This is a genomic window from Meridianimarinicoccus sp. MJW13 (assembly GCF_014901205.1).
Taxonomy (GTDB): domain Bacteria; phylum Pseudomonadota; class Alphaproteobacteria; order Rhodobacterales; family Rhodobacteraceae; genus Meridianimarinicoccus.
This window is the reverse complement of sequence record NZ_JACNMU010000005.1, coordinates 1-56,093: the sequence shown is the minus strand read 5'-3', so window position 1 is coordinate 56,093 and position 56,093 is coordinate 1. Positions and strand designations below refer to the sequence as shown.

Sequence of the window (56,093 nt, the reverse complement as noted above, 5' to 3'; positions counted from 1 at the left end):
GTGGAGATAGATCACGCGGTTCGAGACACCCTGGCTGAGCTGGATGTCGTCATTGCCCTTCAGGGTTGTGATATCGGTGGTCGGAACACCCGAAATCATGTCGACGTCACCGGCAAGAAGCGAAGCCACGCGGCTGGGGCCGGATGTAATCGGGCGGAACTCGACTTCGGACCAGATGGGTTGATCACCCCAGTAGTCGTCGTTGCGAACAAGAACGATGCTTTCGCCCGGTGTGTAGCTCTGGAACTTGAAAGGGCCGGTCCCGATGGCTGCGGTGCCCGCGTTGAAGTCCTCGGTCGTCGAGTCGCAGCCAACATCCGAGATCACAGGGATCGTCGAAATGTCGTTGCCCATCAGAGGGTAAGGTGCTGCCGTCTTGAAGTGCACGGTGTAGTCGTCGATCTTGATGACTTCCTTGCCCTTCAGATAGGTCCCATAGCCCGAGGGCGAATTCGGAACGTTGGGCGCGCGCGCCATGGTGCAGACCACGTCGTCAGCATTGAAGTCGCTGCCGTCATGGAACTTGACGCCTTCACGCAGTTTGAATTCCCAGGTCAGATCATCGACCGGCTTCCAGGAAACGGCCAGCCCCGGCGACAGGCGCTGCTTCTCGTCCTGGGCGATAAGGCGGTCAAAGATATGTACCGACATTGCATTGTTCGGGCCGAGGTTGTGGAAATGCGGATCCAGCGACGTCGGCTCGGAAGCGAGACCGATCGTCAGTTTCTCGGCCGATGTGGCACCGGCTCCGATGGCCAAAATGCCGAAAGCGACCGCAGTCGCTGCTGTGAGTTTCCTCATCAGAAAAAGACTCCCTGTTTGCCTGGCGCTTGCGAACTGCCGAATCTTTGTCCGGCACTGCGCCCTAGGTGCAAATGCTAGCTACCACAAAAATCATTGCCAATACTGATCTCTATGCAGTTATGCATAGATCAACCCATGTAGTTGGATGCGCGTCCACGCCTCAAGAGGATACCTCGACATGACGGAACACCGGCACAGGCTTCGCGAGTTTGAATCGCTGAGAGCCGTCATCACGACAGGCACCACCATCGGCGCAGCCCGGCGGCTCGGGATATCTCAGTCCGCCGTGAGCCGCTCCTTGTCCCAACTGGAGGCCAGGGTCGGCCGGTCACTTTTCCTGCGGCGGTCCGGGCGTATTGATCCGACGGACGAGGCGCTGAGGCTGAACGACAAGCTGGACCCCATCTTCGAGACACTTGCCGACATCGAAGGCGCGGAGTGGGCCACGCCCGATGACGCACCGTTGCGACTGATCGTGCCGCCAACCCTTGCCCACCACTTTATCATTTCCAGGGTCGCGAGCTTTCTGAAAAAGAATCCCGGCAAACAGCTTCAACTTGATATTCAGGCGACGGATGTGCTTGTGGCTGGCATCCTCGATCTGCGCTACGATCTTGGGCTGACCAGTGCCATGATCCAGCGGTCCGGGGTGCATCTTGTGCCCTGGCGCCGCAGCCAGGTCGTCTGTGCCATGCCGGTGGGGCACCCGCTTTCCGAAAAGCGGATTGTCACGCCCCAGGATCTGGAAGGCGTTGCCCTGGTTGAGTTCTTGCGACGCATGGGAACGCGGGCCATCACCGAGCAGATCTTCGCGCGCGCGGGCGTGCATCCCAAACAAGTCGCCGAGACGGCCACGAACATGGCGGCCCTCGAACTTGTGCGCGAAGGATTGGGAGTGACACTTATCAACCCGTTCCCGCTGTTGGCGTCGGGTCTGGAGGGCATTGTCGTCCGTCCCTTTGACGCCGCCATCTTCTATGACACCAGCTTTGTTCTTCCGTCGGGAAGACCCCCGTCACAGCTTGCCCGCCAATTCATGCAGTTTGTCAAATTGACGACGCCGAACGACAAGTATTCCGAGCCCGTCTAGCCAGGGGGAAGGGGCGACCATTCGGTATGCGCATCCATCGGATAATTGGGGCGTGGCAAATGCGCAAAGGGCCAGCGGTCGTGGACCGGAGAGGTCAAGCCCGACGTGTCGACCTCGTAAACCTGGCTAGGCGCGAACCAGCCGGAAAACCCGGCGCGGAAATGGCCCCGCGATTTTACGACAACCGTGCGGGCAGCGGCGATATCCAGGCCGAACATATGAAAGAAGACAGGATCTGCGGTCTGCGTACGATCGGTAATTACCACAGCCGTGACACCCCCAATGCGAAGCGCCGCAGATGGTCCCAAGGCCATTCTCCGATCGGCCGTCATGCCCCGTTCACCCACGACATCGCCGTCATGCAGCGCCAGGACTTCCGCGTCGGCTTCGAAAGGTGCGTCCCAACGCCCCCAGGCGGTGGTCGTGTCGCAAGACCGGTTGAAGCGCGCCCGGAACCGGTTGCCGACGCCCACGCGATGAGCCTCGAGCGCGAGTTCAGGGTCGCAGAAAGATCCAAACAAGCAGTCGTCCACACCCGCCTGGCAGAGCGCCGCCAACAACTCCGTCGTGCGACCACTGCCGCCGCCTCCGGGGTTGTCGCCGGCGTCCGAGAAGATCACCGGCGTTCGCCCATGTTCGGTCGCAATCGTCACCGCTGCACTTAGGGATGTCAGTCGCCGGACGAAGTCCTTGCGCAAAGACCAGGCCATATCCGCCAGTTCGACCGCCAGAGCCGCCGCACATTGGGCGTCTTCGCGCGCCGTTACGACGATGCTCAGCCCGTTGTCTGGCGTGTCCGAGAAAAGGAAATTGCCGAAGACAGAGACATTGAGGATCTCGCTTCGATACTCGGCCTGCCGACGTTGTCCATGATCGATCAGGGTGCCGTAAGGGTGTTCAGCGGTCAGAAGCGTGACCGAGGCGGGGACCAGCGGCAGCTTCACATGCGCAATCTTGGGCCGAACACCGGACGACAGAATACGACGAAGCGAAAAGGCAGCTTCCTCGCCGCGTTCGATCTGATCCACATGAGGGTTCGTGCGGTAGCCCACGATCAGGTCACAGGCATCGACCATGCGCTGCGAGATATTCGCGTGCAGATCAAGCGTCGCGATGATCGGAACTTCCGGGCCGACGACGGTTCGGATGCGCGACATCAACAATCCGTCCGGATCATCATCGTGTTCGGCGACCATGGCGCCGTGATTGCAGATGTACACCGCGTCCAAGGGTTCGGCTGCTCGCAACCTGTCTTCGCATGTTGCAACAATCTCTTCGATCACCGCCGCGCGCACCGGCCCCGCTGGGTGACTCGCCGCCAGAAGGCACGGCACGGGCGTCCAGTTTCCGGTTGCATCCATGGCGCGGACAAAGGCGGCGAACTCGGTCGCCAACTTCGGAGCGACCGACCTGGCCTCATCCATGAGATCTTCGCCAGTGAGCCAGGTCAGGGATACGAAATCGCTTTTTTTGGCGGGCGGCGCGAAGCGATTGGATTCAAGAATAGCACCAAGCAGAGCGATCCTGGGCCTTGCCATGAATATTGCCTCTCACAAATGGACGCGCCTTGAGCAGACAGGAAGATCTGTACAGGATCAACCCACCTTGCAACTTGCAGCGGCGTCGCCCTTGCGGACACGTGAGCCTTTTCTCAGCCGCGCCGCCGCCGTCTGCGGCGGCCGCCATCGCCTTCGCCGCCGCCGCCACCGGCCCCGAACCCGACGTCGGGTAGGGTCACGATCCGGCGCAATTCGGCGAATGGATCGGTGGCGTGGGGCAGGGCGTTGGCGTTGACGAAATGTTCCTGGAACTTCGGCGCGATGGCAGTTTCGACCTTGGTGATCCGGCGCACCGTTGCCTCGATCTCGTCCCGCGCGGCGCGGGAATGCAGGGCCATCCGCGCCCCGGTTCCGGCGGCATTGCCCGCCGATTGCACCTTGTCCAGCAGGCAGTCGGGGATCATGCCCAGCACCATCGCGTGCTTGGGCGAGATATGCGCGCCAAAGGCCCCGGCCAGCACCACCCGTTCGACATGGTCCACGCCCATCTCGTCCATCAACAGCCGCGCGCCAGCGTACAAAGCGGATTTCGCCAGCTGGATCGCGCGGATGTCGCCTTGCGTCACCGAGATCAGCGGCCCGCCCGTCGCCCGTGCATCATGCAGCACATAGGAATGGGTGCGCCCGTCGGGGATCAGCCGGTCGCTGCCCGCCGCCTCGGCCGAGCCGATCAGCCCTGAGGCATCCAGAAGACCGGCCATGCGCATTTCCGCAACCGCTTCGATGATGCCCGAGCCGCAGATGCCGGTGATGCCCGAGGCGGCGGTGGCCGCGTCGAAGGCGGGATCATCCGACCACAGGTCGCTGCCGATGACGCGGAACCGGGGGATCCTGGTGACCGGGTCGATCTCGACCCGTTCGATGGCGCCCGGGGCGGCGCGCTGTCCGGCGCTGATCTGGGCACCTTCGAAGGCCGGACCGGTGGGCGAGGAACAGGCCAGCACTTGTTCGCGATTGCCCAGCAGGATCTCGGCATTGGTGCCCACGTCCACCACCAGAACCAGATCGTCGGAGCGGTCCGGCGCTTCGGCCAGCGCCACGGCGGCGGCATCGGCACCCACATGGCCCGCGATGCAAGGCAGCACGTACAGGCGGGCGCTGGCGCCGGTGTTGGTCAGCCCCAGATCCCGCGTCGACAGCCGCAGCGCATCGGAGGTCGCCAGCGCGAAGGGCGCCTGACCCAGTTCCAGCGGGTCGATCCCCAACGCCAGGTGGTGCATGACCGGGTTGCAGACCAGCACCATCTCGAAGATCAGCCGCGTCTCGATCCCGGCCTGGCCTGCCAGATCGGCCAGCAGATCGTTCAGGGCGGTGCGCACCACGGCGGTCATCTCGCGGTCGCCGCCGGGGTTCATCATGCCATAGGACACGCGGCTCATCAGGTCTTCGCCAAAGCGGATCTGCGGGTTCATGATCCCGCCCGAAGCCAGCACCGCGCCCGACGCCAGATCGCACAGATGCGCGGCAATGGTGGTAGAGCCAAGATCGACCGCCACACCGTACAGCCCGCCGTCGTGCAGGCCGGGCCAGAGATCCAGCAGCACCGGCGCGCCGTGGCCGTCGTCATAAACCGCCACCGAAACCTGCCAGCCGCCCTTGCGCAGCGCCGGTTGCAGGCGGGCCAGTACCGACAGACCGGCGGTCAGACCGGCAACACCCCATTGCACCTGCAGCGCCCTTGCCAGCCGTTCGAAATCGCCCGTGGGCTCGTGCATGTCGGGTTCTTCGACCTCGACCACGTACAGGCGGGTGACCGGGTCCATTTTCATCACCCGGTCCGAGGCCGCCTTGCGCACGATCTGGCGGTGGACCTGGCTTTCCGGGGGCACGTCGATGACCACATCGCCGGTGATCTGCGCCTGACAGCCCAGCCGCCGCCCGTCGATCAGCCCGCGCTTGGACTTGTAGCGTTCTTCGACCGCGTTCCAGCCCGACAGGGCTTCGGTTCCCACATGGATGCCATGCTTGGGGAAGTCTCCGAAGGCCGGGGTGATCTGGCAGCGCGAGCAGATGCCGCGCCCGCCACAGACAGAATCCAGATCGACGCCCAACTGGCGCGCGGCGGTCAGCACCGGGGTGCCGGGCGCAAAGCGCCCGCGTTTGCCCGAGGGCAGGAAAACGACAAGGGGATCTTTCGGCGCGGTCACGGGATGTCCTCTGGTTTGGCTTGTCGCACGGGGTGCGGGCGGTCAGACTGACGCCCTTTCGAACGTTCATGCAAGCTGAAGGGGCATGACCCATGCCTGACACCGACCTTCTCGAACCGTCTGCGACGCGTCAGGTGCTTTCCTTCGGCCGCCTGCGCATTCCAGGGTCATGAAGGCGGCGCTGCGGCAGTGTGCTGATGCTGTCCCCGCGAGAAGACCGCCGGTGAGGTGCTGGTGCCCTGGACCGGCGGCACCTGTGGCGCAGGGGGTGCGGCACGCAATGACAGCGACACCCGGTGGTTGTCCATTATGCCCCAGAAATGGCCCGCATCCCCGTGGGATCGGCCAATTTTCTGACCGAACTGTGGCATCTCACCGGCTGAGCGTGGACTATTGCAGCGTCGTGTCGGCGCTGTAGTCCTCCGACAGGGCATCCATCAGGTCCAGCTGGCGGGCCTGCACGGCGGCCACGGCGGGGGCCTTGGGTGCGGCATCCATCAGGAACTGATACTCGATCTCGCTGAAGCTGTTGGCCGGGAAAGTATAGAGGATCTGCGCATCTTCGGTATCGGCGAACATGCCGTGAATGGCGCCACCGGGGATGAAGATGGCGGTGCCGGGGGTCAGCTCGTGCGCGACACCGTCCACCATGATCCGCGCCCGGCCCGACAGGCCGAAATAGGTTTCGGGATGGGCATGGCGGTGCAGCGCCAGACAGTCGCCGGCGCGCAAATGCGCGACGCCGCAGGTCAGGCCGGAGGTCTCGGTGCGGTCGGCGGTGAACAGGGTCTGCCAGCGCACGTTGCCATAGTCCGGGTCCGAGAAACTCTCCATCGGAAGCTCTGCGCAGTGCAGGATTGTGGCCTGTGACCCGATATCTTTCGCCATGCTGCGCCTCCCGTCGCTACTGGTCCCGATAGACGCGGGATGCCGAAACGCGGCGGCCATGTCGCCTTTGAAAGCGGCATGGCGCGGGTCGTTTTCAGACCGGGGCGCGCAGGCTCAGGCCCGGCGGCGGCGACGTCCGCCGCGTCCGCCGCTGGCGGCCTGGGAGGCTTGCGAGGCTTCGGCGAACGGTGTGCCGTCGCGGGTGGCTTCCAGCACGCGGGCAAAGCGGATCCATTCGCTGCCGTTTGGATCGTGGTTCATCAGGAAGTTGGCGGCGCGGATCGCCTCCATCTCGACCGGGCGGACGGGGTTCATGATGGCGCTGGTCATGCCCGCGCCGATGGCCATGGGCAGGAAGGCGGCGTTGATGCCGTGGCGGTTGGGCAGCCCGAAAGAGATGTTCGAGGCCCCGCAGGTGGTGTTGACCCCCAGTTCCTCGCGCAGCTTGCGCACCAGCGTGAACACCTGCTGCCCGGCACTGCCCATGGCGCCCACCGGCATCACCAGCGGATCGACCACGATGTCATGGGCCGGGATGCCGAAATCGGCGGCGCGCTCGACGATCTTCTTCGCCACCGCGAATCGCACCTCGGGATCTTCCGAAATGCCGGTGTCGTCGTTCGAGATCGCCACCACCGGCACGTTGTATTTCTTGACCAGCGGCAGCACCAGTTCCAGCCGGTCTTCCTCGCCCGTCACCGAGTTCAGCAGCGGGCGGCCCTTGGCGGCGGCCAGCCCGGCCTCAAGAGCGGCGGGAACCGAACTGTCGATGCACAGGGGGACGTCGACCAAGCCCTGCACCAGTTCGATCACGGCGGTCATCAGCGGCGGTTCGGTCTCGTTCGGGTTGGGGTTGGAATTGTAGACAACGCCCGCGTTGATATCCAGAACCATCGCCCCGCAGGCCACCTGTTCCAGCGCGTCCCGCTCGACGGTCGAAAAATCGCCTGCTTCCAGTTCGGCGGCCAGCTTCTTGCGGCCGGTCGGGTTGATGCGTTCCCCGATGACGCAGAACGGCTCGTCAAAGCCGATGGTGACGGTCTTGGTCTGGGACTCGACAACGGTGCGGGTCATGGGCGGGCTCCTGTAAGGCGGTCGAGCATGGGGCCGAGCGCGGGGGCAGTGAAATCCTTGATGGTCATCGCCGCACCCGCATCGCGCAGGCTGTCGGCATCCAGCGAGCTTTCCAGCCCGACGGTGTAGGCACCCGAAGCCGCAGCAGAGTGTACGCCCGAAGGGCTGTCTTCGAAGGCAATGCAGCGGGCGGGATCGGCGTTCAGCGCTGCCATGGCGGCCAGATAGGGGTCGGGATGCGGTTTGCCCCGATCACATTCGTCGCCGATGACAAGGGTGTCGAAGGCGTCGGCCAGGCCGATGGCGGCCAGCATGACCTCGGCGTTGATGCGCGGGGCGTTGGTGACCACGGCAAGGCCCAGCCCATCGGCACGGGCGCGGGCCAGCAGGGGTTCGACCCCGGCGGTGGCGGGGGCCGCGCCGCCCAGCCGGTCGCGGAAGGCCGCTTCCTTGTCCCATGACAGTTGCGCGGCATCTTCGTCGGGGAAGAACTCGGTGAAGATATCCTCGTTCAGACGGCCGTGCATGTGGCGCAGGTAATAGGCGTCGTCGATGGCGACGCCACGGGCGGCAAACAGGTCGATGAAGATCTGCGCGTGCAACGGATCAGAGTGCAGCAAGGTGCCGTCCAGATCGAACAGCAGCGCGGCAGTCTGGACGGGCGATGGCATCAGGCGGCGGCGATCGCGGCAGGTTGGCCCGACGCACCGCCATGGGCGCGGGTCCACTCACAGGTGGTCTTGATGCCGCCCAGCGGAAAGAAATGCACCCGCGCGATGGAGAAGTCCGGATGCGCGGCCTTGTGGGCCGCGAGATCCGACAGGAAGTCGATGGGTTCGAACGGCAGCACCAGCTTGGTCACATCACGGGCGCGGCGTTGCAGCACCCGCAGCGAGGGGCCGACGCCGCAGGTGATGGCGAACTTGATCATGGTCTGCAGCTTGGCGGGGCCGGCCACGCCGATGTGGATCGGCAGGTCGATGCCTTCGGCGGCCAGCCGGTCGGCCCAGGCGATGACCGGCGCGGCCTCGAAGCAGAACTGGGTGGCGATGGCCATTTTCGCATCAGTGCGCGCCGCGAACGCCTGTTTCCAGCGCAGCGCCTCCATCACCATCTTGTCGCCACCGTCGGGATCGATGTCGCGGCTGCCCTCGGGATGGCCCGCCACGTGCAGGCGTTTGAACCCGGCCTTGTCGAACAGCCCGGTCTCCATCAGTTGCATCGAGCTATGGAAGTCGCCCTTCGGCGCGGCCACGCCACCGGCCAGCAGCAGTGCCTGATCGACCCCGGCCTCGCCCTGATAGCGGGCGATCCAGTCTCCCAGCGTGGCCTTGTCGCGGATGATCCGGGCCGGGAAATGCGGCATCACGGCAAAGCCGTCGCGTGCCAGACGGGCGGCGGTGGCGACCATGTCCTCGATCGGGGTGCCGTCGATATGGGCGATGTAGACGCGGGTGCCGGCGGGCAGCAGGGCGCGGAAATCCTCGACCTTCTCGGCGGTGCGCGGCATCACCTCGATCGAGAACCCGTCCATCAGGGCCTCAAGCTGGCCCGATGTGCGCGGCGCCTGGGCCACAGAGGCGGTGGTCCGAGGTTTGAAGTTCAGAAGCGCCATGGCTTTCTCCCAGATGGTCCTTGGGCTCATGCCCAGCCGTGGTTGTCGATCAGCGCCTTCAGGCGCGCGGTATCAAATTCGGCATCCAGCGCCGCGGCAGTGGTGTCGGCGGCGGTGGTGTCATCGCCGTCGACCGGGATCGGGTCGGCCTTGCGCCATTGCGCAAGGTAGTCGTCGGTGCCCGCCATGCCGGCCTTCATCGCGGCCCGGTCGATGGCCTGTTCGAAGCGTTCGGGCAGGGCGCGTTTCACCCCGCGCCGTCCGCGCCCCACGATGACCTGCGCCGGGATATCGCGCCAGTAAACGATGATCACATCTGCCATGAACGACACCAATTGAACCTGTCCCAGCGGTAACAGGTCGCCTGTCCGCGCCAAGGTCGGATTTCGACACCGCGGCCGTATTCCGCGACCTTGTTCGCTGCCGCGGACGATCATGCGCGCTTGCGTCGCAGAAGTGTCACGCTTAAGTTGGCCTCAACTAGCGATGGAGGGCGCAGATGACGCCCAGGCGTTCCAGGCGCGCGGCGGCGATCCCGAAAACGGTCGAGCCCGCCGGTGCGTCTCCCGTTTCCAGAGAGCCTTACGCGGCGCTCGATCTGGGAACGAACAGTTGTCGTATGCTGATCGCCCGCGCTGAGGGCGACCAGTTGCGCGTGATCGACAGCTTTTCCAAGGCTGTCCAGTTGGGGGCCGGGTTGGAAGCATCCGGTGCCCTTTCTCGCATATCTGTGAAACGCACGGTGCAGGCGCTGCGCGTCTGCCGCCGCAAGCTGGAACAGCATGGCGTCACCCGGATGCGGCTGGTGGCGACCGAAGCCTGCCGCCGTGCCCGCAATGGCAATGCCTTTATCAACCAGGTCCGGCGCGAAACCGGGCTGACGCTGGATGTCATCACGCCCGAGGAAGAAGCCCGCCTTGCGGTCGTCAGTTGCGGCCCGCTGGTGCAGGAAACGTCGGAACAATTGCTGGTGGTGGACATCGGCGGCGGCTCGACCGAACTGGTCTGGATCGACCTGTCGGCGGTACCGACCGGGGGGCGGTCGGCGGCGATCATGGCGATGCACAAACAGTCGTTTGCCGATCTCGGCAACGGGGTGCGGGTGGTGGACTGGATCTCGGTGCCGCTGGGGGTGGCGACGCTGCGCGACAAGTTCTCGGATGTTGAGGACGATGCCGGGGCCTTTGCGCTGATGAGCTGGTTCTTCGAGGAGCATCTGGCAGACTTCGCGCCCTACACCAAGGATCACACCCGCGCCGGATTCCAGATTGTCGGCACCTCGGGCACGGTGACCACGGTGGCGGCCTCGCATCTGGGGCTGCGCCGCTATGACCGGTCGCTGGTGGATGGGCTGGTGCTGAGTTCCGACCAGATCGACGCGGTGATCCACGACTACCTGCGGCTGGGCCCGGACGGGCGGCGCAGCGATCCGCGCATCGGGCGCGACCGGCACACGCTGATCATGCCCGGTGCGGCGATCCTGCAGGCGCTGATGCGGCTGTGGCCGACCGACCGGCTGTCGGTGGCGGATCGGGGTTTGCGCGAAGGGCTGCTTTACGCACAGATGAGCGCGGACGGGCTGTTTTCGCCCAAAGGCCACGAAAAGGCCAAAGGCTGAGAGGCAAGACCAATGGCTAAGAATACAAGCGGGCGCGGCATGCGCGACTTGCGGGTGCGGGTCAAGACGGCGCGGGGGCGCAAGCTGTCCTCGACGCGCTGGCTGGAGCGGCAGTTGAACGACCCTTACGTCCAGCGGGCCAAGGCTGAGGGCTATCGCGGGCGGGCGGCGTTCAAGATCCTGGAACTGGACGACAAGTACCGCTTCCTCGTGCCCGGCGCGCGCGTCGTTGATCTGGGCTGTGCGCCGGGCGGCTGGTGCCAGGTCGCGGTGCGGCGGGTCAACTCTCTGGGCGAGAAACAGGGCAAGAAAGTGGGCCGGGTCATCGGCCTGGACCTGCAGGAGGTCGAACCGATCCCCGGGGCCGAAATCCACGTGCTGGACTTCCTGGCCGATGGCGCCGACGAACTGGTCAAGGAATGGCTGGGCGGGCCTGCAGATGTGGTCATGTCGGACATGGCGGCGGCCAGTTCCGGCCACAAGCAGACCGACCATTTGCGCATCGTGGCCCTGTGCGAGGCTGCCGCCCAACTGGCTTTCGACGTGCTGGAAGAAGGCGGTACCTTCGTCGCCAAGGTGCTGGCTGGCGGTGCCGAAAGCGAGCTTCAGTCCCTGCTGAAAAAGCGTTTCACCAAGGTTGCCAACGTGAAGCCGCCCGCGTCGCGGTCCGACAGTTCCGAAAAGTTCGTGGTGGCCACCGGGTACAAGGGGCGGTCCCCTTCTGAAGCCGACTAGGGCGATTGCCCCCAGCGACGGGCAGACCGGGAAGATCGGGGCAGGGCTTGCCAGATCCGCGATTTTCGCTGAATAGCGCCGGTGTCTGACATCACCTGGCCTGCGTTTGCCCCGCGCCTTTGCACGGGTCGGACCATGATGTGCCGACGTGCACTGCAGAGGTTACGACGAAGGATATATCGATCGGTGGGAATTTTTCCCGCCACCGCATGGCCGCGAAACGGAGGATGCACGCAAGCCGTCCCGCCGGTGTCACGCGCCAGACCGGCGAGAACCTGCGTTGGATCGGCGCGGGGCGGTGACCTCCGACACCCAACCGCCGGGGGGGCGTCCAGATCGGCGATCAACGGGTCGCGGCCCGGAAGACCCTGCTTGCTGTCCCACCAACGCCACAGGCACGGGCAACAGATCCACCATGTCGGCTACTGGGCATAGCCCAGACCCTGACACAGTTTCGAAAACACCCGTTCACGCAATCCGTTGCGGCTGAGTGCGGAATTCCGGTGAACGGCGTCGCCCAACTGCCCGCAGGCGAGATCGGTTTACGTCATGGGATGCCAATCGTGTCCGCTCAGGCGGCGGGTTCGGAGTCTTCGGTCTTTTCATGGGGCGCCGCGCCGCGTTCTGTGGCCTTGGCCTTCAACTTGCGGCGATGGTTGGCCTGTCGGGTCTTGCGGGCCCAGTCGATCAGCTTCAGCGTGCCGTCAGGACGCTCGACGATGGCGGTGCAGCTTTCGACCCAGTCGCCGCAGTTGAGGTACTCCACGCCGCCGACCTGGGTCAGTTCGGCCTTGTGGATATGGCCGCAGATGATCCCGTCATAGCCGCCGCGCACGGCTTCATCCGCCAGCACGGACTCGTATTCGCCGATGAAGTTCACCGCGCGTTTGACGGTCTGCTTGGCCCAGTTGGACAACGACCAGTACTGCCCGCCCCACAGCCGCCGCACCCGGTTGAGCCACGTATTGGCCCCCAGCACGAACTTGTAGGCGCGGTCGCCCAGATGGGCGAGCCACTTGGCGTTCACCACCACCACGTCGTACTGGTCGCCATGGGTCACCAGAAAGCGGCGCCCGTCAGCGGTCAGATGCTCATGGGTGATCTTGACTTCGATGCCGCCGAAATGGGTGCCGACATAGTTGCGCATGATCTCGTCATGGTTGCCGGGGATATAGGTGATGGGCACGCCGGCATGGGCCTTGGCCAGCAGCGCCTCGATGACGTTGTTGTGGGACTGCGGCCAGTGCCAGCCGCGCCGCAACCGCCAGCCGTCGAAGATGTCACCGACCAGCACGATCCGGTCGGCGTCGTGACGGCGCAGGAAATCCAGCAGCATGTCGGCCTGGCAGCCCCGCGTCCCGAGGTGGATGTCGGACAGGAACAGGGTGCGATACCGCGGCCGGCGGGAGGGGACATCGGGCGTCATGGGTCAAGCCCTTACGCCAAGGATCGTGAAGCAACCATGATAAAAAGGGTGACGCAGGCGACTCGGCGGCGAACGGCGGGCGGGGGGCGTCAGGCGTGCTTGACGGACCTGCGCGCACCAGTGGGGTGGTTGCGGGAATAGCGCGACAACAGTGCCTCCAGCCTTGTGCGTTCGAAGGGCTTGGGCAGGAAGGCATCCATCCCGGCGCTGAGATAGCTGTTCTGGTCGCGCACATGCGCCGAACAGCCGATGATCGGCACCTCGCCGATGGGACCGGCATCGCGGATTTCCTTGGTCGCCTTGATGCCGTCCATATGCGGCATCATCACGTCCATGATCACCAGATCGAACTTCTTGCGCTTGACCGCGTTGACCGCGTGCACGCCGTTCTCGGCGATGGTGACCCGGTGGCCCAACTCGGTCAGCAGATCCTGCATCAGAGCGCGGCTCATGTCGTTGTCCTCGGCCACCAGGATATCCAGCCCGGCGGGGCGCGGTTCGGGATCGACGATGATCGGGGCCTTCTCGGTCGCCTCTGCGGCCTTGTCGGCGCATTCATAGCCCACGTCGAGTTCGAAGAAGAAGGTCGAGCCTTCGCCGGGCCGCGATTGCACGCCGACCTTGGCTTCCATCGCGGTGGCGATCTCGTGGCAGATCGACAGGCCCAGCCCCCAGCCGGTGGAGGTGTTGGAAAACCCCGAGCCGACCTGCACGAAGGGGCGGAACAATTGCGCCAGCTCATCTTGGGTCATGCCGGGGCCGGTGTCGTCCACCTCGAAGCGGATGGTCATGCGGTCGCCATCGCGGGCGACCTCTTCCACGGACAGGGTGATGCGGCCTTCGCGGGTGTATTTCACCGCGTTGGCCAGATAGTTGTTCAGCACCTGCTGGATGCGCGAGCGGTCCGAGATGATCTTGGCGGGCAGGCCCTGATCCTTGGCGATCCGCATCCGCAGACCCTTTTCGGTGGCGCCGGTCTGCCACCAGTCGGCGATCTGCTCCAGAAAACAGTCCAGATCAAAGGTTTCCCGCGCGATCTTCAACTGACCGGTCTCGATCTGGCTGAGGTCAAGCAGATCGTTGAGCATTTTCATCAGGGTGCTGCCCGCGCTCTGGATCGCGTCCACATGGCTTTGGCGGCGTTCGTCCAGCCCCGACATCTTCAGCAGTTGCGTGAAGCCAAGGATGGCATTCATCGGGGTGCGGATCTCGTGGCTCATGGCGGCCAGAAAGCGGGACTTGGCCTTGCTGGCCTCTTCGGCCTCGGCGATGGCGGCGCGCAGGGCGGCCTGGGTCGCGCGGGCTTCCGAGTTGTCGTACATCACCGCAAGCGCCCGCTTGATGCGGCCATCGGTGCCCATATGCGCCTTGGCCGACAGGACCACCGGCAAGGCGGTGCCATCCTTGCGCCGGAATTCATACTCGGCCCCGTCCATGGTGCCGCGGGTGCGGAATTCCTGTTCCACCTGCACCAGCGCCTTGGCCTGGCTGTCCGGCGTCAGGAAGTCGAACGAGGGTTGGCCGATCATCTCGTCGGCGGCATAGCCCAGGGCCTCGGCCATGAACTCGCTGACCCGCACGACGCGCCAGTCGGCGTCGACGGAAATCATGTAGATGGGCGCCTGATCGAAGAATGCGTCGAAGGCCGCGTCGGTATTGCCGGTCCACTGGTTCAACAAGACACGCTTCATATCAACTCCCGCACCGGCGACGGTTGCTGTCCGCAAACGGACCTGTCGCGCCCGCTACTATGCCGGGACTGCGGCAAGTTGTCCAGAAGCTGCCGGCCCGACCTTAGTCGCGCACCCCCGAAAACCGCGATTGCCAGTCCTCGCGATCCTCGTCGGCGATCTTGGCGAACAGGACCTCGGGCACGGTGAAGGCATGGCCGGGCTGCATCCGGTCCAGCGCCTTGCGCACGTCCTCGGGCCAGGGGCTGTCGCCCAGGGCCATGGCCTCGGTCAGCTTGGCGCTGGCATCGGGGATAAAGGGGGCCGACAAGGCCGCGTAGAGCCCGATCAGGTTCAGCGCCAGACGGACCACAGCGGCGGCGGCCTCGGGGTCGGTCTTGAACTGCGCCCAGGGGGCGGCGTCCTGCAGGTATTCGTTGCCCAGCACCCAGATCGCCCGCAGCTCGGCGGCGGCCTTGCGGATCTCGATGGCGTCCATGTGATCCTGATAGGCAGCGACACGGGTTTCCAGCGCCGCGATCAGCGCCGCTTCGCGGTCGCCATAGGTGCCGCCAGCAGGCACTTCCTCGCCGAATTTCGACCGGCAGAACTTGGTGATCCGGCTGACAAAATTGCCCAGGACGTCGGCCAGATCCTTGTTCACGCTGGTCTGGAAATTTTCCCAGGTGAACTCGCTGTCGGAGTTTTCCGGCGCATGGCTGAGCAGCCACCAGCGCCAATAGTCGCTGGGCAGGATGTCCAGTGCCTGATCCATGAACACGCCGCGCCCCTGGCTGGTCGAGAACTGACCACCATCGTAGTTCAGGTAGTTGAAGGACTTGATGTAATCCACCAGCTTCCAAGGATCGCCCGAGCCCTTGATCGTCGCCGGGAAGCTCAGGGTGTGGAACGGCACGTTGTCCTTGCCCATGAACTGCACATAGCGCACGTCGTCGGCGCCCTTGTCGGTGCGCCACCAGCGTTCCCAGTCGGCCTCGGTCTTGCCGTTGGCCTCGGCCCATTCTGCGCTGGCCGCAATGTATTCGATGGGGGCATCGAACCAGACGTAGAAGACCTTGCCTTCCATGCCGGGCCAGTCGGCCTCGCCACGTTTGACCGGCACGCCCCAGTCCAGATCGCGGGTGATGCCGCGATCCTGCAGACCGTCGCCGTCATGCAGCCATTTCTTGGCGATCGAGGTGGTCAGCACCGGCCAGTCGGTCTTGGAGGAGATCCAGGCGTCCAGATCATCCTTCAGGGCGGACTGGCGCAGATACAGGTGCTTGGTCTCGCGCACTTCCAGATCGGTCGAGCCGGAGATGGCCGAGCGCGGGTCGATCAGGTCGGTGGGATCGAGCTGCTTGGTGCAGTTCTCGCACTGGTCGCCACGGGCCTTGTCATAGCCGCAATTGGGGCAGGTGCCTTCGATATAGCGATCGGGCAGGAAGCGGCCATCGGCATGGGAATAGACCTGACGCTCGCTGACTTCCTCGATCAGCCCGTTGTCGGCCAGACGGCCCGCGAAATACTGGGTCAGCTTGTGGTTCTGCGGGCTGGAGGAGCGCCCGAAATGGTCAAAGGACAGGCGGAAGCCTTCGGCCAACGCCGATTGGGTCTTGTGCATCGCGGCGCAGTATTCGGCCACCGGCTGGCCGGCCTTTGCGGCGGCCAGTTCGGCGGGGGTGCCGTGTTCGTCGGTGGCGCAGAGGAACATGACCTCGTTGCCGCGGGCGCGTTGGTAACGGGCGTAAAGATCGGCCGGCAGCTGGCTGCCCACCAGATTGCCCAGATGCTTGATCCCGTTGATATAGGGGATCGCCGAAGTGATCAGAATTCGTGCCATTGGTCGCTGTCCCATCTGCTGCCGTTGCCCGACCGCGCCCGTGTAACGCAGCTTTGCGGCAAGGGCCAGATGGCGCAGAGGGTCAGGGCGCCTCGATCCGCGCGAGGATGCGCAACCCGACCACATCGCCCACCAGATCGCTGTAGCCCGAGGCGCCGAAATCGCTGCGCCGGATCTGGCCGGTCAGCAGCACCGACAGGCGGCTCAGGTCGCCGGCGTTGGTGCCGCGCTGGCGATAGATCTGCGCATCCAGCACCAGCGGGCGGGTGACCCCGCGCAGGGTGACATCGCCAGTGATCCGCGCGCCGCCCGCAAGGGCCGTGACCCTGCGCGAGACGAAGCGGATGAGCGGAAAGCGGGCGGTGTCCAACACCTGCGGCGATTTCAGCGCCTGCGTGACGAAGCCGACGCTGGTGCGGCTGCGGGCAGCATCCAGTTCCACCACCGCGCGCGAATTCGCGACCCGGTCGAAGTCCAGCCGCAGATCGGCGCGGACCACCGGCATGGTGCCGGTGCCGGGGGTTCCGCCCAGCGAGTAGGTGAATTCCACCGTCGAGCTGGAAGTATCCAGCGCATAGTCGCGCGGCTCGGCCAGCAGCGGACCAAGGGGCAGCAGGATCAGCAGACCAAGAAGGCGGGCCAGTCGGGACATGCACCACTGGTAGCGCAGAACCGGCCCGTGTCGGGGAAACTTTTTCGTGTCATGGGCCGTGCTTGCGTGGCCGTGAGGCCGGGTCGCTACATCAGCGCCGCGGCGGCGGTGGGCAGATGGTCCAGCTGCCAGCGGGCCGGCGGGGCGGTGCGGGCGCGCAACCGCTCCAGCCGCCAGCCCAGTCGATCGGCGGTATGGGTCGGGGTCAGCGACCAGCGGCTTTCCACCCCGCCAGCCCCCCCCGTGCCGGGTGTCAGGATCAGCCCCAGCGGCGCGCGGCCCCGCGCTTCGGCCCCCGCCTCGGCGGCCAGATGCAGGCGGCGCACCGGGGTCAGCGGCGGCGGGCCGGGCAGTTCGGCCACCGCCAGCGCCACCGCGCCCGACCGCAGGCTTTCCTCAAGACACCACAGCAGATCCTCGGCCCGCTTGGCCTGCACGAAGATCAGCCGCCCCGGCAGACCGGCCACGCCGATGCCTTCGGGATTAAGCTGTTCGGCCTGCCATTCGGGGCGGATCCAGATCACCGGCCCCTCGGTTCGCGCCGCCACTTCCAACGCCAGGCTGCGCCGGGCCGGGCCGCAGATCTCATGGACGCGGCCGGGCATCAGCGCCATCTCTCCGATCACCGGCAAAAGCGGGACGGGGCGATGCGGCGCGCGGTGCAGGCGAAGATGTTCCATGCCGCCAATTTAGAATGTTCCTGATATGTTCTCAAGCCCGCTGTGCAGATCCCGGGCAAAACCCGGTCAGGGGGCAGAGGCTTCTTGTCTCTCGGACATGCCCGGACTACCTGCCTGTGAGCGATAACGAGGGGACCGACATGAAAAAGAACCCACTGGGCCGCACCGAAACGATGGTCACTGACCTGTGCCTGGGCAGCATGACCTGGGGTACGCAAACCCCCGAAACCGAAGCCCACACCCAGATCGACATGGCGCTGGACCACGGCATCAACTTCATCGACACCGCCGAAGCCTATCCGGTGAACCCGATGAAGGCCGAGACCGCCGGCCTTACCGAACAGGTCATCGGCACCTGGATCGCCAAGAGCGGCCGCCGCGACGAGGTGGTTCTGGCCACCAAGGTCGCCGGTGCGGGCAGCATCTGCCACGATGGCGCGCCGATCTCGTCGAAACTGATCGACAAGGCGCTGAAGGATTCGCTGGCGCGGCTGCAGACCGACCATGTGGACCTGTACCAGTTGCACTGGCCCAACCGTGGCTCCTACGCCTTCCGCCAGAACTGGACCTTCGATCCGTTCGGCCAGGACCGCGCCCGGACCGTGGCCCATATGGAAGACACGCTGGCCGGGCTGAAAAAGCACGTAGAGGCCGGGCGCATCCGCCATGTCGGCCTGTCCAACGAATCCGCCTGGGGCACGATGATGTGGCTGGAGGCGGCCCAATCCATCGGCGCGCCGCGCATGGTGTCGATCCAGAACGAATATTCGCTGCTGTTCCGCATGTTCGACACCGATCTGGCCGAGGTCGCCGCGCACGAGCAGGTCGGCCTGCTGTCCTATTCACCGCTGGCCTGCGGGATGCTGACCGGCAAGTACCGGGACGGCGCCTGTCCCGAAGGCTCGCGTCTTGCGGTGGGCACCAACAAGCTGGGCGGACGGTTCACCGACCGCGCGCAGGAGGCGGTGGAAATCTATGCCGCATTGGCCAGTGACCATGGTCTTGACCTGGCCCACATGTCGCTGGCGTTCTGCCGCGCACGGCCGTTCATGACCTCGACCATCTTCGGGGCCACCACGGTGCCGCAGCTTGAGCACATCCTGGCCGGGATCGAGGTCAGCCTGCCGGACGAGGTGCTGACGGCGATCAATGACGCGCACCGCGCCTTCCCGATGCCCTATTGAGTCGGCCCCTGTTCCTGCCCTTTCAGGCGCTGGAACAGGGATTCCTCGTCATCGTTGTTGAAGAAGGGCACGCTCTCGGGCGGGGCGTTCCGCGTGATCAGTGCGGCCACTTCGGCCAGCACCACCTCGGTGATGAAGGGCAGGTCGAAGCTGCGGGCCTGCCGCAGCGGGATCCACTGCAGGTTCGACAATTCGTCCGACGCACGGCTGAAATCATCGGGGTCGCTGGCCAGCCCGTCGGTCGACGCCAGAAAGAACCGTGCATCAAAACGCCGGGGCCGTCCCGGCGGGGTGACGGCGCGAAAGATGAACCGAAGGGCGCTGGCGTCGGGCAGATGGCCGGTGGCGGCAAAGCTCTGCCAGTCGTCAGGCGCAGGCCGGGGCCAGTCGCCGGGCGTGCCCAGGATCAGGCCGGTTTCCTCCCAGATCTCGCGGATGGCGGCGGTCAGAAGCGCATGGGGCAGGGCCCGGGCGCATTCCTCGGCCAGCCGGGACCGGCACAGGGCGTCGGGCTGACCGGCCAGCGGAATGTCGGCATCGCCCGCATCCACGGCCCCGCCGGGAAACACGAACTTGTTGGGCATGAAGGCCGCGCGCGCGCCGCGCTGCCCCATCAATATCTCGGGCGCGGTCGGATTGCGGTACAGGATCACCGTTGCCGCATCGCGGATCTTGGTCTTGTCCAACGCCGGTCCTCCCTCGTCTAGGCTTCGCTGGGCACGGCACCGAAACCATGCATCCGCCGCGCCCATTGCACACCCACCACCAGCCCCTTCATCCGGGGCAGCAGGAACAGCGACAGCGCCACGCAGGCCACGGACAGCACCGTGGCCATCATCATCGGCGAGGGCCGCAGCTGCACGAACATCACGTGGATCAGTACCCCCATCAGGTGGCCCACCACCAGAATGGTCAGATAGGCCGGCCCGTCGTCGGCGCGCTGGTGGGACAGATCCTCGCCACATTCGGCGCAGCGATCGACCACCTTCAGGTAGCCCTGGAACAATTTGCCCTTGCCGCAATTGGGGCAACGGCACATCAGTCCGCGCCGGATCGCACGTCCGGTGTTGCGCTCTGTCAGGCTGTCGACGGGCATGGCGTGGTCCTTGTTACATTCCGGTTTTCGCAAGTTTCGCAAGATAGGTCCGGCCTGTGCTGCCCTGAATGTGGTGCATTGTCCCGCCGTGCCCAAGAAAAAATTTTCACCTTCGGCGACGGAACCGCCGGGATGGCCCGTTTCAGAGATGCATACCGGGTGCAACACCGGCCCGGTCGAAACCAAAGGACAACGACAATGAAAAAGACAACTGCAGTGCTGGCCCTGACCGCTCTTGTGGCTCTGCCGATGGCGGCAACGCCGGTTCTGGCGAAAGGCGGCAAGGGCCCCGAGATGACCTTCGAGACCATGGACCTGAACGGCGACGGCGGTATCACGGTGGAAGAACTGACCGGCCAGCGCGTCGCGCGGTTCACCGCGGCGGACGCCAATGGCGACGGGGTTCTGAGCGTCGAAGAGATGCAGGCCGCGGCCGAGGCCGAATTCCAGCAGCGCATGGGCGCCCGGATGGAGCAGATGATCGAGCGGCTCGATGCCAATGGCGATGGCGCGATCTCGCTTGAGGAATTCGAGGCTGTCGGCGGCAGGAAGGCCGACCGGGGCGCCCGGATGATCGACAAGCTGGATGCCAATGACGATGGCGTTGTCGATGCCGAGGAATTCGCAGCCCATAGCGGCAAGCGGGACGGCAAGGGGTCGCGTGGCAAGCACGGCCACGGTCAGGAACATGGCGGTTTCTGGCGCTAACGCCCTGACAAACACGGGCCCGGCCGCTACACCGGTCGGGCCTGTTTCCAGATTAACGGACACGCATGACCCGTATGGCCTTCGATGCCGGATCCCGAGACGAAGACGCCATCCTGTTGGCCCGTTACGCAACGGGCGACCGGGTGGCGGCGCGCGAACTGGTGCAACGCCTGTCGCCCTCGGCCCTGGCCGTGGCGCAGCGGATGCTGGGCAATCGCGGCGATGCCGAGGACGTGGTGCAAGAGGCGCTGCTGCGGCTGTGGAAGATCGCGCCGGACTGGGAAAGCGGCCGGGCGCGGGTGTCGACATGGCTCTACCGCGTGGTGCTGAACCTGTGTACCGACCGGTTGCGCAAGCATCGGCCCGCGCAGATGCCCGAGGGCTGGGATGCCGAAGACGACGCGCCGGCCGCTTTCGAGGCCTTGCAGACCAAGGCGCGCACGGCGGCGCTGGACCAGGCGCTGCAGACGCTGCCCGACCGTCAGCGTCAGGCCGTGATCCTGCGCGAGATCCAGGGGCTTGCGAACCCGGAGATTGCCGGGATCATGGAGATCTCGGTCGAGGCCGTGGAAAGTCTCGTCGCCCGCGGGCGCCGGGGATTGAAAGCCGCGCTGAGCGGCAAACGCGAGGAATTGGGGTATGCCGATGACTGACCGACAGGACCAGTTTTCCGATGCCGCGCTGGACGACATGTTCGCCAGCGCGCGCCAGGACGTGGCGACCCCGGTGCCCGATCCCTTCCTGGAACGCTGCATGGGCGACGCGCTGGAGGTTCTGGATGACCGGCTGGCGGCCAAGCTGGCGCCTCGCAAGGCACGTCGGCAGCCCGTCGCGCGGCTGATCTCGGCGCTTGGCCGCATGGCCGTGCCGGCAGGGCTGACAGCCTCGGCGCTGGTCGGGGTCTGGCTGGGCGGCTGGGCCGAAAATACCGGCTTGCTGACCGGGGACGCGGTTGTCAGCAGTGTGATGTCCAGCGACCTGACCTATCGGATCCCCGAGATCGTCTCGCTGTGGGGAGGATACTGAACCCATGCCCAGATTACGTCATTTTTCCTGGCTGAAGATCGTTCTGACAATCTCGCTGGCCCTGAACCTGCTGGTGGCGGGGCTGGTGTTCGGCGCGGTCACCAGTCGCGAGGAATCCCGCCGCGCCCTGCCGCTGGAACGGGAGCGGGCACAGGTCGCCCTGCTGGCCGTGTTGCCGCGCGACCATCGCGACGCGGTGCGCTCGGCCCTGAAATCCGGGGGCGAGGGGCGGTCCGAAGGGCGCGATCAGGCCCGCGCCGACCAGGCAGATTTCGTGGCGGCCCTGCGCCAGCCTGAAGTGTCGGCCGAGGAAATCGCGGCCCTGTTGCAGGCGCAGCGGTTGCGGCGGTCACAGGGCGCGGAACGGTTCGAAGTGATTCTGGCGCAGGAGATCGCGCGCATGTCGCCCGACGCGCGGGACGATTATGCCAGACGGCTGGAGCGGGTGCGCCGCTGGGATCGGGACGATCACCACGGCAAGCCTTCCAAGGATCGCGTCCGTTAGGATCAGGCCGCGAATCCGCTGGCGGCAACGACCTTGTCACGTCCATCTGCCTTGGCCGAATAAAGCGCCTTGTCGGCTTGTGCCAGAACCACATCCATCGGGTTCAGCGCCGTGACCGCATCGTCGGACAGCTCCGCCACCCCGGTGCTGATGGTCACCCGGATCGGTGCGGCAGAGGCGGATGGCGCCGTTACTGGCGTGCGGCGGATCAAGTCGCCGATCCTGTCGGCCAGTTGATGCGCGCCCGCGCGATCGGTGCCGGGCAGGGCGAGGATGAATTCCTCCCCCCCGCTGCGGATCAGCAGGTCTTGCGGCCGGATCGCCTCGGTCAACCGGTGGGCCACTTCCACCAGCACCGCGTCACCGGCGGAATGGCCGAAGGTGTCGTTGATGTCCTTGAACCGGTCCATGTCCATGGCCAGAAGCGACAGCGGTGTGCGGTTTTCCAGCGCGGCGATGCAAAGCCGCTCCAGCCGGGGAAAGGCGAACCGGCGGTTGTAAAGCCCGGTCAGCGGGTCACGTGCGGCCAGTCGCAGGCCGGTCTGCACGAAGTCGCGCAGCTGGTCGATCCGATGCTTTTGGGTCATCTGGGCTTCGATGCGCGCTGCAAGGTTGCGGGCGTCGAACCCGTTCAGAAGCACGTCGTCCGCCCCCAGATCCAACGCCATCGCGGCCGTATGGAACTGACCGCTGCGGTCATCGGTCACCACGACCATGCGCCCATCCCGCGCCGCCGTGCGGCTGCGCAGATCCGACAGAAGCGACAGGCTGTCGCCCTGCTGCAGATCGTTTGCCGACAGGACGATGACTGCCGGGCTTTCGTCCTGCGGCATCGCCAGAAGCGCCCGGTCGGGATGATCTGTCGTGATCCGATGTCCCCGCAGCAACGGGCGCAGTTTCTCTGCCCAGCTTTCGGCGCAGCCCGGCTGTTTTGCGAGGATCTTGATGTGATGCCCGCCCAGGAACGTGTCGCCGGTCTCCGACATCCCCAGATCATGCAGCCCGCGCGCCTGGTGCAGCGCCTCGGCATGGGCACGCATGTGCCGTTGGCAGCGGCGCAGACTGGCCAGCAGGAGCGCGCTGTCCACCGGCTTGGGCAGAACCACGACGGCGCCGGCCTTCACCGCGTCGACCTGAAATTTCGCGGTAGGCGCACTGGCGGTCATCAGAACCGCCGGGGCCGCGCCATCGCGGCGTTCGGTCACCTGGCGGCAGATCGCAAGCGTCGCCTGAGGATCGTCGTCGCAGTCCAGAACCAGAAGATCGGTGGCCTGCCCGCGCAGGGCCGGGAACACCTCGTCCCGTGTTTCGACGGTCTTTACGTCGTAACAGGCCGCGGCAAGCTTGCAGCGAAGGACGATGCGGTTCACCGCCACACTGTCATGGATCAGAATGCGTCCAGTCATGTTAGAGCTTTCCCGCAACCCGGTGGATACCGTAACTCTTCGGCAGGAACGGTTAAGAAAGAATTGAACTTATGAGAATGACGCCGATGACTCGTGAAGATGCGCAGGTTGTCGCCTTGCAGGCGGTTGGTTTTCTGGCAGGCACCGACGACCTGGTATCGGTCTTCATGGGGGCCACCGGCATCGGGCGCGAAGATCTGGTCACCGGCATCGACACCCCCGAAGTGCAGGCGGCGGTTCTGGATTTCGTGCTGATGGATGACCAATGGGTGCTGGCCTTTGCCGAGGAAACCGGCCGCCCGCCCGAGACCGTCGCGCTGGCCCGCGCCGCCCTGCCGGGGGGCGATGATCGGCACTGGACCTGAGTCGGGGCGCACTCGCGAATACCGGGGAATTGTCAGCTTGGCCCTGATCCGGCATAGTGCCCGCCACCGGGGAGGACACCGATGAGGCAAATAAAAGCGATCCTTTTTGACAAGGACGGCACCTTGTTCGACTTCAACAAGACCTGGGCAAACTGGTCGCAGAAGTTCCTGATGCATCTGGCCGCTGACGACCTGGTGCGCGCGCGCCGTCTGGGTGACGCGGTGGGATTCGACATTGCTGCCGGAATGTTCCGCAAGGACAGCATCCTTGTCAGCGCCACGCCACACGACATCACCGATGCCCTGCTGCCGCACCTGCCGGGCGCCATGAAATCCAACATCCTGCGGCTGATGTCACGGTTGACCGCCGAAGTGCCCCAGGCCGAAGCCACGCCGCTGGAGCCGCTGCTGTCCGAACTGATCGGGCGCGGTCTTGTTCTGGGGGTGGTGACCAATGATACCCTCGAACCGACCCGCCGCCATCTGCAGGAATTTGGCGTGACCGAGGCCTTTGCCATGGTGCTGGCGTCTGATTCCGGCTTCGCGGCCAAGCCCGCGCCGGACATGCTGCTGGCCTTTTCGGAAACCGTGGGACTCGATCCCGCCGAGATCGTGATGATCGGCGACAGTTCCCACGATCTTGTGGCCGCGCGCGCCGCCGGCATGCCGTCCATCGCGGTTCTGACCGGCATTGCTGACCGGGCGCAGCTGGAGCCTCTGGCCGATGCGGTGCTGCCCAGTGTGGCCGGCCTTCCCGGCTGGCTGGACCAGCGCTGTCCGACGCGCAGCGCCGCATAACGCCCTGCCGTCGTTGGCGATTTGTTAAACCTTGGCCGCTACCCCGAAGTCTGAATGGATGGAGGGCGGCAATGCATGGACTGATCAACCGTGCGATTCAGTGTTTCGTGCGGGACACCTGCGGACCCGATGCCTGGGAGCGGCTGGCGCGGGTGGCCGAACTGCCACCGTCGGGGTTCGAAGCGATGTTCGTCTATGACGACCAGATCACCGAACGCATGCTTGACGCCGCCGTTTCGCTGTTGGCCAAGCCGCACGACGTGCTGCTGGAGGATGTGGGCACCTACCTGGTTTCGAATCCCAATGTGGAACCCCTGCGGCGTTTGCTGCGTTTCGGCGGCGAGACCTTTCTGGAATTCCTGCAGACGGTGGATGATCTGCCGCGCCGGGCGCAACTTGCCCTGCCGGATCTGGAACTTCCGTCGATCGAAGTGATCGGTGTTGAAGAGGATACCTTCCGCATCGGCTGCCACTGGGCCCACGCCGGATTTGGCCATGTTCTTGTGGGGATGTTGCGCACGCTGGCCGATGATTATGGCGCGCTGGTACTGCTGGATCATCACGGCTGCGAAGATCAGGTCGAAACCGTGACCGTGCAGGTGTTGCGCGAGGGGTTCGCGGTTGGCCGCCCCTTTCAACTGGCCTCTGAAGGGCGCGCATCGTGACGCCGCCGGTGATTCTGGGGGCCGGCGAAGGCGACGCGCTGATGCCGCTGCACATGCGGCTGTCGCCTTGCGGAACGATCCTGCACACCGGGCCGACGCTGGCCAAGCTGCGCAAGGACAGCACGCTGGTGGGCCGGAAGCTTTTCGATGTCTTCCGCCTGCGCCGTCCGCATCTGACCGGCGCGTCGCCGCAACTGTCGCGGCTGATCCGGCAACGGTTGCAGGTACAGTTTCGCGAACCGCCGGAAACCTCCCTGAACGGGTTGATGGTGACGGATGCCACGGGGGAGTCGCTGTTGGTGAATTTCTCCTTCGGAACGGGACTGGTCGATGCGATCCGCGACTATGACCTGCATCTGCCCGATTTCGCCGCCACCGATCCCTCGATCGAAATGCTCTATCTGATCGAGGCCAACGCCACGGTTCTGGACGAATGGCGCCGCCTGAACCTGCGGCTGCAATCCGCCAAGATGGAGGCCGAGAAACAGGCCTATACCGACACGCTGACAGGGTTGCGCAACCGGCGGGCGCTGGATCATGTTCTGGGCCGGCTGGTGGAGGCGGGGGAGCCTTTCGGCGTCATCCATCTGGATCTGGATTTTTTCAAGCAGGTCAACGACACGCTGGGCCATGCGGCCGGCGATCACGTGCTGCAGGTGGCGGCCAAGGTCATGGTGCAGACCACGCGCGCGCAGGACACGCTGATCCGCGCCGGGGGCGATGAATTCGTGATCCTGCTGCCCGGCACCGTGGATCACTCCCATCTGCTGCGCCTTGCCGAACGGCTGATCGAACGGCTGGAAGAACCGATCCCATTCGGCGACGAGGTCTGCCGCATCTCCGGCAGCGCCGGGATCACCGTCTGCCACGGCGGCGGCAAACCCGCCGACGCCGTGTTGCAGGAGGCGGATGAGGCGCTCTATGCCTCGAAAGCACGCGGACGCGGATGCGCCACGCTCTACCGGGCCGTCGCCGGTGCCAGTGTCGCGCCGTTCGAACGCAAGGCAGCCAGGGGCGACGACGGGCCAACCACCGCCGCCAGCGGGTAGCGCCGTCCGTACCTGCCGCCGGTCAGGCGGGTCGGGATCAGGCGGAGATCGGACCCCGTGCCAGCGCGGCCACGCCAGTGCGTGCGATCTCGACCAGACCCAGGGGACGCATCAGATCGGCGAAAGCATCGACTTTTTCGGGGGTGCCGGTGATTTCGAAAACGAAGCTGCTCAACGAGGTGTCGACGACGCTGGCGCGGAAAATGTCGGCAACGCGCAGTGCTTCGACGCGGCGCTCGCCCTCGCTTTCGACCTTCACCAGGGCCAGTTCGCGTTCGACGGCTGCCCCTTCCACGGTCAGATCGTGCACATCGTGCACCGGCACCATGCGGGCCAGCTGGGCCTTGATCTGCTCGATCACCTGCGGGGTGCCGACGGTGACGATGGTGATCCGCGAGCGATGCCCGGTGTGGTCGATCTCGGCCACGGTCAGGCTTTCGATGTTGTAGCCGCGCCCGGAAAACAGACCGATGACGCGGGCCAGAACGCCGGCTTCGTTGTCGACAACCACGGCCAGGGTGTGACGCTCGATTGTCTCGGCCAGATGGCTGCGCAGATCATAGGCGGAGTGCTTTGAAGTGCCCTTCTTGATATGTAGTGGTGACACGTCTGCGTCCTTTCGCGTGAGAGTATTCTAGTGTGTTTCGAGGGGCGGCTGCCGATGTTCGGAAAGCCGCCCGATATAGTCGTCTGGCAGGCCCTGTGCCCGGGCTGCGGCAAGGATCAGCTCCAGATAGGCGCGGTCCGGGGGCGGCGGGTCCGACTGCGGGATGGCCACATGCACCCCGCACACGTACCGATTGCCCTGCGCGTCTTCAACCTCGATGGCCTCGCGCTTGTAGGCGCTGGGATCTTCGATCTCGTCCATCTTGCGCAACTGTTCCTGCGACAGGCGCCAGATCACGCCATGAACGAAACTGCCTTGGGTGGGCGCAATGCTGGCCACCGCGCCATTGGCATAGGTGCCTTGCCGGTTGAACACCACATCATGGCCGGAGAGCACGCCTTTCCCGATCAGCTCGACATCTCCGATGCGCCGCCGGATCTGGTCATGATCCATGTTCGACCCGAAGGAGAAGTAGTTGACCTTGCCGCACATCATCACTTCGGCCTCGTTCGCGGTGTTCAACTTTCGGGTGGCCGTTGACGCGTTGCACAGTGCCAGGATCTTGTCGGCGAGGTGGCGCGCGACTTCGGGACGCCGGTGCAGGAAGATCGCGGTACCGGCCAGCCCGCTGGGGTTGTTTTCGCTCAACAATCGCGTCGACAGCATCAGTTCGACCACGCAGTTTCTGGCATCCTTGGGATCGATGACGCAGGTGGACACGAGTTGTCCGGGGCTGGCGTCGTTGAGCAAATGCATGTGGAAGCTGTCCTTGTGACCCTCGACCAGAGACCCGACCAGGCGTACCCAGTCGGCGTCGCAGATCGATTGCGATTGCAGCCGATACACCTGAACCCCGTTTTCAAGCGCAGTCCGAAATGCCTTGTGATACCGCGTGACGATCTTCTGGCCGGCGGTGCCGGACTTGAAGTTGAACCCGTCCCCGGTGACATAGACCTCGGATTTGGCGTTCGCGATGCTCTCGCAGAAATAGTCGTAGAACTCCTCGTTATAGCCGCCGTTGGCAGGTTCCTGGAAGGTTCTGACATGGGCGTTGCGCCACCAGGGGCGCTTCAGTGCAGACTGTGTCACATTCGTGGCCACAGTTCTGGTCACCGATGCCAGAATGCCTTCCAGGATTGCCATGGGACGTGTCCCTTCTGTCCGGTTCAGACCAGGACGGCCCCCGAGGATCCGATCGCGTCGGCCACCGCCGCATCGCCCAGCAGCATCGAGTTGTGCGGCTCGCCCGACGGAATCATCGGGAAGCAGTTCTCATGCTTTTCCACCAGACAATCGAAGATCACCGGCCCGTCGTGGTCGAGCATCTCCATGATCGCATCATCCAGTCCAGCGGGATCCTGGCAGCGGATGCCCTTGGCGCCAAAGGCTTCGGCCAGCTTGACGAAATCGGGCAGGGCTTCGGACCACGAATGGCTGTAGCGTTCGCCATGCAGCAGCTGCTGCCACTGGCGCACCATGCCCAGGCGTTCGTTGTTCAGGATGAACTGCTTGACCGGCAGACGGAACTGCGCCGCCGTGCCCATTTCCTGCATGTTCATCAGCCAGCTGGCCTCGCCGGCCACGTTGATGACCAGCGCGTCCGGATGCGCTACCTGCACCCCGATCGAGGCCGGAACGCCATACCCCATGGTGCCCAGCCCGCCCGAGGTCATCCAGCGGTTCGGATCCTCGAAGTTCAGGTACTGCGCGGCCCACATCTGGTGCTGGCCAACCTCGGTGCAGATGTAGCGATCCCTGTCCTTGGTCAGTTCTTCCAGGCGCTGCATTGCGTACTGCGGCTTGATGACCGTCTCCGAGCCCGTGTAGGCGAGGCAGTTGACGGTTTTCCATTCCTCGATCTGTTTCCACCATTTGGCCAGCGCCTCGCGGTTGACCTTGCGGCCGCGCGCCTTCCAGACCTTCAGCACGTCTTCCAGCACATGGCCGACGTCGCCGATGATCGGCACATCTGCGTGGATGACCTTGTTGATCGAAGACGGATCGATGTCGATATGCGCCTTCTTCGACTTGGGGCTGAAATCCTGCACCCGGCCGGTGATCCGGTCATCGAACCGGGCGCCGATGTTGATCATCACGTCACAGCCGTGCATGGCCAGGTTGGCCTCGTACAGGCCGTGCATGCCCAGCATCCCCAGCCAGGCATCGCCCGACGCGGGATAGGCGCCCAGACCCATCAGGGTCGAGGTGATCGGAAAGCCCGTCGCTGCCACCAGTTCACGCAGCAGTTGCGATGCCGCGGGACCGGAGTTGATGACCCCGCCACCGGTGTAGAAGATCGGCCGCTTGGCGGTTTCGATCAGTTCGACCAGCTTCGTGATCTGATCCAGATCGCCCTTCACACGCGGCTGATAGTGCTGGGTCTTGGCCTTGTTGATCGGTGTGTACTTGGACGAGGCGAACTGCACATCCTTGGGAATATCGACCAGAACCGGCCCCGGACGCCCGTTCATGGCGACGTGGAAGGCCTGGTGGATGACGTTCGACAGATCCTGCGTGTCCTTCACCAGCCAGTTGTGCTTGGTGCAGGGCCGGGTGATGCCGACGGTGTCGGCTTCCTGGAAGGCATCGTTGCCGATCATGAAGGTTGGCACCTGGCCAGACAGAACCACGATCGGGATCGAATCCATCAGCGCGTCGGTCAGCCCGGTCACCGCGTTGGTGGCGCCCGGTCCCGAGGTCACCAGCGCGACGCCCGGCTTGCCGGTCGAGCGCGCATAGCCTTCGGCGGCATGAACCGCGCCCTGCTCGTGACGCACCAGGATGTGCTTGATGTCGTTCTGCTGGAAGATCTCGTCATAGATCGGAAGCACGGCGCCGCCCGGATATCCGAAGACCACGTTCACGCCCTGTTCCTTCAGGGCCTGAACCACCATTTTCGCGCCGCTCATCTGGGTCATCGCTTTGCTCCGTGCTTTCGTCTTGCGATCTGTTCTGTCGACATAAAAAAACCCCCGGTTTCGTCGGGGGCGCATGGGATCATATTGTGGTGCCGTTACCGGCCCATGCGCCATTTTCCAACTTCTACTACAAGAATTTTCACGTCTTGGACTCCTGTTCTGGGCGCTGACATTATGACCGGCCTGAAAGGGCGTCAACCGCTAATCTGGGCATTTTCGTTGCGCCACCCGGGTCGGGTGGCGCAAGAATGTGACGCAGATCGCCGCAACCGGGCAACGTCTGCTGTCAGGTCAGCTCTCGTCAGCGCCGGTATCGGCATCGTCTTCCGCCTCGTCCTCGTCCTCGCCCTGATCGGCGATGCGGGCGACCGAGACGACCTCTTCGCCATCGGCGGTGTTGAACACCTTGACGCCGCCGGCCGCGCGCGACCGGAACGAGATGCCGTCGATGGGACAGCGGATCGACTGGCCTGTCGAGGTGGCCAGCATGATCTGGTCATCCCGCTCGACATGGAAGCAGGCCACGACCGGGCCGCCGCGCAGGGCGCGATCCATCGCCATGACCCCCATGCCGCCCCGGCCTTTGACCGGGTAGTCGTGCGAGGAGGTCAGCTTGCCCGACCCGCCCGAGGTGATGGTCAGCAGCAGGTGTTCGGCCGCCGACATCTCGGCATAACGGGCCTGGCTCAGCGCCTCGTCCTCGACCTGGTCTTCCTCGTCCGGCACATCGACATCCTCGACCATGCCTTCCACGGCGCGGCGCATCTTCAGATAGGCGGCGCGTTCGCCCGGCGTGGCGTCGAAATTGCGGATCGTGGTCATAGCGACGACGAAATCACCCTCGGCCAGCCGGATGCCGCGCACCCCGGTGCTGTCGCGGCCCTTGAACACCCGCACGTCGGTGGAGCGGAACCGCATGGCCCGGCCCAGGGCCGTCACCAGCATCACGTCGTCTTCCTCGGCACAGATGCGGGCGCGGACCAGCGAAACGCCCTTGGGCAGCTTCATCGCGATCTTGCCGTTGCGCTTGACGTTGGTGAAATCCGACATCGCGTTGCGGCGCACGTCCCCGGCCGAGGTGGCAAAGACGATCTGCAGGTTGGCCCAGTCTTCCTCGGCCACGTCGATGGGCAGGATCGCGGCGATGGACACGCCATGTTCAATCGGCAGGATGCTGACCAGCGGCTTGCCCTTGGCGTTGCGGCCGCCCTGCGGCAGGCGCCATGTCTTCAGGTTGTAGACCATGCCCGAGGTGGTGAAGACCAGAAGCGGGGTGTGGGTATTGGCGACGAACAGGGTGGTGACCACGTCGTCATCCTTGGTGGCCATCCCCGACAGCCCCTTGCCGCCGCGCTTCTGCGACCGGTATTCGGCCAGCGGCGTGCGCTTGATATAGCCCGACTGGGTGACCGTCACGACCATGTCTTCGCGCTCGATCAGGTCCTCGTCTTCCATGTCGCCGGACCATTCGGTGATCTCGGTGCGGCGCGGCACGGCGAACAGGTCTTTCACCTCGCGCAACTCGTCCGAGATGATCGACAGGATCCGCTCGCGCGAGCGCAGGATGTCCAGATAGTCGCGGATCTTGGCGGCCAGTTCCTGCAACTCGTCGGTCACTTCACGCACGCCCAGCTGGGTCAGGCGCTGCAACCGCAACTCCAGAATGGCGCGGGCCTGAACCTCGGACAGGTAATAGGTGCCGTCCTCGTTCACGGTGTGGGACGGATCGTCGATCAGGCGGATGTAGTCGGCGATGTCATGGGCGGGCCAGCGGCGTTCCATCAGCTTGGCGCGAGCCTCGGGCGCATCGGCCGAGGCGCGGATGGTGGCCACGACCTCATCCACGTTCGACACCGCAACGGCGAGGCCGCACAGCACATGGCTGCGTTCGCGCGCCTTGCGCAGGTCATGGGCGGTGCGGCGAGCGACGACCTCTTCACGGAAGTCGATGAAGGCAGTCAGGAACTTGCGCAGGGTCAGCTGCTCGGGCCGGCCGCCGTTCAGCGCCAGCATGTTGCAACCGAACGAGGTCTGCATCGGGGTAAAGCGGAACAACTGGTTCAGCACCACGTCGGGCGTGGCATCGCGCTTCAGCTCGATCACCACGCGCACGCCGATGCGGTCGGATTCGTCCTGGATGTGCGCGATGCCTTCCAGCTTCTTGTCGCGCACCAGATCGGCGATCTTCTCGATCATGGTGGCCTTGTTCACCTGGTAGGGGATCTCGTCCAGGATGATGGCAAAGCGATCCTTGCGGATTTCCTCGATCCGGGTCTTGGCGCGCAGGATGACCGAGCCGCGCCCTTCCAGATAGGCCTTGCGCGCGCCCGAGCGGCCCAGCATCAGCCCGCCGGTCGGAAAGTCGGGGCCTGGGATGTATTGCATCAGGTCGATGCTGTCGAGATCCGGGTCTTCGATCAGCGCCAGCGTGGCGTCGATGACCTCGCCCAGGTTGTGCGGCGGAATGTTGGTGGCCATGCCGACGGCGATGCCGCCCGCGCCATTGACCAGCATGTTGGGAAACCGAGCGGGAAGGACGGTGGGTTCCAGATCCTTGCCGTCATAGTTGTCCTGAAAATCGACAGTCTCTTTTTCGATGTCCGCCAGCAGTTGTGCCGCGGGCTTGTCCATCCGGACCTCGGTATAGCGCATGGCCGCCGGGCTGTCGCCATCCATCGAGCCGAAGTTGCCCTGGCCATCCAGCAGCGGCAGAGACATCGAGAAATCCTGCGCCATCCGCACCAGCGCATCATAGATCGCGCTGTCGCCATGGGGGTGGTATTTCCCCATCACGTCGCCCACCGGGCGGGCCGATTTGCGATAGGGCTTGTCGTGGCCGTTGCCGGTTTCATGCATGGCGTAAAGAATCCGCCGATGCACCGGTTTCAACCCGTCGCGCAGGTCGGGAATCGCCCGGCTGACGATCACGCTCATCGCATAGTCCAGGTAGGACGACTTCATCTCCTCGGCGATCGAGATGGTTGGCCCCGCGTATCCTTTCGGCGCGCCGGGATTTTCGTCTTCGTTTTCAGGAGTTTCTGGCGTGTCGGTCACAGAGGTGGCCTTTGCTGCTCGGGCGCTTGTCGTTGGTTCGGGACGTTATACCACCACGCCGCAAAAACCTGCAATGCGCCTGTTGCATGCTCATCACCGCGTCGCGCACGAAAGATAACGATCTGTTTCGTTTGAGTTTTAACTTTTTGGGCGCAGACTGAGGGTGTTCCACTCAGCAAGAGGTGTCGAATGGAGAACCGTGAAACCGAGTTGATGTTGAAGGGTTATGGTCTGACCACGGCCGAGGTTTACTACCGGATGCCGGATTTTCAGAGCGTGCTGAACAGCTTTATCTGGCAGGAATACGATCTGGCGCCGGACCATCCGCGCCTGTTCGAGTTCATCGAATTCTGGCAGCGGGAAATCGACGGCCCCCTGCATTCGGTGCGCTTCACCCATCGCAAGATGATCTCGCCCGGGGAATGGCGCAACGTGATCGGGGAATACAGTGTCGATGGCGGCCTGACGCTGCACTAGGCGCGGCGCAAAGCCACCAGCCACAGCGCCATGAAGGCAAAGGACGCCACGGCGTTCCAGCTGGGCATCGACAGGCCCAGCATCTCCCATGAGATCTGGTCGCACATGACCAGCGGCGCGGCATTGTCCATGCTCAGCAGATCGGTGCCGGACAGGCCGCTGAGGGTGTCGCCGCTGCCGGTGCAGGACGTGGGACCGGCCCACCATTTGCGCTCGATCCCGGTGTGATAGATGCCAAGCGCGCCGGTGGTGGCTGCGGCCAGGGCACCCAGCCCATAGACGATGCGCGCGGGCCAGATCAGCAGCAGCGCGCCCAGCAGCACCGCCGCCGCATGGGGCCAGCGTTGCCACAGGCAGATCGGGCAGGGCGCCAGTCCGCCGATATACTGGAAGGCGAAGGCCCCCAGCAGCAGACCCAGCGACCCGGCCGCTGCCGCCAGCCCGATCACGCGAGCGGAAATCATCGACATCACAGGAATTTCACCACGTAGAATCCGCCCAGCAACAGGGCCACGAACAGCGTGAACATCAGGCCCAGCCGTTTTTCGATGAAGTCACGGATAGGCGGGCCGAATTTCCACAGCAGCCCGGCCACGATGAAGAACCGCAGCCCCCGCGCGACCACCGAGGCCACCATGAACACCGGCAACGACAGCGCGGTAGAGCCCGACAGGATGGTGATCACCTTGTAGGGGAAGGGCGTGACGCCGGCCACCAGCACCGCCCAGGCGCCCCATTCGTTATAACGCAGGGCGAAGTCGTCGAAATAGGCATCCTTGCCATAGAACTCCAGCACCGGACGACCCACGGTGTCGAACAGCGCGTAGCCGATGTAGTAGCCGAACAGCCCGCCCAGCACCGAACTGACCGTGGCGATGCCGGCGATCAGCCAGGCGCGGCGCGGCGCGGCCAGGATCATCGGGATCATCAGGATGTCCGGCGGGATCGGAAACACCGAGCTTTCGATAAAGGCCACGAAGGCGAGTGCCAGAAGGGCATAGCGGGTCTCGGCAAGACCCATGGTCCACTCGTACAAACGTCTGATCATAAAAAACCTCCGACTGGTCCCATGGCTATGGCGACCTGCGCCAAGGTGGTCAAGACCGCTGCCGTCGCAGAACCGCGTTGCGCTTGGGGGCGGCTTTGCGCTAGCTCGCCGCTGAAACGGAGCGGGCGGATGATGCTGGCAGCGAAGGTGGAACAACGGATCGGACGCGGGCTGGGCTGGCTGGCGGGCGCGGTGGCCCTGTGCGGCGGCGCGGTGCTGCTGGGCATGGCCTCGGTCGTGGTGATTTCCGTTGTCGGCCGGGCGCTGGGCTGGGCCGGGCTGGGGCCGGTGACCGGTGACTTCGAGCTGGTCGAAATGGGCTGCGCCATTGCGGTTTTCGCCTTCCTGCCGTGGTGCCAGATGCGCCGCGCCCATGTCACCGTCGATATCCTGAGTCACGCCCTTGGCCCGCGCCCGCACGCCGGGTTGGGATGTCTTGGCGATCTGATGCTGACCCTGTGTTCCGGGGTGATCCTGTGGCGGCTCTGGCTTGGGTTCACCGAGAAGTTCCCCCATGGCACCGAGGCGTTCCGCGCCCGGCTGGGCATGGGCCAGAAACCATGGTTCCCCGAAACCACCTATGAATTGCAGATCCCGGTTTGGATCCCCTTCGGGCTGGCACTGATCGGGGCCGGGCTGTTCTTTGTCGTCTGTCTCTATTCGGTCTGGCGCAGCCTGAACTGGACCCTCGCCGGGCAGGAGCCGGGCGCGTGATCAGCGGGTTGTCCCTGGCGCTGGCGGGCTTCGGGCTGATGCTGGTGGCCATTTTCCTGCGGATGCCGATTGCGGCGGCCATGGGCGGCACCGGTTTTCTGGGCACCTGGATCGTGCTGGGCACGCCCAATGCGGCGCTGAGCCAGCTCAAGACGCTGCCCTATGACACGTTCTCCAGCTATTCGCTGTCGATCGTGCCGCTGTTCCTGTTCATGGGCCAGATCGCGGCGCGTTCGGGACTGAGTGCGGCGTTGTTCCACGCCGTTGCGGCCTGGATGGGGCATCACCGCGGCGGCATGGCGGTGGCCGCGGTGGGGGCGTCGGCCGGCTTTGGCGCGGTGTGCGGCTCGTCGCTGGCGACGGCTTCGACCATGGGGCAGGTGGCCTTGCCGGAGCTGCGCAAGCGCGGCTATTCCGATGCGCTGGCCACCGGCGTGGTGGCGGCGGGCGGCACCTTGGGCATCCTGATCCCGCCGTCGGTGATGCTGGTGATCTATGCCATCCTGACCGAACAGAACATCGTCAAGATGTTCGCCGCTGCCTTCATTCCCGGCCTGCTGGCGGCCCTGGGCTATGCGCTGGCGGTGCTGGTGGTGGTGCATCTGCGCCCTGGTGACGGTCCCGCCGGGCCGCGCGTGGCCTACCGCGAACGGATGGCCGCCCTTGTGCAGGTCTGGCCGGTGGCGGCGATCTTCGCGCTGGTGATGGGCGGTATCATCGGCGACTGGAACTGGAGCCGCGACGGCGTGCAGGCGCTGTTCACCCCGACCGAAGGGGCCGCCGTGGGCGCGCTGGCGACACTTCTTTACGCGGTGATCTTCGAAGGGCTGCGGCTGCGCGCCATCGGCGAGGCGATTCTGGAAACCGCCTCGGCCACCGGGCTGATCTTCCTGATCCTGCTGGGCGCGCAACTGTTCAACACCTTCCTTGCCTTCACGCAGGCGCCGCAGGCCCTGGCAGCCTGGGTGCAGGCCAGCGAGGCCGGGCCGATGACGGTGCTGCTGCTGATCCTGCTGGCCTATCTGGTGCTGGGCTGCGTCATGGACAGCCTGTCGATGATCCTGCTGACCATCCCGGTGTTCTTTCCGATCATCCAGAGCCTCGATTTCGGCCAGACGCCCGAGGAAACCGCGATCTGGTTCGGGGTGCTGACCCTGATCGTGGTCGAGGTCGGGCTGATCACCCCGCCGGTGGGGCTGAACCTGTTCATCATCAACCGGCTGGCGCGCAATGTGCCGCTGGGCGTGACCTATCGCGGCGTGGCGCCCTTCATCCTGTCCGACCTGATCCGCGTCGCGGTGCTGGTCAGTTTCCCGGCGCTGTCGCTGTGGCTGGTGGGTGTTCTGGTCTGACCGGCGCCAAGGGTTAACGGTGCAGTTGCAGCATTAACCGGGTGTTCATATCTCGACTCGGTCGAGCCCCTGTGGATAGTGTCGGTCAACCCCATTTTATACCATATATAGCGAAAATCTTCGTTGTCGGATCGACCCGAATCGCGGTTATTTGTGTCCTCAAGGAGGGGCGACACCACATCTGGTGTCACCACACGAAACACGGACAGAGTGACGGGATATGCCGCGAAACTTCGGTTTTGCGCGCCAGGCCGCCTTGTCCTTCGACTTCCGGGCAGGGCCGATTGCAGGCCGGCACCCCGACCACCGGAACGACCTGCAGGGACGCGACATGAGAATCGAACGCACATTCACCCGGGACGGCGCAGACGCATATGCGGACCTGGCTTTCACCACCACCTCGTCGGAAATCCGCAACCCGGATGGCAGTACGGTTTTCGCGCTGGACGCGATGGAGGTGCCGAGTTCCTGGAGCCAGGTGGCCTCGGATGTTCTGGCGCAGAAGTATTTCCGCAAGGCCGGTGTCGCGGCACGCCTCAAGAAAGTGCGCGAAAAGGGGGTGCCCGAGTTCCTGTGGCGGTCGGTCCCCGATGAGAAGGCGCTGAAGGACCTGCCCGAGGACGAACGCTATGGCGGCGAAACCTCGGCCCGGCAGGTGTTCGACCGGCTGGCGGGCGCCTGGACCTACTGGGGCTGGAAGGGCGGCTATTTCACCAAGGAATCCGATGCCCGCGCCTATTTCGACGAAATGCGCTACATGCTTGCCAGCCAGCGGGCGGCACCGAATTCGCCGCAGTGGTTCAACACCGGGCTGCACTGGGCCTATGGCATCGACGGTCCCAGCCAGGGGCATTACTACGTCGACCACAAGACCGGCAAGCTGGTGAAATCCTCCTCGGCCTACGAGCATCCGCAGCCCCACGCCTGTTTCATCCAGTCGGTCGCCGACGACCTGGTGAACGACGGCGGCATCATGGACCTTTGGGTGCGCGAAGCGCGGCTGTTCAAGTTCGGCTCGGGCACCGGCACCAACTTCTCGTCGCTGCGCGCCGAGGGTGAATCACTGTCGGGCGGCGGCAAATCCTCGGGCCTGATGGGCTTTCTGAAGATCGGTGACCGCGCCGCCGGGGCGATCAAGTCTGGCGGCACCACCCGTCGTGCGGCCAAGATGGTGATCTGCGACGCCGACCACCCGGATATCGAGCAGTTCATCAACTGGAAGGTCATCGAGGAACAGAAGGTGGCCTCGCTGGTGGCCGGCTCCAAGACCCATGAAGCCAAGCTGAACGACATCTTCGGCGCGATCCGCAATTGGGACGGGAAAGAGGCCGACGCCACCGATCCCGCCACCAACGCGGCCCTGAAGACAGCCGTGCGCGCCGCGAAAAGGGCCGCGATCCCGGAAACCTACATCAAGCGCGTGCTGGACTATGCCAAGCAGGGTTATGCCAGCATCGAGTTTCCGACCTATGACACCGATTGGGACAGCGAGGCCTACAACTCGGTCTCGGGCCAGAACTCCAACAACTCGGTGCGGGTGACGGATGCCTTCCTGCAGGCGGTTCGCGACGACGGTGCGTGGAAGTTGATCCGCCGCACCGACGGCAAGGTCGCCAAGACCATCAAGGCGCGCGACCTGTGGGAGCAGATCGGCCATGCCGCTTGGGCCTGCGCCGATCCCGGCATCCAGTTTCATGACACCGTGAACGCCTGGCACACCTGCCCCGAAGATGGCGCGATCCGCGGTTCGAACCCCTGTTCCGAGTACATGTTCCTGGACGACACCGCCTGCAACCTGGCGTCGATGAACCTGCTGACTTTCCTGAAAGACGGCGAGTTCCAGGTCGAGGACTATATCCACGCCACGCGGCTGTGGACGGTGACGCTGGAAATCTCGGTGCTGATGGCGCAGTTCCCGTCCAAGGAAATCGCCCAGCGGTCCTATGATTATCGCACGCTGGGTCTGGGCTATGCCAACATCGGCGGGCTGCTGATGACCATGGGCTACGGATACGACAGCGACGAAGGCCGCGCCATCTGTGGCGCGCTGACCGCCGTGATGACCGGGGTGGCCTATGCGACCTCGGCGGAAATGGCGGGCGAGTTGGGCGCGTTCCCCGGCTACCCGGCCAATGCCGCGCACATGCTGCGGGTGATCCGCAACCACCGCACCGCCGCCAAGGGCAAGTCCGATGGCTATGACAACCTGGCCGTGAAACCGGTGCCCCTGGATGGCAAGAACTGCCCCGACCCGCGTCTGGTGGCCATGGCCGAACAAGCCTGGGACGAGGCGCTGCGGCTGGGCGAACAGCACGGCTATCGCAACGCGCAGGCAACCGTCATCGCCCCCACCGGCACCATCGGTCTGGTGATGGATTGCGACACCACCGGGATCGAGCCGGACTTCGCGCTGGTGAAGTTCAAGAAGCTGGCCGGCGGCGGCTATTTCAAGATCATCAACCGGTCGGTGCCCGCAGCGCTGGAAGGGCTGGGCTACGGCGCGGCGCAGATCGAGGAAATCATCGGCTATGCGGTCGGTCACGGCACCCTTGGCAACGCGCCGGGCATCAACCACACCGCCTTGCTGGGCCACGGCTTCGGCCCGGCCGAGATCGACAAGATCGAAGCGGCGCTGCCGCAGGCCTTCGACATCCGCTTCGTATTCAACCAGTGGACGCTGGGCGAGGACTTCTGCACCGACGTTCTGGGCATCCCGGCGACGAAACTGAACGATCCGACTTTCGACATGCTGACCAGCCTGGGCTTCAGCAAGCAGCAGATCGATGCCGCCAACGATCACGTCTGCGGAACCATGACGCTGGAAGGCGCGCCGCATCTGGACCCGAAGCATTACCCGGTGTTCGATTGTGCCAACCCCTGCGGCAAGAAGGGCCGGCGGTTCCTGAACGTGAACAGCCACATCACCATGATGGCGGCGGCGCAAAGCTTCATCTCGGGCGCGATCAGCAAGACGATCAACATGCCCAATGACGCCACCATCGAGGATTGCCAGAAGGCCTATGAACTCAGCTGGTCGCTGGGGGTGAAGGCCAATGCGCTGTATCGCGACGGCTCGAAACTCAGCCAGCCGCTGGCGGCGGCTCTGGTCGAGGATGACGACGAGGCCGCCGAGGTTCTGGAAACCGGCACCCCGCAGGAAAAGGCGCAGGTGCTGGCCGAGAAGATCGTCGAGAAGGTGATCGTCAAGGAGGTCGTCCGCTCGCACCGCGAGAAGATGCCCCAGCGCCGCAAGGGCTATACCCAGAAGGCCATCGTCGGCGGCCACAAGGTCTATCTGCGCACCGGGGAATATTCCGACGGCAACCTCGGCGAAATCTTCATCGACATGCACAAGGAAGGTGCGGGCTTCCGGGCGATGATGAACAACTTCGCCATCGCCGTGTCGGTGGGCCTGCAATACGGCGTGCCGCTGGAGGAATTCGTCGATGCCTTCACCTTCACCAAGTTCGAACCGGCGGGCATGGTGCAGGGCAACGACAGCATCAAGAACGCCACCTCGATCCTGGATTACATCTTCCGCGAACTGGCGGTGTCCTATCTGGATCGCACCGACCTGGCCCATGTGAAGCCCGAAGGCGCGGCCTTCGACGATCTGGGCGGCGGCGAGACCGAAAGCAGCTCGAACCTGAAGCCGGTCAGCGAAACCGCGGCCAGCAAGTCGCTGGAGGTGCTCAAGCAGATTTCCTCCTCGGGCTATCTGCGCAAGCGCCTGCCGCAGGACCTGGTGGTGCTGCAGGGCGGGATGAGCACCGCGACGGCCCTGGACGGCAGCTTTGCAGCCACGGTCGAGACCATGCAGACCTCGGTCGCGGCGGTGGAAAGCGTGGAACAGATGGACGCCCGCACCAAGGCCCGCATCCAGGGCTACGAGGGCGATCCCTGTGGCGACTGTGGAAACTACACGCTGGTGCGCAACGGCACCTGCATGAAATGCAACACCTGCGGCGGCACTTCGGGCTGTAGCTGAGCCAACCGGCTTGGCCCGGCGGGCCACCTTCGGCGGTGCTCCCCCGCCGACGGGCCGCAGGACAGGGGCAGGGCGCCCGGTCAGAAGCGCCCACCCCACAAACCCCATTCGGGGCGGGTGCGCTCGCCCCAGTTGCGGATCGGGCCGCAGGCAGAAACCGGGCAGTAAAATACCATGCGCCGGATCCGCAAAACTCAGGGGCGCCTTCGGGCGCCCCTTTTTCCGTGGCAGCGCCAAGCCCGACGCGATGGCGCGGGCCATGGGGCAAGAACGGTATTTGGGGCAACAGGCGGAGGGACCGGCCCGGCGCGGCGGCGCGATCGGGCGATGATCGGATGAGTGGTCATGTTGGGTAAATGGCGGAGAGACAGGGATTCGAACCCTGGGTTCCCGTAAAGGAACAACGGTTTTCGAGACCGCCCCGTTCGACCACTCCGGCACCTCTCCGTGTCGGTTCCGGCGGAATAGTCAAAGCATGGGAAGGGTGCAACCACATTTTCACTTCTGCGCGGTCTGCATTGTCATTTTTCTCGGGCTGCCGCATCCTGCCGTCAAAACGGAGTTCCCCATGCGCATCCTGATCCCCCTGGCGTTCGTGCTGTTTCCCCTGTCGGTTGCGGCCCAGCCCGCGCGTCTGAGCGATCAGGTGCTGGACGCGCTGGAACTGGAAGCGCTTCTGGTGGTCCTTCAGGACGAGGCGGTCGAGTCGGGCGCGGACCTGGCCGTCGATCTGTCCGGCGAAGAGGATCTGGACGGCTGGCGCCGGACGCTGGCCGATCTGAACGCCCCCGACAAGGTGGCGCCCCGGATGCGCGACGCTTTTGCCGACGCGCTGGACGACGAGATGGCCGAATCGGCGCTGGCCTTCTTCACCACCTCGCCGGGGCAGGATCTGGTGCAGCTTGAGCTTTCGGCCCGGCAGGCCCTGCGCGATCCGGACATCGAAACCGCGATCCTGTCGCGCTTTGAAACCGAGGCCGCCAGCGGCGCGGGCCGGGTGGACGCCATCGAAGCCTTCATCGAGGCCAACGATCTGATCGACCTGAACGTGCTGGGGGCGCTGAACGCCAATGCCGCCTTCCTGCTGGGAATGCGCGACGGCGACCCGGAGGGCTATGGCGGCAATGCCGGCGATGAGGACATCTTGCAGCAAGTCTGGGTGCAGGAGCCCGAGATCCGCCAGTCCACCACCGATTGGGTGCATGCCTTCCTGTGGCTGGCCTATCAGCCGGTCAGCGATGCCGACTTCGACACCTATCTGACCTTCACCGAAAGCCAGGCGGGACAGGCGCTGAACGTGGCGCTGTTCAAGGCCTTCGATGCGCTGTTCGTGTCGACCTCCTATGAAACCGGGATGGCGTTGTCGTTGTTCCTGTCTTCGCAGGATATCTGACCGGCAACGCTTGACTTTCCGGCGGCTCTGAACGATACGGCGGCTTCCGGTTCCCCCGGAAACCCCAACGACTGCCGAAAGGCGCGCTGTCCACAGGCGCGGGTAACCGCACCAACACTGCTTTGACGCAGGGCCGCAGGACGCGGAGATAAAAAGGAAATGCCCATGTTTGCGGTTATCAAAACCGGCGGCAAACAATACAAGGTTCAGAGCGGCGACGTTCTGCGCGTTGAAAAGCTGGCCGCCGCGGCTGGCGACAAGGTTCAGTTCAACGAGATTCTGATGGTCGGCGGCGAAGCCACCACCATTGGCAGCCCCTTCGTGGAAGGTGCCGCCGTGCAGGCCGAAGTGATCGACCAGATCAAGGGTGACAAGGTCATCAACTTCGTCAAGCGCCGCCGGAAGCACTCGTCGCAGCGCACCAAGGGCCGCCGCCAGCAGCTGACCCTGCTGCGCATCACCGAGATTCTGGCCGCGGGTGGCGATGCCACTGGCGTCACGGCCGCTGTTGGCGCCGCATCGGCGCCCGCCGCCGAAGCCACCGCAGCCGAGTAAAGAGGAGCGAAAGATGGCACATAAAAAAGCAGGCGGTTCATCCCGTAACGGTCGCGACTCCGCTGGTCGTCGCCTTGGTCTGAAGAAATTTGGCGGCGAAGCCGTTATCCCCGGCAACATCATCGCGCGTCAGCGCGGCACCAAGTGGTGGCCGGGTGAAGGCGTTGGCATGGGCAAGGATCACACCATCTTTGCGACCGACGAAGGGCAGGTGCAGTTCCGCACCGGTCTGAAGGGCCGTACCTTCATTTCCGTGCTTCCGGTGGCCGAGGCCGCCGAATAAGCCGACCCGCCATATTGGCAAGATATTCAGGGGATCGGCGTTACGCCGGTCCCCTTCGATTTTTCAGGCGGTCGCCTAAGGCCGCCGATTTCGGAGGTGGACCGCCGGTCCCTTGTTCGGGCCGGGAGGAGGCCCCACTTCTGACTCTAGTGCCGACACGTGCTCAATTCGGGTGTCAGTCCGGGCCGCACGATGTCTTTTTGGGAGGAAAGACATGCTGCATGATGCGATCGTCAATCAGCCGATCATCGAAACCGACCGTCTGGTCCTGCGCCCGCTGCGCCGGTCCGACGAGGGCCTGCTGACGATGTACGCCGGGGACAAGCGGGTGGCAGAGACCACGCGCTCGATCCCGCACCCGCTGCCGCCAGGCACCACCGTGAGCTTCATCGAACGCGCCCGCTCGCCCGAGCGGACCGAGGATGTCTGGGCCATGGATGGCACCGCCGCCGGTCTGGCCGAGCTTCTGGGTGTGGTCGCCCTGGAACGGCTGTCGCCGGACCGGTCCGAGATCGGCTATTGGGTGGCGCCGGCGTTCTGGAACACCGGCTATGCGTCGGAAGCGGTGTCCGGCCTGCTGGAGGCCAACCCGCAGAATGTCTCGACCGTCTTTGCCGAGGTGTTCCAGTCGAACCCGGCCTCGGCGCGTCTGCTGACCAAGACCGGTTTCGACTATATCGGGGATGCCGAGGCCTTCTGCGTCGCCCAGGGCCGGACCGTGGCCACATGGACCTATCTTCGCAAACTTCGCTGACGGGCCGATCTTGAGGGACCGTCCGTTTCACGCTATCGCCCCGGGGCGGTTCCAAGGATCACGTCATGAAATTTCTCGACCTCGCAAAAGTCTACATTCGCTCTGGCAGCGGCGGCAACGGCGCTGTCAGTTTCCGGCGTGAGAAGTTCATGGAATACGGCGGTCCGGATGGCGGCGACGGGGGCCGGGGCGGCGACGTGGTGGTCGAGGTCGTCGAAGGGCTGAACACCCTGATCGATTTCCGCTACCAGCAGCATTTCTTCGCGAAAAGCGGCCAGGGCGGCATGGGCCGCCAGCGCACCGGCAAGAACGGCGATACCATCGTGCTGCGGGTGCCGGCGGGGACCGAGGTGCTGGACGAGGACGAGGAAACCGTCATCGCCGACATGGCCGAGGTGGGCCAGCGCGTGGTGCTGGCCAAGGGCGGCAACGGCGGCTTCGGCAACCTGCATTTCAAAAGCGCCACCAACCAGGCGCCGCGCAACGCCAATCCGGGTCAGCCGGGGGTCGAACGCACCATCTGGCTGCGCCTGAAGCTGATCGCCGATGCCGGGCTTCTGGGTCTGCCCAACGCGGGCAAGTCGACCTTCCTGGCCGCAACATCGAACGCGCGGCCCAAGATCGCGGATTATCCTTTCACCACGTTGCATCCCAACCTTGGCATCGTCGGCGTGGACAATGTCGAATTTGTTGTCGCCGATATTCCCGGCCTGATCGAAGGCGCGCATGAGGGCCGGGGCCTTGGCGACCGCTTCCTTGGTCATGTGGAGCGCTGCGCGGTGCTGCTGCATCTGGTGGATGGCACCGCCGAGGACGTGATCGGCGACTATCACACCATCATCAACGAGTTGGAAGCCTACGGCGGCCATCTGGCCGACAAGCCCCGCGTGACCGTGCTGAACAAGATCGACGCGCTGGACGCCGACTACAAGGCTGACCTGCGCGCCGCCCTGGAAGAGGCCAGCGGCGGCAAGGTCATGGAGATGTCGGGCGCTGCCAAGATGGGCACCACCGAGGTGCTGCGCGCGCTGCGGGTGCAGATCGACGACAGCCGCGTGCGCATCCGCAAGGGCCCTGACGAGGACGCGTCGTGGCAACCCTAGGCGAAGGGCGGCGCATCGTCGTCAAGATCGGCTCGGCGCTGCTGGTGGATCAGGCCACCGGGCTGCGCGGCGACTGGCTGCGCGGGCTGGCCTTGGATATTGCCGATCTGCGCGCGCGCGGTGCGGATGTGATCGTGGTGTCCTCGGGCTCTATCGCGCTGGGGCGGCGGGTGCTGAACCTGCCCAAGGGGGCCTTACCGCTGGAGCAGTCGCAGGCCGCGGCCGCTGTGGGCCAGATCCGGCTGGCACGCGCCTATGAGGACGCCCTGCAATCGCATGGCATCACCACCGCGCAGGTTCTGGTGACGCTGGAAGACAGCGCCAACCGCCGCCGCTATCTGAACTCGCGCAACACCCTGCGCCAGCTTCTGTCGCTGGGGGTGGTGCCCATCGTCAATGAAAATGACACCGTGGCCACGGATGAGATCCGCTTTGGCGATAACGACCGTCTGGCCGCCCAGGTGGCGGCCACCGTCGACGCCGACCGGCTGGTGCTGCTGTCGGATGTGGACGGGCTCTATACCGCCAACCCGTCGCTGGACCCGCAAGCCCGGCATCTGCCAGTGATCGACCGCATTTCGCCCGAGATCGAGGCGATGGCAGGCGAAGGCGTGTCCGGCCTGTCGCGCGGCGGCATGGTGACCAAGCTGATGGCCGCGAAGATCGCCACCGGCGCCGGGTGCGCCATGGTCATCGCCAAGGGTGAAGCCGACCGCCCGCTGCGGGCGCTGGAACAGGGCGCGCGCTGCAGTTGGTTCCTGGCCGAGGAAGATCCGCAGGCCGCGCGCAAGCGCTGGATCGCGGCCATGAAGCCGCGTGGAACCATCGTGGTGGACGACGGCGCGGTGCAGGCGCTGCGCAAGGGCAAATCGCTGTTGCCTGCCGGGGTAACGGAAGTGGTCGGCGACTTCGGGCGCGGCGACCCGGTCGAGATTGCGGGTCCCGGTGGGGCAGGACTGGGCAAGGGGCTGGCCCGCTATACCCACGAAGAAACCCGCCAGATCAAGGGCTGCCAGTCGCGCGAGATCGAGACCCTGCTGGGCTATCCAGGCCGCGGCGTGCTGATCCACCGCGACGACATGGTGGTCTGACACCCCCCCCGCGCGCGGGGCTTGAGCCGCGCGCCGCTTTGTCCTAGGTCGAAATCCTGTCTTGGAGGGACCCATGAAAGATCTGACCGATATTCCCGCAGTGATGGCCCAGCTGGGCGCCAATGCCCGCGCCGCGGCAGCGGCGCTTGCGGTTGCCTCTCCAAAGACCAAGACCGATGCGCTGAACGCCGGGGCCGAAGCCATCGAGGCTGCCATCCCCGCGATCCTCGCCGCCAATGACAAGGACATGGCCTTTGGCCGCGACAAGGGGCTGAGCCCGTCGATGCTGGACCGGCTGAAGCTGGACGAGGACCGCATTCGTGGCATCGCCGCCGGTCTGCGCGCCGTGGCCGGGCAGGCTGATCCTGTGGGTGAGGTCATTGCTGAATGGGACCGTCCGAACGGGCTGCACATCCGCCGCGTGCGCACGCCGCTGGGCGTGGTCGGCGTGATCTACGAAAGCCGTCCCAACGTGACGGTGGATGCCGGTGCGCTGTGCCTGAAGGCCGGCAACGCGGTGATCCTGCGCGGCGGCTCGGAAAGCTTCCACAGCTCGGGCGCGCTGCATGCCTGTCTGGTGCAGGGCATCACCTCGGTCGGTCTGCCCGCCGAGGCGGTGCAACTGGTGCCGACCCGCGACCGCGCGGCGGTGGCGGAAATGCTGCGCATGACCGATTTCATCGACGTGATCGTGCCGCGCGGCGGCAAGGGGCTGGTGGGGCTGGTCCAGCGCGAGGCGCGGGTGCCGGTCTTTGCCCATCTCGAAGGCATCTGCCACGTCTACGTGGATGCGGCGGCGGATATGGAGATCGCCCGCAAGGTGGTGCTGAACGCCAAGACCCGGCGCACCGGCATCTGCGGGGCGGCCGAATGCATCCTGGTGGACAAGGCATTGTTCGACACCGCTGGCGCGCCTTTCCTTGAGGATCTGGTGGCCGCAGGCGTCGATGTGCGCGCCGATGGCGCGTTGCAGTCCGTGCCGGGGGTGTCGCTGGCCACGGCCGAGGATTTCGGCAAGGAGTTCCTCGACATGATCGTCGCGGCCAAGCTGGTGGATGGGGTCGAAGGCGCCATCGCGCATATCCGGCAGTATGGCTCGAACCACACCGATTGCATCATCACCGCCGATGACGATGTGGCGGCGCGATTCTTTGCCGGGCTCGACAGCGCGATCCTGATGCGCAACGCCTCGACCCAATTCGCCGATGGGGGCGAGTTCGGCATGGGCGCCGAGATCGGCATCGCCACCGGCAAGATGCACGCGCGCGGCCCGGTGGGGGCCGAGCAACTGACCAGCTTCAAGTATCTGGTGGAAGGCAACGGGGCGGTGCGCCCCTGAGCGCCCCTAAAAACGCAGGGTGACCGAGGTGTCATCCTGCGCAACGCTCAGCCGCCGTCCGATGTCGGCGATCTGCAAGGGCGCGAGGATGAACTGGATCTGCGAAGGGGCAATCTCGCCCACTGGTTCGGCCCCCGTCAGCAGCGCCCAGAGATCCGGATCGATCCGCAACTTTTCTGAAACGGCGCGCAACACCCAATCGGCGCCGTTGCCCGAAACGGTGATCGCCCCGCCTCGCGGCAGCGCGGTTTCCAGGCATTGCAGCAGCAGGAAGGCCAGCTTGGCGGCGTCGCGCGGCACGTCGCCATCGACCCCCCAGGTCACTTTCAGGCGGTTGCCGGTGTACAGGCTGCCCAGGATCTCGACGATTTCCTGCCGCCCGAGGGTCTGGTCCGCGGAATTGGCGCCGTAGGCCACTCGGTAGAACCGGATCCGCGCCTGCGCGCTGGCGACACTTTCCGAGATCATCGCCATCTCGGGCCCATCCGCCGCCTGGGTCAGGGCCATCAGCTCCAGCCCGTTGCCGATGGCCCCGATGGGGCTGATCAGATCGTGACAGATGCGAGAGCCCAGCAGGGCCTCAAGGTTTTTCGGGCGCGCGTTCATTGTCTGTCTGCCTTCGATACTCTAGGTAGCGTGGAATTGGAGCGAGGGGCCTCTAGATGATTTCGTTGCTTGAACCGGGCATGTTTGTCCGTCATCCGAACCATCCAGACTGGGGCTTGGGCCAGGTCCAGTCGAACGTGAGCGGACGGGTGACCGTGAATTTCGAGCACATGGGCAAGCTTGTCATCAACGCCGAACGCGTCGAACTTGAGATCGTGTTTGACCCCTAGGGTTTGCACGGCAGTGTTAACACTCCCTTTAGGTGTGTCAATTTCCGGTCAACGGCGCTTGTCTCATCTCTCCCGCCCGCATAGACACCCGAAAACACGAGGCGACAGGCCAATATGACCGCTGATCCGGACCGATTCCAGGTGCGCCTTGCACAGGACGAGCGCGACCTTCTGGCGGCGCAGCGCTGCCGCTATGATGTCTTTGTGGACGAGTTGAAAGGCGACGGGCCGCTGGTCGATCATGCCCAGCGGCTGGAGCGCGATGAACACGACCCCTTCTATGAACATCTGATCCTTGTGGACACGCAGCGCGACGACGGCGGGCTGGATCACGTGGCCGGGGTCTACCGCCTGTTGCGCAGCGACACGGCCGAGGCGGCGGGGGGCTTTTACTGCGCCCGTGAATACGATCTGTCGCCGCTGATCCAGGGCGGGCGCAAGCTGCTGGAACTGGGGCGGTCCTGCCTGCGGCCCGAGTATCGCGGCGGCCCGGCGATGTTTCACATCTGGAACGGGCTGGCGGAATACACGCTGGATCACGAGATCGAGGTTCTGTTCGGCGTGGCCAGCTTCCACGGCACCGATCTGGAGGCGCTGGCCGCCCCCCTGACCCTGCTGCACCACCGGCATCTTGCGCCCGAGGATCTGCGGGTCCGCGCCTTGCCCGCTCACTATGAATCGCTCAACCGCGTGCCCTACGGCAGTATCGACCGGGTGGCGGCGATGCTCGAGGTGCCCTCGCTGATCAAGGGCTACCTGCGGCTGGGCGGGTTCGTGGGCGACGGCGCTTTCGTGGACCATGCGTTCAACACCACCGACATCTGCCTGGTGCTGGATACCGAGCGGATGAACGCGCGGCAGCGGGCGATCTATACGCGCGGGCTGAACCGGTGACCGCGCCCCCCTGGCAGGACGTGCCGCCGCCGCGCGGCGCGTCGTGGAGCCTGGGCGGGGGCCTGCGGGTTGTGCTGCGCGGGCTGGCGCTGGCGGTGCTGGTGTTCGGATGCCTCTTGCTGCTGTTGCTGGTCCGGCTGGTCGAGCGGCCGCTCTTCGGTCTGGACCGTCCGATCACGCCGCATATCACCCGGTTCGTGTGCCGCAACGCCTTGCGCATCCTTGGCATGGGCTTTCAGGCCGAGGGCACGCCGATGCAGGCGCGCGGGGCAGGGGTGGCCAACCACGGGTCCTGGCTGGACATCTTCGCGCTGAACGCGCGGCAGTGCGTCTATTTCGTGGCCAAGGTCGAGGTCTCGGGCTGGGCCGGGATTGGCTGGCTGGCGCGCGCCACCGGCACGGTGTTCATCGCGCGCGACCGGCGGCAGGCCGCGGCCCAGCGGCAGCTGTTCCGCGACCGGCTGGCGGCGGGCCATCACCTGATGTTCTTTCCCGAAGGCACCAGCACCGATGCGCAGCGCGTGCTGCCGTTCAAGCCGACCCTGTTCGCGGCCTTCTTTGACGCCAACAGTGCCGAGGCGCCGCTGGCGATCCAGCCCGTTTCGGTGATCTATACCGCCCCCGAGGGTGCCGATCCCCGGTTCTACGGCTGGTGGGGCGAGATGGCTTTCGCACCGCATCTGCTGCAGGTGCTGGCGGTCCGTCGGCATGGGGCGGTGCGGGTGATCTATCACGACCCGCTGCCCATCGCCGACTATCCCGACCGCAAGGCGCTGGCGCGGGCCGCTGAGGCACGGGTGCGCGCGGGTGTGGAGACCGCGCAGACCCGCCGCTGACGCGGCGGAGAATTCTTGCCTCCGGCGGGAGTATTTTTTCCAAGAAGAATGAGCGCCGTCTCGGAAACGGTCTGGGGGCGAATTTTTTTTCGCGGTGACGGGTGTGCCTCCGTCACCGTGTTCAGCCGATGGCGGCGTCCAGATCCTTCAGGGCGGCGGCGGGATCTTCGGCGCGCCAGATCTCGTCTCCGAAGGCGAAGAAATCGGTGATCGGGGTGAAGGCGCGGACCAGATCGGGGGTCAGTGCGCCTTCTGCCACAATCGGCAGTTCGATCACCTCGGACCACCAGGAAAACACCTCGGGATCCACCTTGTCGCCGGCGCCAAGGGCGGTATCGCCCACCGGACCGAAGCTGACGTAATCGGCACCGGCCTCGCCCGCGGTCATGCCGTCGTGGCGCGAGGTGCCGCACCAGGTGCCGACGATGGGATCGGTGCCAAGCGCCTCGCGGCATTTGCGCACCGATTTGGACCCGTCGGTCAGATGCACGCCGTCCAGCCCCAGCCGTTCGACCAGCGCCAGATGGCGGTCGATGACCAGCGGGATGTCGCGTGCGTGCGCCAGGGCGCGCACGGCGTCCGCGGCGCGGGCGACCTCGCTGTCGTCATCGCTGGCAAAGCGTAGGCGCAGGCAGGCAATGGCGGCGGCATCCAGCACCGGCGCCAGCGTCTCGGCAAAGGTCTCGGCATCGAAATGAGCCGGGGTCAGAAGATAGATCTGGGGGCGGTCTTGATCGGTCATGGCGGGCCTTTGGGGTTTCGATCCCTCCTATCGGGCTGCGCGGGGCGGGTAAAGCCCGTGCGGCATTGCCCTTGCGCCCCGGCTGGACTAGACCGCGCGCCATGTCAGACACGCCGCTTCGCCAACCCGCCTTTGTCCTCGTGCGCCCGCAAATGGGCGAAAACATCGGGGCCGCCGCCCGTGCCATGTGGAATTTCGGGTTGGACCGGATGCGTCTTGTGGCACCGCGCGATGGCTGGCCCAATCCGCGCGCCGTGGCGCTGGCCAGCGGTGCCGGGCGGTTGCTGGACGAAGCCGGGCATTTCCCGACCACCGTCGCGGCGGTGGAGGATTGCACCTTCGTGCTGGCCACCACCGCACGCGGGCGCGGCCTGACCAAGCCGATCCTTTCGCCGGAAGAGGCGATGACGCAGGCGCGTGACCATGCGCAGGCCGGGGGCAAGGTGGCGGTTCTGTTCGGGCCGGAACGGGCAGGGCTGGAAAACGACGATATCGCGCGGGCCAATGCCATCATCTCGGTGCCGGTCAACCCGGAGTTCGCCTCGCTCAACCTGGCGCAATGCGTGCTGCTGACCGCCTATGAGTGGCGCAGGCAGACCGCGCAGATCGACCATGCCCGTGTCGAACTGGCGGGCGGCGACTGGGCCACCGCGCTGGAGACCGACAAGCTGGCCGAACACTACGAGGATCGGCTGGCGCAGGCGGGGTTCTTCTTCCCGCCGCAGAAGGCCGAGCACATGAAAACCAACCTGCGCAACCTGTGGTCGCGGATGCCGCTGACCCGCGCCGACGTTCAGATCCTGCACGGGATGATGCGGCAAATGGTGCGCTGGAAAGAACGCGGCGACTGATCCTGCCCCGTTGATGCGCCCGCGCCGGGCCCCTAGGTTTTGGCGCAACCGGAGGTTCCCTATGACCCAGAAGAAACGCAGCATATTCGAAGAGGTGGACGCGGCCCCCGCCGCGCCGGCAGCCCGGGCCACGACGCCCAGGGGCGGTCTGATCGCGCGGGACGACAGCGGCGCGCGCCGGGGCATTCGGGCGTGGCTGTGGCTGCTGTTTGCCATGGTCGTGGCGATGATCGTCGTGGGCGGTCTGACGCGGCTGACCGACAGCGGGCTGTCGATCACCGAATGGGCGCCGGTTACCGGGGCGGTGCCGCCGATGAGCCTTGAGGCCTGGGAAACGGAATTTGCCAAGTACCAGCAGATCGACGAGTTCAAGGTCGAGAACAGCGACATGACCCTGGCCGAGTTCAAGGCCATCTACTGGTGGGAATGGGGCCACCGGCAGTTGGGCCGCACCGTGGGGCTGGTCTGGGCCGTGGGGTTCCTGAGCTTCCTGGCCATGAAGAAGATCCCCGCCGGCTGGACCGGTCGGTTGTTGCTGCTGGGCGGCCTTGGTGGGCTGCAGGGGGCCATCGGCTGGTGGATGGTGGCCTCGGGACTGGTCGAGGGGCGCACCGATGTGGCCTCGTACCGGTTGGCGGTGCATCTGGGGCTGGCCTTCGCCATTCTGGGGCTGATCGCCTGGTATGCTTTCCTGCTGGGGCGCAGTGCGCCAGCGTTGATGACGGCGCGGCGGGGGCGCGATGCCAGGCTGTTTTCCATGTCCACGGGCATGATGCATCTGGCCTTCGTGCAGATCCTGCTGGGGGCCATGGTGGCGGGCATCGACGCGGGGCGCAGTTTCACCGACTGGCCGCTGATGGCGGGGCAGGTGTTTCCGATGTCCTCGTTCGACATCGACCCGTTCTGGCGCAATTTCTTCGAGAACCCGGCGCTGGTGCAATTCATCCATCGCACCGTGGCCTATCTGCTGCTGGCCTTCGGCATCGTCACCTGGCTGAAGGGCCGCAAATCGGGCAACCGGGCGACGGCGCGCGCCTTTGACTGGATGGGTGTGATGCTGTTCGGGCAGGTGGTGCTGGGCATCGGCACGGTGCTGTACGCTGCGCAATGGCACATCGCGATCACCCATCAATTGGGCGCCGTGGCGCTGTGGGTGCTGATCCTGCGGGCGCGGTTCCTCAGCCAGTATCCGGCGGATCAAAGCGTGCGGGGCCGGGCATGAGCTATGACGCGCTGGTCGCCCATGCGCGCCAGACCCAGGCACTGGCCGAGGTTGCCGGTCGTCTGGGCTGGGACCAGGAAACCGTGATGCCGCGCGGGGCCGCCGGGCAGCGGGCCGAGGAAATGGCGGCGATGGAGCAGGTGCTGCACGCCCGCCGGTCCGACCCGCTGGTGGGCGACTGGCTGGCCGCCGTAACGCCCGCGGATGAGGTCGAGGCCGCACAGGTCCGTGAGATCCGCCGGGCCTATGAGCGCGCCACCAGGGTGCCCGCCGATCTGGCCGCCCGGATCGCCCGTGTCACCAGCCTTGCACATGGCGATTGGGCGGCGGCGCGGGCCGCCGATGACTTTGCCGCATTCGCCCCGCGCCTGGCCGAGGTTGTGGCCCTGAAGCGCGAGGAGGCGGCGGCGCTGGCCTCGGGCGGGGATTTGTATGATGCGCTGTTGCAGGACTATGAGCCCGGCGCCACGGCCACCGAGCTTGAGGCCATGTTTGGGGCTCTGCGCCCGCGTCTGGTGGCGCTGCGCGACCGCATCCTTGGCGCGCCGCAACCGCCCGTTTTGACTGGCAGTTTCCCTGAAGCCGCGCAGCTGGAAATGGCGCAGGAACTGGCCGAACTCTTCGGCTATGACCTGAGCCGGGGGCGGATCGACAAGGCGGTGCATCCGTTCTCCAGCGGGTCCGGCGCCGATGTGCGGATCACCACCCGCACCGACCCGACCGATCCGTTCAACTGCTTCTATTCCACGATCCACGAGGTCGGCCATGCCACCTATGAGCAGCAGGTCGATCCGGCCTATGCGCTCAGCCCGATCGGGCGCGGGGCCTCGATGGGGGTGCATGAAAGCCAGAGCCGGATCTACGAGAACCAGCTGGCGCGCAGCCCGGCCTTTGCCAAGTGGCTGTTTGGCCGGATGCAGGCGAAGTTCGGTGCCTTGGGCGTTGATACCGCGCAGGAGTTCGCGCGCACCGTGAACCGGGTCACCCCCGGCTTCATCCGCACGGAATCCGACGAGGTACAGTACAACCTGCATGTCCTTTTGCGGTTCGATCTGGAGCGCGCGCTGATCGCCGGCGATCTGGAGGTTGCAAACCTGGAAGAGGCCTGGAACGCGCGGTTTTTCAAGGACTTCGGGGTGAAGGTGCCGAAAGCCTCGCAGGGGGTTTTGCAGGATGTGCACTGGTCGGTGGGGCTGTTCGGCTATTTCCCGACCTACACGCTGGGCAATGTCTATGCGGGCTGCCTGTATCAGGCGATGGCGGCCGATCTGCCGGATCTTGAGGCCGATCTGGCCACCGGCGATCTGACCGCCGCGCTGGCCTGGCTGCGGCCGCGTCTGCAGGTGCACGGGGCGCTGCGCGACGGTGCCGAGACCCTGCGCCACGCCACCGGGCACCCCCCCACGGAAGGCCCGCTGCTGGACTATCTTGAGGCGAAGTTCGGCGCGCTCTACGGTCTTTAGCACGGTCTGGAAAGCGTCTGGCTGGCGTATGGCCCGCGTATGGCTTGCGCGGTCCGTCCGCCCTGCCCATATGTGAGACCGAACGACGGAGGGTTTTCCGATGGGCTATACCAAGACGGCACTTCTGATGGCGGGGATGACCGCGCTCTTCATGGGCGTGGGCTGGATGTTGGGCGGCACGGGCGGCATGATGATCGCGCTGGTGGTGGCCGCCGCGATGAACCTGTTCAGCTGGTGGTCGTCGGACAAGATGGTGCTGCGGATGCACAACGCGCGGCCTGTGACCGGGTCTGATGGCGGGCTGGTGCCGCTGGTGGCGGATCTGGCGCGGCGCGCCGAGCTGCCGATGCCCGCCGTCTATGTCATCGAGACCGAGCAGCCCAACGCCTTTGCCACCGGCCGCAACCCCGACAACGCCGCCGTGGCGGTGACCACCGGGCTGATGCGCAGCCTGAGCCGCGCGGAACTGGCCGGGGTCATCGCCCACGAGCTGGCCCATATCAAAAACCGTGACACGCTGATCATGACAGTTACCGCGACCTTCGCGGGGGCGATTTCGATGCTGGCCAATTTCGCCATGTTCTTCGGCGGCTCGCGCGAGCGGATGGGGCTGCTGGGCACCATCGCGATGATGATCCTGGCGCCGCTGGCCGCAACGGTGGTGCAGATGGCGATCTCGCGGTCACGCGAGTACGAGGCCGACCGGGTCGGGGCCGAGATCTGCGGCGACCCCAACTGGCTGGCCGACGCGCTGATCGGCATCCAGCGGGGGGCGTCGCGGATCGATTATCATACCGCCGAGCGCAACCCCGGCACCGCGCATATGTTCATCATCAACCCGCTGCATGCCCATGCGGTCGACGGGCTGTTCCGCACCCACCCGGCCACCGAAGAGCGGGTCGCCCGCCTGCGCGCCATGGCCACGCCGGTGCAGCAAAGCCGCGTGCCACGGGCCGGACGCGGGCCGCGGCGCAATCCCTGGGGGTAGGGTTGCGAGCTTGCACGCACCCTAGGGTGTGCGGGGCGGGCGGCGCGGTCCCGGCCTGTGAGGATTATCGGGCCGCGCCCCATCAAGCGGGACAGACCCCATGCAGAGTGTCGACACGACCCCGGCGCGGCCAGCGCCCTTTCCCTCCGCCCTGTGGGCGATCTGCCTGCTGCTGCCGACCCTCATCCTGACCATCGCGCTGCTGCAATCCGCAATCTCCGTGGAATACCTTTTCATGGATCCCCACGGCGCTGCGAAAGCCGCCGTCCGCAATGCCGACGCCCCGGATGAAACCCATATCCGCTATGCGCTTGGGCTGATCTCGCTGCTGGGCTCGTCGGTGTGGGGGTTTTCGGTCTCGGCCCTGTTGCTGGCGGGCCTTCTGCGGCATCGGGCAGGCGACCGACAGGCGGCCGGGGTTCTGATCTTTGGCGCGGGGCTGACCCTGCTTCTGGTGGCGGATGACCTGTTCCGCCTGCACGAGAACCTGCCCGATCTGCTGCCGATCAACGAGACCCCGCTGATGGCGGCCTATGCCGGGTTGGGCATCGCCTATTGCGCGCTGGCTGTCCTGCGGCTTCGGGAGCGCGTGTCGCTATGGCCGCTGATCACCGCACTGGGGTTCTTTGCGCTGTCCGTAGTGGCCGATCATTTCCTGTACGGCGTGCACACTTCGTGGATGATCCTGCTGGAGGACGCGCCGAAACTGTACGGGATCTTCGTCTGGAGCGGGTTTCACTTCTGGCTGGCGCTGCGAGCGTGTGAGTGAGGGGTTGGAAAACAGGATACTGTGGAATGCGTGAATTGGCATTGGCATTGGCGTTGGAGCTAGTACTTGTCTCGAGCTTGCGGAGCTTTTCCTAGGGTCAGGACCCATTGATTTCCGTTTGCTGGCGTGATTCACGGCTCAAAAACGAGCGGTGAACATGTCTGATCTTTTCTGGCTGACTGACGTGCAAATGGCGCGTCTTGAGCCTTTCTT

At 65.2% G+C, this 56,093-nt stretch carries 54 protein-coding genes, 1 tRNA gene and 1 pseudogene (1 of these 56 running past the window's edge); 31 read left to right on the top strand and 25 right to left on the bottom strand.

Annotation, left to right across the window (positions count from 1 at the left end):
- Positions 1–801, bottom strand: partial view of an ABC transporter substrate-binding protein gene (locus H8B03_RS10010; protein ID WP_193141614.1) — the 5' portion only. Its footprint begins 780 nt before the window's first position; the window shows 801 of its 1,581 coding nt (coding positions 1–801); it begins with the start codon at positions 799–801; its stop codon lies off the left edge, out of view.
- A gap of 181 nt (positions 802–982) precedes the next feature.
- Between H8B03_RS10010 and H8B03_RS10005 the strand changes: the two genes are divergently transcribed.
- Positions 983–1,894: a LysR family transcriptional regulator gene (locus H8B03_RS10005; protein WP_193141613.1), complete on the top strand. Its 912-nt coding sequence runs from the start codon at positions 983–985 to the stop codon at positions 1,892–1,894.
- On the opposite strand, the gene H8B03_RS10000 is transcribed toward H8B03_RS10005, so the two are convergent.
- From H8B03_RS10000 to H8B03_RS09970, 7 genes are all read right to left on the bottom strand, one after another.
- On the bottom strand, positions 1,891–3,432 hold the full coding sequence (locus H8B03_RS10000) for a M81 family metallopeptidase (RefSeq protein ID WP_193141612.1): 1,542 nt from the start codon (positions 3,430–3,432) through the stop codon (positions 1,891–1,893). The genes H8B03_RS10005 and H8B03_RS10000 overlap by 4 nt on opposite strands.
- 113 nt (positions 3,433–3,545) lie before the next feature.
- The gene (locus tag H8B03_RS09995) at positions 3,546–5,600 is read right to left on the bottom strand and encodes an ASKHA domain-containing protein (protein ID WP_193141611.1); all 2,055 of its coding nucleotides are present in this window, start codon (positions 5,598–5,600) and stop codon (positions 3,546–3,548) included.
- Between the two features lie 390 nt (positions 5,601–5,990).
- A complete protein-coding gene (locus H8B03_RS09990; protein ID WP_193141610.1) occupies positions 5,991–6,488 on the bottom strand; it encodes a cupin domain-containing protein in 498 nt (165 codons plus the stop codon).
- A gap of 114 nt (positions 6,489–6,602) precedes the next feature.
- Entirely contained in the window at positions 6,603–7,562 is a 960-nt protein-coding gene (locus tag H8B03_RS09985) for a methyltetrahydrofolate cobalamin methyltransferase (protein WP_193141609.1), read from the bottom strand.
- Positions 7,559–8,233, bottom strand: coding sequence for an HAD family phosphatase (locus tag H8B03_RS09980; protein ID WP_193141608.1), 675 nt, complete (start codon positions 8,231–8,233; stop codon positions 7,559–7,561). The genes H8B03_RS09985 and H8B03_RS09980 overlap by 4 nt, the downstream gene beginning before the upstream one ends.
- The gene (locus H8B03_RS09975) at positions 8,233–9,177 is read right to left on the bottom strand and encodes a methylenetetrahydrofolate reductase (protein WP_193141607.1); all 945 of its coding nucleotides are present in this window, start codon (positions 9,175–9,177) and stop codon (positions 8,233–8,235) included. The genes H8B03_RS09980 and H8B03_RS09975 overlap by 1 nt, the downstream gene beginning before the upstream one ends.
- A gap of 26 nt (positions 9,178–9,203) precedes the next feature.
- Positions 9,204–9,500 (bottom strand): virulence factor, encoded by a 297-nt coding sequence (locus H8B03_RS09970; protein WP_193141606.1) that lies wholly within the window; start codon positions 9,498–9,500, stop codon positions 9,204–9,206.
- A 176-nt stretch (positions 9,501–9,676) separates the two neighbouring features.
- Here H8B03_RS09970 and H8B03_RS09965 point away from each other — a divergent pair, with 176 nt between their 5' ends.
- Both H8B03_RS09965 and H8B03_RS09960 read left to right on the top strand, forming a co-directional pair.
- Positions 9,677–10,795 (top strand): Ppx/GppA phosphatase family protein, encoded by a 1,119-nt coding sequence (locus H8B03_RS09965; RefSeq protein ID WP_193141605.1) that lies wholly within the window; start codon positions 9,677–9,679, stop codon positions 10,793–10,795.
- Positions 10,796–10,807: 12 nt separating this feature from the next.
- Entirely contained in the window at positions 10,808–11,530 is a 723-nt protein-coding gene (locus tag H8B03_RS09960) for an RlmE family RNA methyltransferase (RefSeq protein ID WP_193141604.1), read from the top strand.
- A 571-nt stretch (positions 11,531–12,101) separates the two neighbouring features.
- Here the strand turns inward: H8B03_RS09960 and H8B03_RS09955 are convergent.
- From H8B03_RS09955 to H8B03_RS09935, 5 genes are all read right to left on the bottom strand, one after another.
- Positions 12,102–12,956 (bottom strand): UDP-2,3-diacylglucosamine diphosphatase, encoded by an 855-nt coding sequence (locus H8B03_RS09955; RefSeq protein ID WP_193141603.1) that lies wholly within the window; start codon positions 12,954–12,956, stop codon positions 12,102–12,104.
- An 89-nt stretch (positions 12,957–13,045) separates the two neighbouring features.
- Entirely contained in the window at positions 13,046–14,647 is a 1,602-nt protein-coding gene (locus H8B03_RS09950; protein ID WP_193141602.1) for a PAS domain-containing hybrid sensor histidine kinase/response regulator, read from the bottom strand.
- 103 nt (positions 14,648–14,750) lie between these two features.
- Positions 14,751–16,469 (bottom strand): methionine--tRNA ligase, encoded by a 1,719-nt coding sequence (metG, locus tag H8B03_RS09945; RefSeq protein WP_193141601.1) that lies wholly within the window; start codon positions 16,467–16,469, stop codon positions 14,751–14,753.
- Between the two features lie 82 nt (positions 16,470–16,551).
- Complete coding sequence (locus tag H8B03_RS09940; protein ID WP_193141600.1) at positions 16,552–17,121, bottom strand: YceI family protein; 570 nt, start codon at positions 17,119–17,121, stop codon at positions 16,552–16,554.
- Positions 17,122–17,207: 86 nt separating this feature from the next.
- Positions 17,208–17,801, bottom strand: coding sequence for an ImuA family protein (locus H8B03_RS09935; protein WP_193141599.1), 594 nt, complete (start codon positions 17,799–17,801; stop codon positions 17,208–17,210).
- 140 nt (positions 17,802–17,941) lie between these two features.
- Here H8B03_RS09935 and H8B03_RS09930 point away from each other — a divergent pair, with 140 nt between their 5' ends.
- Positions 17,942–18,985: an aldo/keto reductase gene (locus H8B03_RS09930; RefSeq protein ID WP_193141598.1), complete on the top strand. Its 1,044-nt coding sequence runs from the start codon at positions 17,942–17,944 to the stop codon at positions 18,983–18,985.
- Here H8B03_RS09930 and H8B03_RS09925 read toward each other — a convergent pair.
- Both H8B03_RS09925 and H8B03_RS09920 read right to left on the bottom strand, forming a co-directional pair.
- Positions 18,979–19,671 carry an NUDIX hydrolase gene (locus tag H8B03_RS09925; RefSeq protein ID WP_226925847.1) on the bottom strand — a complete coding sequence of 231 codons (693 nt, stop codon included), beginning with the start codon at positions 19,669–19,671 and terminating at the stop codon, positions 18,979–18,981. The genes H8B03_RS09930 and H8B03_RS09925 overlap by 7 nt on opposite strands.
- A gap of 17 nt (positions 19,672–19,688) precedes the next feature.
- On the bottom strand, positions 19,689–20,081 hold the full coding sequence (locus H8B03_RS09920) for a DUF983 domain-containing protein (RefSeq protein WP_193141596.1): 393 nt from the start codon (positions 20,079–20,081) through the stop codon (positions 19,689–19,691).
- Between the two features lie 198 nt (positions 20,082–20,279).
- On the opposite strand from H8B03_RS09920, the gene H8B03_RS09915 reads away from it, so the two are divergent.
- From H8B03_RS09915 to H8B03_RS09900, 4 genes are all read left to right on the top strand, one after another.
- Positions 20,280–20,789, top strand: a complete 510-nt coding sequence (locus H8B03_RS09915; RefSeq protein WP_193141595.1) for an EF-hand domain-containing protein — start codon at positions 20,280–20,282, stop codon at positions 20,787–20,789.
- A 65-nt stretch (positions 20,790–20,854) separates the two neighbouring features.
- Positions 20,855–21,442 (top strand): RNA polymerase sigma factor, encoded by a 588-nt coding sequence (locus H8B03_RS09910; RefSeq protein WP_394355461.1) that lies wholly within the window; start codon positions 20,855–20,857, stop codon positions 21,440–21,442.
- Entirely contained in the window at positions 21,435–21,815 is a 381-nt protein-coding gene (locus H8B03_RS09905; RefSeq protein WP_193141594.1) for a hypothetical protein, read from the top strand. The genes H8B03_RS09910 and H8B03_RS09905 overlap by 8 nt, the downstream gene beginning before the upstream one ends.
- A 4-nt stretch (positions 21,816–21,819) precedes the next feature.
- Positions 21,820–22,320, top strand: a complete 501-nt coding sequence (locus tag H8B03_RS09900) for a periplasmic heavy metal sensor (RefSeq protein ID WP_193141593.1) — start codon at positions 21,820–21,822, stop codon at positions 22,318–22,320.
- 2 nt (positions 22,321–22,322) lie between these two features.
- Here the strand turns inward: H8B03_RS09900 and H8B03_RS09895 are convergent, their stop codons facing one another.
- Positions 22,323–23,726 carry a diguanylate cyclase gene (locus H8B03_RS09895; protein ID WP_193141592.1) on the bottom strand — a complete coding sequence of 468 codons (1,404 nt, stop codon included), beginning with the start codon at positions 23,724–23,726 and terminating at the stop codon, positions 22,323–22,325.
- Between the two features lie 86 nt (positions 23,727–23,812).
- On the opposite strand from H8B03_RS09895, the gene H8B03_RS09890 reads away from it, so the two are divergent.
- The 4 genes from H8B03_RS09890 (at position 23,813) to H8B03_RS09875 (ending at position 26,603) form a co-directional block, all read left to right on the top strand.
- A complete protein-coding gene (locus H8B03_RS09890) occupies positions 23,813–24,091 on the top strand; it encodes a DUF3572 domain-containing protein (protein ID WP_226925846.1) in 279 nt (92 codons plus the stop codon).
- An 81-nt stretch (positions 24,092–24,172) separates the two neighbouring features.
- A complete protein-coding gene (locus H8B03_RS09885; protein ID WP_193141590.1) occupies positions 24,173–24,889 on the top strand; it encodes an HAD family hydrolase in 717 nt (238 codons plus the stop codon).
- Between the two features lie 71 nt (positions 24,890–24,960).
- Entirely contained in the window at positions 24,961–25,554 is a 594-nt protein-coding gene (locus H8B03_RS09880; RefSeq protein WP_193141589.1) for a heme NO-binding domain-containing protein, read from the top strand.
- A complete protein-coding gene (locus H8B03_RS09875) occupies positions 25,551–26,603 on the top strand; it encodes a diguanylate cyclase domain-containing protein (protein ID WP_319022465.1) in 1,053 nt (350 codons plus the stop codon). Before H8B03_RS09880 ends, H8B03_RS09875 begins: the two co-directional genes overlap by 4 nt.
- 37 nt (positions 26,604–26,640) lie before the next feature.
- On the opposite strand, the gene ilvN is transcribed toward H8B03_RS09875, so the two are convergent.
- From ilvN to gyrA, 4 genes are all read right to left on the bottom strand, one after another.
- Positions 26,641–27,210, bottom strand: a complete 570-nt coding sequence (gene ilvN / locus H8B03_RS09870) for an acetolactate synthase small subunit (protein WP_193141588.1) — start codon at positions 27,208–27,210, stop codon at positions 26,641–26,643.
- A gap of 27 nt (positions 27,211–27,237) precedes the next feature.
- Positions 27,238–28,353, bottom strand: coding sequence for a gamma-glutamylcyclotransferase family protein (locus tag H8B03_RS09865; RefSeq protein ID WP_193141587.1), 1,116 nt, complete (start codon positions 28,351–28,353; stop codon positions 27,238–27,240).
- Between the two features lie 23 nt (positions 28,354–28,376).
- A complete protein-coding gene (locus tag H8B03_RS09860; RefSeq protein ID WP_193141586.1) occupies positions 28,377–30,128 on the bottom strand; it encodes an acetolactate synthase 3 large subunit in 1,752 nt (583 codons plus the stop codon).
- A gap of 291 nt (positions 30,129–30,419) precedes the next feature.
- The gene (gyrA, locus tag H8B03_RS09855; protein ID WP_193141585.1) at positions 30,420–33,182 is read right to left on the bottom strand and encodes a DNA gyrase subunit A; all 2,763 of its coding nucleotides are present in this window, start codon (positions 33,180–33,182) and stop codon (positions 30,420–30,422) included.
- 189 nt (positions 33,183–33,371) lie between these two features.
- Here gyrA and H8B03_RS09850 point away from each other — a divergent pair, with 189 nt between their 5' ends.
- Positions 33,372–33,659: an usg protein gene (locus tag H8B03_RS09850; protein ID WP_193141584.1), complete on the top strand. Its 288-nt coding sequence runs from the start codon at positions 33,372–33,374 to the stop codon at positions 33,657–33,659.
- Here the strand turns inward: H8B03_RS09850 and H8B03_RS09845 are convergent.
- Together H8B03_RS09845 and H8B03_RS09840 are read right to left on the bottom strand one after the other, a co-directional pair.
- A complete protein-coding gene (locus H8B03_RS09845) occupies positions 33,656–34,120 on the bottom strand; it encodes a disulfide bond formation protein B (RefSeq protein WP_394355468.1) in 465 nt (154 codons plus the stop codon). The genes H8B03_RS09850 and H8B03_RS09845 overlap by 4 nt on opposite strands.
- Before the next feature lie 8 nt (positions 34,121–34,128).
- Positions 34,129–34,707, bottom strand: a complete 579-nt coding sequence (locus H8B03_RS09840; RefSeq protein WP_193141583.1) for a YqaA family protein — start codon at positions 34,705–34,707, stop codon at positions 34,129–34,131.
- A gap of 129 nt (positions 34,708–34,836) precedes the next feature.
- Here H8B03_RS09840 and H8B03_RS09835 point away from each other — a divergent pair, with 129 nt between their 5' ends.
- From H8B03_RS09835 to H8B03_RS09825, 3 genes are all read left to right on the top strand, one after another.
- Positions 34,837–35,421, top strand: coding sequence for a TRAP transporter small permease (locus H8B03_RS09835; RefSeq protein ID WP_193141582.1), 585 nt, complete (start codon positions 34,837–34,839; stop codon positions 35,419–35,421).
- Entirely contained in the window at positions 35,421–36,773 is a 1,353-nt protein-coding gene (locus tag H8B03_RS09830) for a TRAP transporter large permease (protein WP_319022474.1), read from the top strand. The genes H8B03_RS09835 and H8B03_RS09830 overlap by 1 nt, the downstream gene beginning before the upstream one ends.
- Positions 36,774–37,104: 331 nt before the next feature.
- A complete protein-coding gene (locus tag H8B03_RS09825) occupies positions 37,105–40,761 on the top strand; it encodes a vitamin B12-dependent ribonucleotide reductase (RefSeq protein WP_193141581.1) in 3,657 nt (1,218 codons plus the stop codon).
- 357 nt (positions 40,762–41,118) lie between these two features.
- Here H8B03_RS09825 and H8B03_RS09820 read toward each other — a convergent pair.
- A tRNA-Ser gene (locus H8B03_RS09820) sits at positions 41,119–41,208 on the bottom strand.
- Between the two features lie 121 nt (positions 41,209–41,329).
- Here H8B03_RS09820 and H8B03_RS09815 point away from each other — a divergent pair.
- From H8B03_RS09815 to H8B03_RS09785, 7 genes and pseudogenes are all read left to right on the top strand, one after another.
- Positions 41,330–42,154: a DUF2059 domain-containing protein gene (locus H8B03_RS09815; RefSeq protein ID WP_193141580.1), complete on the top strand. Its 825-nt coding sequence runs from the start codon at positions 41,330–41,332 to the stop codon at positions 42,152–42,154.
- 165 nt (positions 42,155–42,319) lie between these two features.
- Positions 42,320–42,703: pseudogene (gene rplU / locus H8B03_RS09810) on the top strand (50S ribosomal protein L21); the annotation flags it as partial.
- Between the two features lie 19 nt (positions 42,704–42,722).
- Positions 42,723–42,992 carry a 50S ribosomal protein L27 gene (rpmA, locus tag H8B03_RS09805; RefSeq protein WP_193141578.1) on the top strand — a complete coding sequence of 90 codons (270 nt, stop codon included), beginning with the start codon at positions 42,723–42,725 and terminating at the stop codon, positions 42,990–42,992.
- A 214-nt stretch (positions 42,993–43,206) separates the two neighbouring features.
- The gene (locus H8B03_RS09800) at positions 43,207–43,746 is read left to right on the top strand and encodes a GNAT family N-acetyltransferase (protein ID WP_193141577.1); all 540 of its coding nucleotides are present in this window, start codon (positions 43,207–43,209) and stop codon (positions 43,744–43,746) included.
- Between the two features lie 65 nt (positions 43,747–43,811).
- Complete coding sequence (gene obgE / locus H8B03_RS09795; protein ID WP_193141576.1) at positions 43,812–44,849, top strand: GTPase ObgE; 1,038 nt, start codon at positions 43,812–43,814, stop codon at positions 44,847–44,849.
- Positions 44,837–45,940, top strand: a complete 1,104-nt coding sequence (proB, locus tag H8B03_RS09790) for a glutamate 5-kinase (RefSeq protein WP_193141575.1) — start codon at positions 44,837–44,839, stop codon at positions 45,938–45,940. Before obgE ends, proB begins: the two co-directional genes overlap by 13 nt.
- A gap of 73 nt (positions 45,941–46,013) precedes the next feature.
- A complete protein-coding gene (locus tag H8B03_RS09785; RefSeq protein WP_193141574.1) occupies positions 46,014–47,279 on the top strand; it encodes a glutamate-5-semialdehyde dehydrogenase in 1,266 nt (421 codons plus the stop codon).
- A 6-nt stretch (positions 47,280–47,285) separates the two neighbouring features.
- Here the strand turns inward: H8B03_RS09785 and H8B03_RS09780 are convergent, their stop codons facing one another.
- Complete coding sequence (locus tag H8B03_RS09780; RefSeq protein WP_193141573.1) at positions 47,286–47,885, bottom strand: histidine phosphotransferase family protein; 600 nt, start codon at positions 47,883–47,885, stop codon at positions 47,286–47,288.
- Positions 47,886–47,941: 56 nt separating this feature from the next.
- Between H8B03_RS09780 and H8B03_RS09775 the strand changes: the two genes are divergently transcribed.
- The 3 genes from H8B03_RS09775 to H8B03_RS09765 all read left to right on the top strand — a co-directional run bounded on the left by H8B03_RS09775 (position 47,942) and on the right by H8B03_RS09765 (position 49,845).
- A complete protein-coding gene (locus H8B03_RS09775) occupies positions 47,942–48,115 on the top strand; it encodes a DUF3553 domain-containing protein (RefSeq protein WP_193141572.1) in 174 nt (57 codons plus the stop codon).
- 114 nt (positions 48,116–48,229) lie between these two features.
- Positions 48,230–49,009 (top strand): GNAT family N-acetyltransferase, encoded by a 780-nt coding sequence (locus tag H8B03_RS09770; protein ID WP_193141571.1) that lies wholly within the window; start codon positions 48,230–48,232, stop codon positions 49,007–49,009.
- Complete coding sequence (locus H8B03_RS09765) at positions 49,006–49,845, top strand: lysophospholipid acyltransferase family protein (protein WP_319022464.1); 840 nt, start codon at positions 49,006–49,008, stop codon at positions 49,843–49,845. Before H8B03_RS09770 ends, H8B03_RS09765 begins: the two co-directional genes overlap by 4 nt.
- A 121-nt stretch (positions 49,846–49,966) precedes the next feature.
- On the opposite strand, the gene H8B03_RS09760 is transcribed toward H8B03_RS09765, so the two are convergent.
- Entirely contained in the window at positions 49,967–50,587 is a 621-nt protein-coding gene (locus H8B03_RS09760; RefSeq protein ID WP_193141570.1) for a thiamine phosphate synthase, read from the bottom strand.
- A 101-nt stretch (positions 50,588–50,688) separates the two neighbouring features.
- Here H8B03_RS09760 and H8B03_RS09755 point away from each other — a divergent pair, with 101 nt between their 5' ends.
- From H8B03_RS09755 to H8B03_RS09735, 5 genes are all read left to right on the top strand, one after another.
- Entirely contained in the window at positions 50,689–51,438 is a 750-nt protein-coding gene (locus tag H8B03_RS09755; protein WP_193141569.1) for an RNA methyltransferase, read from the top strand.
- 61 nt (positions 51,439–51,499) lie between these two features.
- Complete coding sequence (ctaA, locus tag H8B03_RS09750; protein WP_193141568.1) at positions 51,500–52,660, top strand: heme A synthase; 1,161 nt, start codon at positions 51,500–51,502, stop codon at positions 52,658–52,660.
- Positions 52,657–54,123 (top strand): carboxypeptidase M32, encoded by a 1,467-nt coding sequence (locus H8B03_RS09745; RefSeq protein ID WP_193141567.1) that lies wholly within the window; start codon positions 52,657–52,659, stop codon positions 54,121–54,123. Before ctaA ends, H8B03_RS09745 begins: the two co-directional genes overlap by 4 nt.
- A gap of 100 nt (positions 54,124–54,223) precedes the next feature.
- Positions 54,224–55,111, top strand: coding sequence for a zinc metalloprotease HtpX (gene htpX, locus H8B03_RS09740; RefSeq protein ID WP_193141566.1), 888 nt, complete (start codon positions 54,224–54,226; stop codon positions 55,109–55,111).
- 100 nt (positions 55,112–55,211) lie between these two features.
- Complete coding sequence (locus H8B03_RS09735) at positions 55,212–55,880, top strand: hypothetical protein (protein ID WP_193141565.1); 669 nt, start codon at positions 55,212–55,214, stop codon at positions 55,878–55,880.
- Positions 55,881–56,093 lie beyond the last annotated feature (213 nt).

Bases quoted from the DNA above. Each gene is read 5' to 3' on its own strand.
- H8B03_RS10005 (WP_193141613.1), top strand. From the start codon at position 983: ATGACGGAACACCGGCACAGGCTTCGCGAGTTTGAATCGCTGAGAGCC.
- H8B03_RS10000 (WP_193141612.1), bottom strand. From the start codon at position 3,432: ATGGCAAGGCCCAGGATCGCTCTGCTTGGTGCTATTCTTGAATCCAAT.
- H8B03_RS09990 (WP_193141610.1), bottom strand. From the start codon at position 6,488: ATGGCGAAAGATATCGGGTCACAGGCCACAATCCTGCACTGCGCAGAG.
- H8B03_RS09985 (WP_193141609.1), bottom strand. From the start codon at position 7,562: ATGACCCGCACCGTTGTCGAGTCCCAGACCAAGACCGTCACCATCGGC.
- H8B03_RS09980 (WP_193141608.1), bottom strand. From the start codon at position 8,233: ATGCCATCGCCCGTCCAGACTGCCGCGCTGCTGTTCGATCTGGACGGC.
- H8B03_RS09975 (WP_193141607.1), bottom strand. From the start codon at position 9,177: ATGGCGCTTCTGAACTTCAAACCTCGGACCACCGCCTCTGTGGCCCAG.
- H8B03_RS09970 (WP_193141606.1), bottom strand. From the start codon at position 9,500: ATGGCAGATGTGATCATCGTTTACTGGCGCGATATCCCGGCGCAGGTC.
- H8B03_RS09965 (WP_193141605.1), top strand. From the start codon at position 9,677: ATGACGCCCAGGCGTTCCAGGCGCGCGGCGGCGATCCCGAAAACGGTC.
- H8B03_RS09960 (WP_193141604.1), top strand. From the start codon at position 10,808: ATGGCTAAGAATACAAGCGGGCGCGGCATGCGCGACTTGCGGGTGCGG.
- H8B03_RS09955 (WP_193141603.1), bottom strand. From the start codon at position 12,956: ATGACGCCCGATGTCCCCTCCCGCCGGCCGCGGTATCGCACCCTGTTC.
- H8B03_RS09950 (WP_193141602.1), bottom strand. From the start codon at position 14,647: ATGAAGCGTGTCTTGTTGAACCAGTGGACCGGCAATACCGACGCGGCC.
- metG (WP_193141601.1), bottom strand. From the start codon at position 16,469: ATGGCACGAATTCTGATCACTTCGGCGATCCCCTATATCAACGGGATC.
- H8B03_RS09940 (WP_193141600.1), bottom strand. From the start codon at position 17,121: ATGTCCCGACTGGCCCGCCTTCTTGGTCTGCTGATCCTGCTGCCCCTT.
- H8B03_RS09935 (WP_193141599.1), bottom strand. From the start codon at position 17,801: ATGGAACATCTTCGCCTGCACCGCGCGCCGCATCGCCCCGTCCCGCTT.
- H8B03_RS09930 (WP_193141598.1), top strand. From the start codon at position 17,942: ATGAAAAAGAACCCACTGGGCCGCACCGAAACGATGGTCACTGACCTG.
- H8B03_RS09920 (WP_193141596.1), bottom strand. From the start codon at position 20,081: ATGCCCGTCGACAGCCTGACAGAGCGCAACACCGGACGTGCGATCCGG.
- H8B03_RS09915 (WP_193141595.1), top strand. From the start codon at position 20,280: ATGAAAAAGACAACTGCAGTGCTGGCCCTGACCGCTCTTGTGGCTCTG.
- H8B03_RS09910 (WP_394355461.1), top strand. From the start codon at position 20,855: ATGACCCGTATGGCCTTCGATGCCGGATCCCGAGACGAAGACGCCATC.
- H8B03_RS09905 (WP_193141594.1), top strand. From the start codon at position 21,435: ATGACTGACCGACAGGACCAGTTTTCCGATGCCGCGCTGGACGACATG.
- H8B03_RS09900 (WP_193141593.1), top strand. From the start codon at position 21,820: ATGCCCAGATTACGTCATTTTTCCTGGCTGAAGATCGTTCTGACAATC.
- H8B03_RS09895 (WP_193141592.1), bottom strand. From the start codon at position 23,726: ATGACTGGACGCATTCTGATCCATGACAGTGTGGCGGTGAACCGCATC.
- H8B03_RS09890 (WP_226925846.1), top strand. From the start codon at position 23,813: ATGACTCGTGAAGATGCGCAGGTTGTCGCCTTGCAGGCGGTTGGTTTT.
- H8B03_RS09885 (WP_193141590.1), top strand. From the start codon at position 24,173: ATGAGGCAAATAAAAGCGATCCTTTTTGACAAGGACGGCACCTTGTTC.
- H8B03_RS09880 (WP_193141589.1), top strand. From the start codon at position 24,961: ATGCATGGACTGATCAACCGTGCGATTCAGTGTTTCGTGCGGGACACC.
- H8B03_RS09865 (WP_193141587.1), bottom strand. From the start codon at position 28,353: ATGGCAATCCTGGAAGGCATTCTGGCATCGGTGACCAGAACTGTGGCC.
- H8B03_RS09860 (WP_193141586.1), bottom strand. From the start codon at position 30,128: ATGACCCAGATGAGCGGCGCGAAAATGGTGGTTCAGGCCCTGAAGGAA.
- H8B03_RS09850 (WP_193141584.1), top strand. From the start codon at position 33,372: ATGGAGAACCGTGAAACCGAGTTGATGTTGAAGGGTTATGGTCTGACC.
- H8B03_RS09840 (WP_193141583.1), bottom strand. From the start codon at position 34,707: ATGATCAGACGTTTGTACGAGTGGACCATGGGTCTTGCCGAGACCCGC.
- H8B03_RS09835 (WP_193141582.1), top strand. From the start codon at position 34,837: ATGATGCTGGCAGCGAAGGTGGAACAACGGATCGGACGCGGGCTGGGC.
- H8B03_RS09825 (WP_193141581.1), top strand. From the start codon at position 37,105: ATGAGAATCGAACGCACATTCACCCGGGACGGCGCAGACGCATATGCG.
- H8B03_RS09815 (WP_193141580.1), top strand. From the start codon at position 41,330: ATGCGCATCCTGATCCCCCTGGCGTTCGTGCTGTTTCCCCTGTCGGTT.
- rpmA (WP_193141578.1), top strand. From the start codon at position 42,723: ATGGCACATAAAAAAGCAGGCGGTTCATCCCGTAACGGTCGCGACTCC.
- H8B03_RS09800 (WP_193141577.1), top strand. From the start codon at position 43,207: ATGCTGCATGATGCGATCGTCAATCAGCCGATCATCGAAACCGACCGT.
- obgE (WP_193141576.1), top strand. From the start codon at position 43,812: ATGAAATTTCTCGACCTCGCAAAAGTCTACATTCGCTCTGGCAGCGGC.
- H8B03_RS09785 (WP_193141574.1), top strand. From the start codon at position 46,014: ATGAAAGATCTGACCGATATTCCCGCAGTGATGGCCCAGCTGGGCGCC.
- H8B03_RS09780 (WP_193141573.1), bottom strand. From the start codon at position 47,885: ATGAACGCGCGCCCGAAAAACCTTGAGGCCCTGCTGGGCTCTCGCATC.
- H8B03_RS09775 (WP_193141572.1), top strand. From the start codon at position 47,942: ATGATTTCGTTGCTTGAACCGGGCATGTTTGTCCGTCATCCGAACCAT.
- H8B03_RS09770 (WP_193141571.1), top strand. From the start codon at position 48,230: ATGACCGCTGATCCGGACCGATTCCAGGTGCGCCTTGCACAGGACGAG.
- H8B03_RS09760 (WP_193141570.1), bottom strand. From the start codon at position 50,587: ATGACCGATCAAGACCGCCCCCAGATCTATCTTCTGACCCCGGCTCAT.
- H8B03_RS09755 (WP_193141569.1), top strand. From the start codon at position 50,689: ATGTCAGACACGCCGCTTCGCCAACCCGCCTTTGTCCTCGTGCGCCCG.
- ctaA (WP_193141568.1), top strand. From the start codon at position 51,500: ATGACCCAGAAGAAACGCAGCATATTCGAAGAGGTGGACGCGGCCCCC.
- H8B03_RS09745 (WP_193141567.1), top strand. From the start codon at position 52,657: ATGAGCTATGACGCGCTGGTCGCCCATGCGCGCCAGACCCAGGCACTG.
- htpX (WP_193141566.1), top strand. From the start codon at position 54,224: ATGGGCTATACCAAGACGGCACTTCTGATGGCGGGGATGACCGCGCTC.
- H8B03_RS09735 (WP_193141565.1), top strand. From the start codon at position 55,212: ATGCAGAGTGTCGACACGACCCCGGCGCGGCCAGCGCCCTTTCCCTCC.